Raw genomic sequence first — 46,764 nt, 5'->3', positions numbered from 1 at the left:
ACACTTTGCAAGGGTTCTACTTTTTTGAAGACCAGTTCACGGATGAAGCTCTGGAACAACACTTTGATTTCTACGAGCCGTTTACAGTACACGAATCTTCTTTGTCTCCTTGTGTGCACGCCATTCAAGCTGCCAAGCTTGGACGTATGGAACAAGCCTACACTTTTTATTTGAGAACCTCCAGACTTGATTTGGACGATTATAACAAAGAAGTAGAAGAAGGCTGTCACATTACTTCCATGGCAGGAACCTGGATGAGTATCGTAGAAGGCTTTGCCGGCTTTAGAATCAAAAATGACAAACCGAGTTTGAATCCAAGGATTCCGGAGCAATGGGGAGCCTATAGATTCAAAGTGAATTTTAGAGGACAGATACTTACCGTGGCTATTGATGCCAAGACCTGTAGCTTGTCTGTAGCGGGTGATTCCGCAATGGACGTTACTGTAAACGGTACAGATTATTCGCTCTCTGCCGGGGAGACCACAACCATAAATTTATAATCAGATGCGCGAGATTAATCTACTGGCTTTATTACTGCTGGTTTGCTTTGCAGCCTGTAAAGAAGAAAAGCAAGAGACTCCGCAAGAGTTAGAACAAGAAGTTGCAGCCGCCAAACCTTTTGATTGGAAAGCTGCTAATTTATATTTTCTGTTAACGGATCGCTTTAATAATGGTGACCCCTCAAATGACTTGAACTTTGATAGAACCCAAGAGACTGCTGTTTTACGCGGTTTTGAAGGAGGAGACCTCAAAGGGATCACCCAAAAGATTGAAGAAGGGTATTTCTCAGACTTGGGGATCAATGCCATTTGGATGACTCCAATCGTTGAGCAGGTGCACGATGGAACCGATGAAGGTACAGGCTATACCTATGCCTACCACGGATATTGGACCAAAGACTGGACGCAATTGGATCCGAATTTCGGGAACTTTGATGATCTAGCCGCTTTAGTTGAAGCAGCGCACAGTAAAGGCATTCGCGTGCTTTTAGATGCTGTGATCAATCACACGGGGCCAGTAACACCAATGGATGCTGTTTGGCCAGAAGAGTGGGTGCGTACCCAACCAAAGTGTACTTATGAATCTTTTGAGACCACCGTGGAATGTACCTTGGTTGAAAACCTTCCAGACATTAAAACGGAGAGTAATGATGATGTAGCCTTGCCGCCAGCCTTGATAGAAAAGTGGAAGCAGGAAGGGCGTTACGATACAGAAATGGCGGAACTCGACGCCTTCTTTGAGCGCACGGGTTATCCGAGAGCGCCTCGCTTTTATATCATGAAGTGGTTGACGGATTATATTACTGACTTTGGAATTGACGGTTACCGAGTAGATACCGTTAGACACACCGAAGCCTTTGTATGGCAGGAATTCAAAAAGCAATGTGACTACGCCTTTACGGCTTGGAAGCAGGCCAATCCAGAACTGGTTTTAGATGACACCCCTTTTTATACTGTTGGAGAGGTTTATGGTTACAAAATCAACGATGGGCTAATGACCAATTTTGGCGATGTAAAAAAGGACTATTACAAAGATGCCTTTACGGCTATGATCAATTTTGATCTGCGTTCACAAGAGGCAGATGTAGACTATGAAGCCGTATTCTCTCGCTACGATTCTATTTTAAATACGACGCTAGCCGATTACGGGACCTTGAGCTATTTGACTTCTCATGATGACGGTTACCCTTATGACAAGGAACGTCAAAACACCTATACTGCTGCCAACCTATTGCTGTTGACTCCTGGTGGATCGCAAATGTACTACGGAGATGAGGTTGGGCGTTCTTTGCTGATTGATGGAACCAATGGAGATGCTACGCTGCGTTCTTCTATGGATTGGGAGGCTTATGCCAACGATCCAGAAGCGCAGCAACTGTTAGCGCACTATCAAAAGTTAGGACAGTTTAAAAACAACCACTTGGCCGTTGGAATTGGAAGACACCAACAACTGGCATCAGCGCCTTATACCTTCCAACGTGAATATGCGGCAGGCAACGATACCGTTGTTGTGGCACTCAATGCTCCTCAAGGAGAGAAGATCATTGAGATCGGGATGGCCTTTGCAGAAGGAAGCTCTGTACGCGATGCCTATTCTGGCCAGACTGCTCTGGTAAAGGATGGAAAGGTAAGCTTGAATTCTGATGACAGCGTAGTTTTATTAGAATCGATAGATGAATAAGACCCTTAGATATCGCGTATTTTTTTGTTTGCTGATCCCGGCATTGTGGATCAGTTGTGATGACAAACCCTCAAATGAAGAACCTATGAACGAGACTGTGACGACTTTACCTCCTTTGACGGATGAATTTTTAGAAACGGCGATTCTCTATGAAGCAAATATTCGTCAATATTCACCAGAGGGTAGTTTTGACGCTTTTACTGCCGATATTCCAAAGCTTAAGGATCTCGGGGTGGATGTAATTTGGCTGATGCCAGTATATCCAATATCCTCAACCAAGCGTAAAGCTTATGGCAATGTGATGGCTGACGACATTGAGGATCCGGAAGAGCGTAAAAAATACCTGGGCAGCTATTATGCGGTATCGGACTATACTGGGATCAATCCTGAATTTGGAACTCTGGAAGACTTTAGGCGATTAGTGCAGACTGCGCACGACAACGGTATTTATGTGATCTTGGACTGGGTGGCGAATCACACGGGTTGGGATCATCACTGGATTGCAGAACATCCGGAGTATTACACCAAGAATGAAGCGGGAGAAGTTTCTGAACCTCTTAAAGACGATGGCAGAACTCCTGAAGGCTGGACCGATGTCGCCGATCTTAACTTTGACAATCCAGACCTAACGCCAGCCATGATCGCAGAGATGCGCTACTGGATTGTAGAAGAGAACATCGACGGTTTTAGATGCGACGTGGCAGGCTTTGTGCCTACAGATTTCTGGCGCAAGGCAATTCCTGAATTGCGAAAAGAAAAGTCCATTTTTATGCTAGCTGAAGCGGACAATCCTGAATTATTGGATGATGGTTTGTTTGACATGGCTTACGGATGGGCTAATCATCACTTAATGAACGATATTGCCAAAGGAGAACAACCTGCGGCGCAGTGGTGGGCGCACTACAACGGTCAAATGGAAAAGTGGGCTGACGATGATTATCTCATGAACTTTGTGGAGAATCACGATGAGAACTCCTGGAATGGAACCTTCTTAGGGCGCACTGGGGCTCATTGGGAGTCTTGTTTGGTCTTGAGTTATGCCCTTCCAGGCATGCCACTGATCTACAGCGGTCTAGAATACGATCTCAATCACAGTTTGAAGTTCTTTGAAAAAGACAGTATTCCAAAAGCCAAAGGTAAAATTTGGCCTGTTTTGGAGCAATTGGCAAAGGTTAGAAAGGAAGTACCTGCCTTAAATGGTGGAGTAGCTGCAGGGGCATATGAATGGGTAGACACCTTTCACGATCCTGACCTTTTAGCTTTTAGACGCTTCAAAGACAATTCGGAGGTTTTATACTTAGCCAACTTCGGTTCTGAAACTAAAAACATACCCGTAAAAGCCCTGGGTAGTTTCCGCGATTTTAAATCTGGAGAAATAATCGAAATCCAAGGCGAAAAAAGCTTCAAAATTCCACCTGCTTCCTATCTGTTTTTGATTAAAAACTAGAGGAATATCAGGCAATTACGAGTTTTTTAGAAAAATTTATCAAACGAAAACGTTTTAGTTTAATCGGGCAGTTGTGGAGTTGCTACAAATGCCCTAGTTTAGCAATAAATGAGTACAAAAATCACTAAAGTTGGAGTGCTTACTTCTGGGGGAGATGCCCCTGGAATGAACGCTGCTATTCGTGCAGTTGTTAGAGCCTGTGCCTATAATGAACTTTCCTGTGTTGGAATCTTTAGAGGATATCAAGGATTGATTGAAGGCGATTTTGAAGACCTCGATGCACGTTCGGTAAAGAACATCATCAATCGAGGCGGTACTTTCCTTAAGTCTGCGAGATCTAAAGATTTTAGAACCGTAGAAGGACGCCAAAAGGCTTATGAAAATCTTAAAAAGGCAGAAATCGATGCCTTAGTGGTAATTGGTGGAGATGGAACTTTTACCGGTGCCTCTGTCTTTAAAGGAGAACACGACTTTCCCATAGTAGGTTTACCTGGAACCATTGATAACGATATCAATGGAACTGACTATACCATTGGTTACGATACTGCACTTAATACCGTAGTAGAAGCCATTGATAAGATCCGTGATACGGCAAACTCACACAACCGCTTATTCTTGGTTGAAGTAATGGGTCGCAATGCTGGAGATATCGCTTTGAACGCAGGAATTGGAGCAGGAGCTGAGGAAATCTTGATTCCTGAGGAAGATATGGGGCGTACCCGTTTGTTGGAATCGCTTCGTCGCAGTAAGAAATCCGGAAAGACCTCAAGCATTATTGTAGTTGCAGAGGGCGATCAAATTGGTAAGAACATCTTTGACCTCGCTAAATACATTGAAGATAATATGAGTGCTTATGAAGTGCGTGTGACCGTTCTTGGACACATTCAGCGTGGAGGAGCACCGAGTTGTTATGATCGTGTTCTAGCCAGTAGGTTAGGGGTTGGTGCCATTGATGCCTTGATGAGCGGCCAACAAGATGTAATGGTTGGAATCGCTAATAGAAAAATTGTATACGTCCCCTTCGCCAGAGCGATCAGTGGACAAAATGAAATAGATGTTGAACTAATTCGAGTAGCAGACATCACGTCTGTCTAAATCATAATACTATGACTAAAATTGGAATTAACGGCTTTGGCCGCATTGGAAGATTGGCTTTTAGAATCGCTGCACAAAACCCTCAAGTAGAGGTAGTAGCGGTAAACGACCTTTTGGACGTTGATCACTTGGCCTATTTATTAAAATATGCCTCTGTACACGGAAAGTACGCCGGAAGCGTAGAAGTTGCAGATGGACACCTTAAAGTAGATGGTAACACCGTAAGAGTTACCGCAGAGCGCGACCCAAGTCAATTGAAGTGGGATGAGGCTGGAGTAGATATTGTGATTGATTGTACTGGTATCTTTACAACCATGGATACTGCTAAGTCGCATCTAGAAGCTGGAGCGAAAAAAGTAGTGATCTCTGCACCGTCTAAAGACGCACCGATGTTTGTAATGGGTGTGAACCACCATCAGGTTAAGCCAGAAGATAAGATTGTATCTAACGCTTCTTGTACCACCAACTGTTTGGCACCAATGGCCAAAGTTATCCACGATAACTTAGGAATTGTGGAAGGACTTATGACTACAGTACACGCAGCAACTGCTACGCAATTGACGGTAGATGGACCTTCTCGTAAGAATTACCGTTTAGGACGTTCTGCATTGAACAACATCATTCCTACTTCTACAGGGGCTGCAGTGGCAGTGACCAAAGTAATCCCAGAATTGCAAGGGAAACTAACAGGGATGGCTTTCCGCGTTCCTACTGCAGACGTTTCTGTAGTTGATCTTACCGTACGTACGGAAAAATCTGCAACTTATGATGAGGTTAAGGCCTTGTTTAAAGAAGCAGCAGGCGGAGCTTACGCTGGTGTGATTGATTTTGTAGACGAGCCTGTAGTTTCTCAGGACTTTGTATCAGATGCCAACACTTGTAATTTCGATGCCAATGCCGGAATTGCATTGAACGACAATTTCTTCAAATTGGTTGCTTGGTACGATAACGAATATGGTTATTCGTCAAAATTGATCGATCTTGCTGCGCATATTGCCAGCCTATAAGACTAAACTATGATATTAATTGCTGATGGAGGATCCACCAAATGTGACTGGGTCCTCCTTGACGATTCTTGTGAGAAAGTATTAAAAACCCGCACCAAAGGGTTAAATCCTGCTGTGGTAGAACCTGATGAACTCGAAAGTCGCATTCGTGAGAATACCGAGTTAGCAGGACTGTTTGCTACCGTGACAAAAGTGGATTTTTACGGTGCAGGTTGTGGTACACCTTCTCCAAGAGCTTCTCTCTATGCTGTGCTTCAAAACCTCTTTATGGGGGCTAAGATCAGCGTACAAGAAGATGTTGCCGCGGCCGTTTATGCAGCTACTGATAAACCTGGGATAGTTTGTATTCTTGGAACGGGATCAAACAGTTGCTACTACGATGGAAAGAATATCCATATGGAAGTAGATTCCTTAGGGTACGCCTTAATGGATGAGGCCAGTGGGAATTACTTCGGAAAGCGTCTAATCCGCGATTATTTCTACAAAAAAATGCCAGAAAAACTGGCCAAAGAGTTTGAGAAGCGCTTTGATCTCAATACCGATGTGATCAAGCTCAATGTTTACAAACGTCCGAATCCAAATACCTATTTGGCTTCTTTTGCTGAATTTATCTTTACCAGTGAAGAAGTTAACGGTTATTTCTACAAGCTAATCAGTGAAGGAATCTTCAAATTCATTGAGAATAAGATCCTTTGTTATAAAGAGGCTCAGCATGTACCCATACATTTTATTGGTTCCATTGCGCACTTTTCAGAAGATATCATTCGAGATTGTATGAAGCCTTATCATTTGGAGTTAGGAAATATCATCCGCAGACCAATCGATGGTTTGATTGATTATTACAAGCGTAACGAGGGCTGTAAGTAAACTACGGCTTTACGTTAAACTAATTACGGCTTAACCGTAGTTGTTGAAATAGGCGATGCTTTTTAAGTATCTTCCACTTGTGATTTATTAACCAAACAACAATTCCTAATTATGAGTACTCCCAACGATACTATTACGCTAAGTGATGCCATTAATTGGACTACCAACTGGCGCAATCAAAATCCTAATTCTGTAAAAGCCTTTTTGATCCCAAAAGACGATTTAACAGGTGTTTTAGCTGAAAATCCTGATGCCGTACGAGCGTACTTGGCCATTGACGATAACGGAACCGAAAAACTCGTTATTGTAGGTTGCACCCATCAAATCGATGGAACTTACAAGGATAAACTACCAGATCCGAGTGGTCGTGATAATGGTAACTACATTTTTGACTTTACCATGCCTTGTCCTCCGGTATGTGATCCAACAAGTCAACTGAACAGCTAGATATACATGACTCGGTTTTTTAAGAATCTATCGTACTTCGCTACGATTATTCTTATTATCAACGCTTTATTATTTCTTAAAAGCTTTGCTAAAGAGAGCAAAGCTTTTAAGTTTTTCACCCTATACCTAATTGCTATGTCTTTAACGCAGTTAGGTATGATCCTTTTTGTGATCTTGGGGGAGCCCAATATCTTCATTTCAAGTATTTATACGGTTGTACAGTTGATATTGCTCAGCTTATTTTATGGCGAGTTGATAAAAAACCGTTTAATCTACGTTTTTGCGGGAGGTCTTTTGTGCTTCATGCTTGTTCAGTACGCTATGGATCCGAGTTTGTTCTTTAGATACAATTCTATTGGTATTTCTTTGAGTCAAGCCTTATTAATAGGCTATTCATTGATCTATTTTTACCGATCCATCAGTGCTAAAACACCATTCATTATTGTGAATGTAGGTGTCTTTATATACTTGATTTGCAGCACGCTGATATTTGCAAGTGGTAACCTTCAGTACGAATTGTCCCAACAAGGCTACTTACTTTTATTGAATTTGAACATCGTGTTCTATTTGCTCTTCCAGTGCTTAGTCACTTTTGAATGGTATACCAATTACCGAACACGAAAAGCCACCAAAAAACTTGTTTGAGAACACGGATATTATCTCTCTGATTCTAATAGCCCTTAGCTTTTTATTGTTGATGGCTAGCGCCTTGGTGATCTTCTTTTTTCTATCGCGGAAGAAAGTCATCAATGCAGAACTTGAAAAGGCCAATATGGAGATATCGTTTCAAAAAGAGATGCTACAAGCCACCATTCTTACTCAAGAAAAGGAGCGTAAACGCATAGCCCAAGATCTGCACGATGCGATTTCTTCCAAGCTCAATATCGTATCACTGAATACAAACGTGCTTTTAGAAGGCGGAGTAGAAGAAGAGCAATCCAATGAAATGCTTGCCACGATACTTCAGATTTCAAATACCACTTTGGAGAGTTCGCGCAGAATAGCCCATGATCTGCTGCCTCCGGTATTGCAGAAATTTGGTTTGAAAGCTGCTGTAGAAGAATTGACTAATGATTACAACAGGGCTCACGAAGGTTTGATCCAGCTCAGCTGTGATTATGAGCCAGAATCGCTTGATTCGAAAGAAGAGCTCCATGTTTTTAGGATTGTACAAGAACTGGTCAACAATTCGTTGAAACACGGCGCGGCAACTGGTATAAGCATTTCGCTTACCAGTAATCCACCCAGTTTGTCGTATTCAGACAATGGGGTAGGCTTTGAAAATACAGCTAGCGCGGGGAAACCTGGGCTGGGCATGAAAAATATAGAAAGTCGGGTGGCCCTTTTAGGCGGACAGTCGAACTTTGAAAGTGAAGCCGGAAACGGCATCAGATTTACCCTAAATAACCTCAGAAATGGCAACTGACAAAATACGAATCGGACTCGCGGATGATGAAGAATTATTCAGAAAAGGGATTGCTTTCATCCTAGAAAGAGAAGCTGACTTTGAAGTAGTCTTTGAAGCAGAGAACGGTCAAAAACTTCTGGATACCTTGGCCACTATGGACGATCTGCCTGATGTGGTCCTAACCGATCTTAAAATGCCTATGGTCAATGGTATAGAAGCCACAAAGGCCGTACTCAAGAAATACCCAGCAATAAAAGTCATTGCCCTGACAAGCTACAATACGCGAGGTTTTATAGCCAATATGGTAGACATCGGGGCAGCGGCTTTCCTGGTTAAAAATTCAACTCCCAAGACCGTTAAACACACCGTACGCGAAGTGGTCAAACGCGGCTTTTATTACAATTATCAAGTGATGCAAATTATTCAAGATGAATTACAAGGGGCTCCATCACGAAGTCTCAATGTTGCGGAGGAACTCACCGCTAGGGAGAAAGAAGTTTTACAGCTGATCTGTGATCAGTTTACCACACATGAAATCGCGGATAAACTCTTTATCAGTCCGAGAACTGTAGAAGGACACAGAAACAACTTATTGCAAAAAACAGAATCTAAGAATGTGGCCGGGCTCGTTTTGTTTGCAATTCGTCATAATTTGGTGATTCTGGATAAGGGTCTCTACTAATTTGTCATTAAATTTGTCAGTGAAACCCAAACTGACAAATAATGAGTTTTCCATCTGTTAATCCAACAGGCACAAACGCCTGGAAGCGTCTAAGCGAATTAAAAGCTAGCGAGCAACAACGATTGCAAGAACTGTTTAAAACGGACCCAGAGCGAGCTGAGCGATACAGTTTTCAATGGCAAGATTTTTATGTGGACTGTTCTAAGACGCATCTTACTGAAACGGTGCATAAAGCTTTGCTGGATTTAGCGGAAGAGGTTGATCTCAAAGGGGCTATTGCCGCACAATTCTCTGGAGAACATATCAACCAGACAGAAGATCGTGCAGTGATGCATACCGCACTGCGTAATTTCTCCGATATGAAGCCAGAAGTCGCAGAAGTCCTTGCGCAGATGAAAAGCTTTAGTAATGCGGTGATCTCAGGGGACTGGAAAGGCCATACAGGCAAATCCATAACAGATGTTGTCAATATTGGGATCGGTGGTAGTGATCTAGGACCGGACATGGTGGTTGAGGCTTTGCGCAATCAACGCAATCATCTGAATGTTCATTTTGTGTCAAATGTAGAAGGAGACCATGTAGTAGAATCCTTGAAAGGGCTAGATCCTGAAACTACACTCTTCATCATTGTATCCAAGAGCTTCACCACTCAGGAAACTTTAATGAACGCTCAGACCATTCGTAAGTGGTTTTTACAGCACGCACCAGAAGATCAAATTGCCAAGCACTTTGTTGCCGTAAGTACCAATATCCCTGCGGTAAAGGACTTTGGAATTGACCCGAACAATATTTTTACCATGTGGGATTGGGTAGGAGGCCGTTTCTCTTTGTGGAGCGCTGTAGGACTCTCCATTGCTTGTGCCATTGGATATGAACAGTACGAGGAGCTTTTAAGAGGTGCTCATGCCATGGACCAACACTTTACACAAACGCCATTTGAGCAGAATTTGCCGGTAACCCTTGCACTAATCTCTATTTGGTACAACAATTTCTTAGGAGCTGAAAGCGAGGCTGTAATTCCTTATACGCAGTATTTGACCAAGTTGGTTCCATATTTACAACAAGCCATTATGGAAAGTAATGGAAAGGGTGTGGATAGAAACGGAGACGTGATCGATTATCAAACAGGAACCATTGTTTGGGGATCTACAGGAACCAACGCTCAGCACGCTTTTTTCCAATTGATCCACCAAGGGACTAAAGTAATTCCTGCGGATTTCATCGGCTTTAAAAAAGATCAGCACAATCAGAAATCACATCAAGATGCGCTTATGGCCAATTTCATTGCCCAGACTCAGGCCTTGATGACTGGAACCGATGGTCAAACCTTGGATTCTCCATTTAAAGTATTTACGGGTGACCGTCCAACTAATACGATTCTAATTGATCAATTAAGCCCTAATTCCCTAGGAAAGCTCATTGCACTTTACGAACACAAACTCTTTACTCAAGGAGTGATCTGGAATATTTTCAGTTATGATCAATGGGGTGTGCAACTCGGTAAAGTATTGGCTAAAAATACATTGAGCGATATTGAGTCTGGCAGTGTTTCCGCAGGTCATGATTCTTCTACAGCGGCTTTGTTGAACAAGTTGGCGGAGTAATTTACCAGCGGGTTAATTAACTGACAATCATAATTTTAAAATGTTTTTAAAGAAATAATGGAATTTTTTTAAAATTCCACGCAACCTTTTAATGATTTGTGGACTATTTAATAACTCCACAGGTGCAGGCGCAAGCACCAAGAGTTAAGTTAGTCTGTTAAGATAAGAGCGACTGCCGCCCGGTAGTCGCTTTTACATTTCTTTATAGTACCTTCAGGGCGACTAACTAATTTCTATTCGCGGTGCGTAGACTTTTACTTCTTTTTATTCTGTTTGGTTTGGCAGCTTCAGCTCAAGAGACTTCACAGCAACAAACTTCTGTTTTTGGTGATTATTATCCCATCAGTATAAAACCAACGGTTCGTTATTTGTCCAGTATGGTTGACCAAGAAGAGATCCTTTTTGATGCCAATCCGGTGGTTTATTACAGCTTTTACAACAATATGGTCAAGAACCTACAGGATGAATCTGACAAGCGTTTTAGCAGTACGTTCTACGCCAGTTTCCAACCACATATCCGGATGTATAATGAAAACTCTAGGCCGGTAAAAACGCCGTCCTACAGAGTTTTTCTTGGATTTCAATTGCTGCGCAAAACAGATGGTAACCATTTTGTGGCGGCTGCTTTAGAATCTGGACATTATTCCAACGGACAATCAGGCTGTGCTTTTGACACTAATTTAGATGACGAGACCTCACCCTGTGATGCCGTCTATGCCATGATTACGGACCAAACCAATTTGTCAGATATTCTCAATCGCGTGAATGGAAACTTCTCGACGAATTTTACTCGAGTAAGCGGGAACTTTAGATTCAACAATCTAAAAAAAGACACGCCTTATCAAGTGCATTCTTTCACCGGTTGGTATGAGCTCTGGCATAACAATATGTTTTTCATAGCCGATATCGGGGGATACAATCCACTAGATATTGATATATACGGACGCCACAGACTCGGCTTTGAATACGAATACTTGCATACCTATAAGGAAACACTGAAATACTCTGTTGGACTGCGTTTAGAAGGAATTTCAGGAGCTCACCCCAGTGTAGAACCTCTACGTGCAGAGGTATTCGGTACTTGGTATCCTTTTAAGAGCGACTTTGGTTTCTTTGTGAGTTATATCTACGGCCACGACAATTATAATTATCGCTTTGTAGATTCCGGGAACCAGATCAGTGCGGGGGTGAGTTGGGATTGGTTTACGCCCTTTCAGATCAAACGTGCTGAAAACCTACGCGCTAAGCAATAGTTAGGCTGCATTAAATTCATAAATCTATACAGCACTTCTCTTTGGCATTAAAGTTTTGAGGTAAAGCATTTATTACCTTGCCAGCGGTTATTCCTCCCAAACAAAAAACTATGCTTACTAAAGTATACGGGAGTGCCGTTTTCGGGATTGATGCTACAACAATAACCATAGAAGTTCATGTGGATAATGGTATTGGCTACCATTTGGTGGGGCTCCCAGATAATGCAATCAAAGAAAGCAACTACCGAATAGCTGCGGCCTTGTTAACCAACGGCTATAAAATACCGGGTAAAAAGCTCACCTTAAACATGGCACCCGCTGATCTCAGAAAGGAAGGCGCGGCTTATGATCTACCTTTGGCTATGGGCATTCTCTTTGCTACAGAGCAGATCAATGCAACCAGAGATCCTGAGCAGTTCATCATGATGGGAGAATTGTCACTCGATGGTGAATTGCAGCCTATTCGCGGGGCTTTGCCCATAGCGCTTCAAGCAAAGGAGGAAGGATTTACCCATTTAATTCTACCCACTCAAAATGCTGAGGAAGCTGCGATCGTTTCGGGAATTACAGTTTATGGTGTACAATCATTGGCAGAGGTAATCAACTATTTTCATCAAGGGGATTCTCTAGAGGAAATCGTGGTTGACACCCAAGCACTTTTTGCACAACAAGCTGCAGACTCCGTGTTAGACTTCTCTGATATAAAGGGGCAAGAAAGTATAAAACGGTGTATGGAGATTGCAGCCGCTGGTGGACATAATATCCTACTCATTGGCCCTCCAGGTTCAGGAAAGACCATGATTGCCAAGCGTTTGCCGTCTATTTTGCCACCCATGACCTTGGATGAAGCTCTAGAAACCACTAAGATTCATTCTGTGGCAGGTCGAACTAAAGAAACAAAAGGAATTTTAAGCAGCAGGCCCTTTCGGAGTCCACACCACACCATTAGTGATGTTGCCTTGGTAGGAGGAGGGACGTATCCGCAACCGGGAGAGATCTCCTTGGCTCATAATGGGGTATTGTTTTTAGATGAACTTCCTGAATTCAAGCGTACAGTTCTGGAAGTATTGCGTCAGCCCTTAGAGGATCGGGAAGTGTCGATTTCCAGAGCGCGATTCAATGTGACCTATCCCGCGAGTTTTATGATGGTAGCTAGTATGAATCCGAGTCCAGGTGGCTATTTTAATGAACCCGATGCTCCTGTAGTTAATTCACCGGCTGAGATTCAAAGGTATTTGGGACGTATATCAGGACCATTGCTGGATCGGATGGACATGCACGTTGAAGTCAATCCAGTGGGTTTTGATAAGCTGAGCGAAACGCCGCCCGGTACTTCAAGCGATAAGATCAGAGATCGGGTCGTTAAAGCTAGAAAACTGCAACAACAACGTTTTATCGAGCATTCCAAAATACATTATAATGCCCAAATGCAATCCAAAGAGATCCGCGAGTTCTGCAGCTTGGATGATACTTGTAAAACGCTGCTAAAAGAGGCGATGGACCGCTTAGGACTCTCGGCTAGGGCCTATGATCGGATACTGAAGGTATCCAGGACTATGGCAGATCTCGAGCAAGCTGCCAATATTCAGGAATCCCATCTATTGGAAGCCATCCAGTATCGCAATTTGGATAGACCCGGATGGATGGGAGGGGGTTAAAAATAGGAAGCCGCTAATTTTAACATCTCTAACGCAATTGCTATTTTTGTGGCATCTTTAAAATCCATCGGAAACCCATGAAAATATTAAAGACTCCACCTCAGGGAATGCGCGAATTCACTGCGGATCAAAAGGCCATTCGGAATTATATTCAAAACGTAATTCTGGAGCATTACCAAGTCTTTGGATTCAATCAAATTGAAACACCTTGTGTGGAGAACATCGCTTTGCTTTCCAGCGGTCAAGGAGGGGAGAATGAAAAACTGATTTTCAAGATCTTAAAACGTGGGGAAAAACTAGCCAAGAGTACCATGGATGATTTGGCTGATCTTGGCCTGCGCTTTGACTTGACGGTTCCTCTAGCACGATTTTATGCCAACAATATGGGCCAATTGCCTAAAGTGAATAAGTTTATTCAAATTGGAAATGTTTGGCGCGCAGAACGTCCGCAGAAAGGAAGGTACAGACAATTTACCCAATGCGATATTGACGTTATAGGAGATCCGACCTATCTGGCAGAATTGGAGTTGATCTCTGCAACTACCTCTACATTAAAGCAGTTTGGTTTAGAATCCTTTGAGGTGAAGATCAACGATCGTCGTTTACTAATGGCTATTGCCAATTACTGCGGTTTTGATGAAGATGAAGCGGGGGAAGTGTTTATTATTTTGGACAAGCTCGATAAGATCGGTCTAAAAGGAATCACCCAAGAATTTGCCGCTAGTGATCTCGATCAGGTTAAACTGGATAAGTTTTTACGGGTGGTCACTTCATTTCTAGAGCATTCTTTTGAAGAATTTATTGAGGCTAATGCACAGCAAAACATAGTGCCAGAAGAGATCATGAACGATTTAAAATTCGTGATAGACACCGTGAAAGCGGATTCTGGAGCTGACCTCGATGTCGGTTTTGATCTTTCTTTGGTTAGGGGAATGGGCTATTATACCGGGATGATCTTTGAAGTCAAAGTAAAGGGCTACAGCTGGTCCATCGCCGGTGGGGGACGCTACGACAAAATGATCGGTCGTTTCTTAGGTGGTAAACAACAAGTGCCGGCCTGCGGATTCTCCATTGGCTTTGAACGTTTGGCTTTGATCTTGGATGAGCAAGGATTTGAGATTCCTGATACCCGAAAGCGCATTGCACTCTTAGGAGCAAAAGATCCTGAGTCAATTAAAATGATGCGCGCGCATGCTTCTAAACTAAGAGAAGAGGGCAATGCTGTGGTTTTAGACTACAAAGCCAAGAATATGGGCAAGCAGTTGGATGATTTCAAAGCTGCCGGATACAGTGCTTTTGCTTTTGTTAATCCTGGAGAAGAATTGGAATTACGCGATTTGAGTTAAACTTTTCTGACTCAGGAACGCTTACTAGACGCGCCTAATTTATCGTATTGCCTACAATCATTTCTAAGTTTTCAATTGTTCTTTTGAGCTGAGCATCATATACTTTTACTTCTTTAGATTCGTTTAATCTGACATAAAGGGCTTTAGACCCCTTTGTTTATGGGCTTTTTAACAGATATTTTAGAATTCTGAAAGTGCTCTGGCGGAGTGAATTACCTATCTTTAACCCACTTTAAAAAAAAATCAATCATGCGAAAATCATTCACACGCAGTTTGTGGTTAATCCCAGCGGCTCTGTTCTTTATTGCAACCTCTTGCAAAGAAGGCGGAAGTACCGGAGACTCTGCGAACAGCGACCTAACTCTTGAATTTGAAAAGTACGAACTAGAAAACGGTCTCGATGTAATCTTACACCAAGACAAAAGTGACCCAATTGTTTCTATGGCCATTCAATATGCCGTAGGATCTAACCGTGAAAAGACTGGACGCACAGGATTTGCTCACTTATTTGAGCATATGTTGTTCCAAGAGTCTGAAAACGTTGGGCAGGATCAATTCTTTAAGAAAATTCAAGATGTGGGAGGAACGCTCAATGGTGGTACTTGGAAAGACGGTACCATTTATTACGAAGTTGTTCCAAAGAACGCATTGGAAAAGATCATGTGGTTAGAAAGTGACCGTATGGGGTTCTTCATCAATACGGTAACAGAATCTGCTTTTTACAATCAACAAGAAGTAGTACAAAACGAGAAACGCCAACGTGTTGACAATAACCCTTACGGACATACCGGTTGGGTTATTGACAAAAACATCTATCCAGAAGGACATCCGTATAACTGGCAGGTGATCGGAGAGTTGGTAGACCTTCAGAACGCCACTGTAGATGACGTGCGTGAATTCTACGACAGATTCTACGGCCCTAACAATGCTACCTTGGTAATTGCTGGAGACTTTGAAATGGAGACCATCAAGCCTATGATCGAGAAGTATTTTGGAGAGATCAAGAAGCGTCAGGAAGTAGCTCCACTAGAGCCAATGCCTGTGACTTTGGCTGAGACTAAGCGTTTAATGCACGAAGACAACTTCGCTACAGCGCCTCAGTTAAACATGGTTTATCCAACACTTCAACAATATACTGATGATGCTTATGCACTAGACTTCCTTGGGCAATTACTTTCTCAAGGAAAGAAAGCGCCTCTATATAAAGTATTGGTAGAAGATAAGGAATTGACTTCTAGAACTACCGCTTTCAACAACTCTCAGGAGATTGCGGGAGCATTTAGAATTATCATTACTGCTAATGAAGGAAAGACTCTTCAGGAAGTGGAAGATGCAATCTTTGAGGCTTATGCCATGTTTGAAGAGCAAGGAGTTACAGATCGTGACATTGAGCGAATCAAGGCGAGCTTAGAAACAGACTTCTACAACCAGATCAGCAGTGTTCTTGGGAAGTCATTCAACCTAGCACAATACAACGTATTTGCAGGAGATCCTGGATTCTACAAGAAAGATTTGGAAAACATTCAGAGCGTTACCAAAGAAGACGTGATGCGTGTTTACAACAAATACATTAAAGACAAGCCTTACGTGATTACAAGCTTTGTCCCTAAAGGAAAGCCTGAGCTAGCTGCCACTAATTCAATGGTTGCTCCAGTAGTGGAGGAAGAGATCACAGAAAATGTTACTCAAGAGATCGTAGATACTGAGGAGGAGATCGCTAAGACACCTTCTGCTTTTGACCGTTCTGTTGAGCCTGCAGCTGGAGATGCTCCTGCATTGAACATTCCAACAAGCTGGAAGACCGATCTAAGCAACGGTATGATGGTTTACGGTATTTCTCAAGATGAGATCCCAACTGTAAACTTCAGCTTGATCATTGAAGGTGGACACCTGCTAGATGATTTGAGCAAGAATGGTGTAGCCAACTTGATGAGTGACATAATGATGGAAGGTACGGCTAATAAGACACCACAAGAGCTAGAAGAAGAAATCGAACTTCTTGGAGCGAGCTTAAACATGTACACAACTCGTGAAAGCATTGTAGTACAAGGAAATACCTTGGTGAGAAACTTTGAGAAGTTGATGGCTTTGGTAGAAGAGATCCTGCTGGAGCCTCGTTGGGATGCGAACGAATTCGATCGTATCAAAACGGCTACTATCAACAGTATCAAGCGTTCTGACGCCAACCCGAATGCTGTAGCAGGACGTGTTTGGAACAAAATGCTTTACGGTGAAGGACACCCATTTGCTTACCCAACTAGCGGAACTGTAGAGTCAGTAGAGGCTATCACTATGGAAGACCTCAAGGCCTTTTATGAGAAGAACTTCTCACCTTCGATCAGTCGTTTCTTGATCGTTGGTAAGATCGATCAAGCTCAGACCGTAGCTGCCTTGAACAGTTTAGAATCTAACTGGGCTGCAAAGGATGTAACCATTCCGGAATTCCCAGTAGATACATCACGTGATCAGTCTACTTTAGCTTTTGTTGATATCCCGAACGCTAAGCAGTCGGTGATCAATATTGGTTATCTATCTATGGCTCGTGACAATCCAGATTTCTATCCTGCAGAGGTGATGAACTACAAATTAGGTGGATCTTTCTCAGGAAACGTAAACTTGATTTTGCGTGAAGAAAAAGGATATACTTACGGAGCGCGTTCTGGATTTAGCGGAACTAAGATTCCTGGAACCTTCAACGCAAGTTCTAGTGTAAGAACAAACACTACCGGAGAGTCAGTTCAAATCTTTAGAGATCAGATCAAGGATTACAAAAACGGTATTGCCGCTGAAGATCTAGAGTTCACTAAGAACGCTATGGTTAAGTCTAACGCACGTCGCTTTGAAACGCAATTCTCTTTATTGGGAATGTTATCTGAGATGAGTGCTTATGGCCTTGCTCCGGATTACATCATGCAAGAAGAGGAGATCGTTAAGAACATGACCCTAGAAGAGCACAAAGCGCTTGCCAACAAGTTGTTGGATGAGAACCGCATGCTTTATTTGGTTGTGGGTGATGCAGCAACCCAATTCGCTCAGTTCAAAGACATGGGCTTTGATGAAGTGAAGTTGGTAGACAAAAATGCAGAAGAAGTAGAATTGGAAGACGTGAAGATGTAATTCCAATCCGCATAAATAAAAAGAAGGGGTCCTCTATAGGGCTCCTTTTTTATTTTTTACCTTTAGTGCGATGCGCACACCATGGTATAAAAAAATTGGCCCTGCTACACTTATTGCAGCTGCTTTTATTGGTCCTGGAACCGTAACGGTTTGCACCCTTGCCGGGGTGAATTTTGGTATGAATCTGCTGTGGGCCCTGCTACTGTCCATGATCGCCACGATCATCCTACAAGAAATGGCTGCTCGTTTGGGTTTGATAACCGGTAAGGGACTGGCGTCGGCATTACGTGCTCAGATAGATAATAAGACCTTACGCAATCTCGCTTTGTTTTTGGTTTTCTCCGCAATTATTATTGGTAACAGTGCCTATGAGGCTGGCAATATAAGCGGAGGCGTTCTGGGATTGCGAGAATTAATTCCCAACACCCAATTCACCCTGTTTGGTCAACAAATGGAAAGTCTTGTACTGCTCATTGGGTTGATCGCTTTTTTGATGCTTTATATGGGTCGCTATAAAATCTTAGAACGCGTCCTAATGGCCTTAGTATTGGTGATGAGTCTTTGCTTTTTGATCACAGCCCTACTTACGGGACCCGATTTACTATTACTCATTAAAGGACTGCTCATTCCCACAACGCCGGGTGAAAGCTTGCTCACGGTCATTGCCTTGATTGGAACCACCGTGGTACCCTATAATTTATTTCTACACGCTGCTTTGGTCAGTGAAAAATGGTCTAATACCAATGATCTTAATTGGGTTAGACGAGACACGGTGATCGCTGTGGGTATTGGGGGCTTGGTCTCCATGGCTATTTTAGTCTGCGGAGCTGCGCTGCAAGGCATGGCAGTGGATTCTGCTGCAGATCTAGGAAAAGGTTTGGAACCGTTATTGGGTGGTTTTGCCAAATACTTTATTGCTACCGCACTGTTTGCGGCTGGGATAACTTCGGCTATCACAGCACCATTGGCTGCGGCCTATGTGGCCCGTGGTTGTTTTGGTTGGAACGCTTCTTTGACCGATAAGCGATTTCGTGCCGTATGGATTGCTGTACTGTGCATTGGTGTTTTCTTTGCCTTGAGTGGCAGCAGCCCAATTGCCATCATTCAATTTGCTCAAATAGCCAACGGTATTGTATTACCACTAATCGCGATCTTTTTGCTTTGGGCCGTGAATCGCAGTGGCTTACTGGGAAAGTTTGTCAACTCAACATTTCAAAACATTTTAGGTATTGCGATCATTGGGATCTGCCTTTTATTAAGTGGGCGTACTCTTTATAAACTAGTTCTCTCATGGATGGGGTAAAACGATCTATTGACCTCAATGCGGATGTAGGTGAGGGGATTGCTACTGAAGCGCAACTCATGCCTATGATCAGCAGTTGTAATGTTGCTTGTGGAGGGCATTATGGAGATCGAGACACTATTCTAACTACCTTAGAGCGGGCTTTGAATCACGGGGTAAAAATAGGAGCGCATCCGGCTTATCCGGATAAAGCCAATTTTGGAAGAGTAGTCCTTGATCTAAGTACAGAAGAGCTCACGGATGCAATCACCCAGCAACTCAGCCTTTTCATGGACTGTTGTAAAGAATTGGACGTCCCAATTCATCATATCAAACCTCATGGGGCGCTCTACAATCAAGCGGCACGTGACCGCACGGTAACTCAAGCCATTTTTAATTCCATGAACAACTTAGCGCTGAAGCTGCCTGTGTATACACTCCCTGGTGGCTTGCTGCAGCAGATGGCGGGAGAGCAGATAGCAACAATCTCTGAAGCTTTTGTTGATAGACGCTACCACAATGACGGCTCTTTGGTGTCGAGAAAGCTCGATGGGGCTGTAATTGAAGACCCTGAGCAGGCTTGGGATCAACTTAGCGCTTTGATCTTTAAAGAATCTGTGAATACCTGGGAAAACGAAGCTTTGACACTAAAAGCAGCGACCTACTGCGTTCATGGTGATACTCCTGGAGCCCTGGAATTGTTGAAATATATTCACATGCAATTTGAGGAGAATAACTTAATTCTTGGGCGATGAGTGCTATTAGAATTCGACCTTTTGGTAAACACACTTTGCTCATTGAATGGCCAGCTGTAATCAGTCCAGAGATCCATGCTGAACTTTTGGCGTATCGCAAGTTGGTCAAACTCTTTTCTGACCAGATTGCAGAAACTGTTATAAGCTACAATGCAATCGCCTTGCATTTAAAGCCCACTCAATCTCCATCAGAATTAAAAAAAGAACTCGAAGAGACCCTCAGTCTAAATGAAGTTGTTGCTGCAAAACCTAGCGTTCGCTGGGAGTTACCGGTCTGTTATGAGCCGCAATTGGCCTTGGACCTAGAAACTTTTTTACGCGATAAGCAGCTCAGCTTGGAACAGTTGATCCAAGAACATACCGGAGTTGATTATCATATATATTTCTGCGGATTTTTACCGGGCTTTATTTATTTGGGAGGCCTTAATGAAGAGTTACACCATCCTAGACTATCCAACCCTAGAACCAGAGTTCCAGCTGGATCTGTAGGTATAGCAGGCTCACAAACAGGAATCTATCCGCAAGACAGTCCAGGGGGTTGGAACCTGATCGGACGCTGTCCCGTTCCCATATTTGATCCGTCTAATTCAAAACACCCCAGTCCTTTTAATGCGGGGAATTTGTTGCGATTTGTCCCTGTATCTTATAAAGAGTTCAAAGAAATAGAAAAGCAAGTGGCCCTTGGAGTTTATGTGCTGACCAAAAAAGAGATCCAATGATAGAAGTACTCCAAGCAGGATTTCAGTCAAGTCTGCAGGACGCAGGGCGCTTTGGCTATAGAAGCTACGGAGTTCCGTGGAGCGGGCCTATGGACAATTATAATGCTGGGTTTGCAAGAGAACTTGTCAGAAATGATCCTAACGCCACGCTTATTGAGTTTTACCAAAGAGGTCCAGAATTACTCTTTGCCAAAGAAGCGATAGTTGCTGTAACCGGTCTGTATTTTGGCTTAAAGATCAATGGAGAATCTAAAGAGTTATACAAGGCTTACAGAGTTAAGTCTGGGGAGCGCTTAGAAATTATTACCAAAGCAGCGAGCAATTTTGGATATATAGCTATTGCTGGAGGTTTTAAAACCGAATTGGTCTTAGGCAGTGCGTCCTATTACCCGGGCATAACAGAAAGATCGCGTTTAGAAAAAGGACAGCAACTGCAATTTCACGAACAAGATTTACCTCAAATTCCCGCTCTATCACGCCTAAGGAGCTTAGAAACAGTATTTGACACCTCAGAGATCCCAGTACTTTTAGGTCCCGAATATGATCGACTAAGCGAAGATCAACAGAAGCTCTTGTGGAGTACTTCTCATAAATTGGGAAGGAACATCAGCAGGATGGGGTATCGCTTTAAACCAGTTCCGAATTTAAATCTTTCTGGAATATTGACAGGTCCTGTACAAGCAGGAACGGTGCAGCTCACACCGGGTGGAGAGTTGATCGTTTTAATGCGAGATGCACAAACTACGGGCGGATATGCAAGAATTCTTCAACTTTTACCTGAAGCAATAAGCATCTTGTCACAGCAACTGCCGGGAACGCGTATGAAATTTGTGAAATCAGAGCCTTAGAGGGTTTTATATTTCTGGTAAGCCGCTTGTAATTTAGTGTCATATTTGTTCTCCGCAAAACCAGGACCATTATAGGCTCTTGCAAAAGCTGCCCAATCGCGACTTTTGAGATGGCGAATCAAATTGTTCTTTTCGCAGAAAATGCCAAAGGCTTCTAAATGCGCTTTTTCATGGGTGTACATATGGGCTACATAAGCATCAACACTAGGGTATCCTAAGAATTCATAATGAAATCCCATGATTTGAAACGCTCCATAAGATGCTGAACAGTAGGCAGCGTCATGGACGGCATCTACATCACTCATGCCAGCGGCCTTTTCCAATCGATCATACTCTTGTTCGCCCCCTTCATAGAAGCTTTTTGTCCAAGATTTATACAATATGTTCTTGGTAAAATCGGTCACAAAATCTTCAGGATTTAAGTCTCTTTTGGCCAATTGTTTCCAAAAGATATGTCCTTCAAAAAGTATCCGTGGTCGGCCATCGATCAAAAACCCTTTCCCACTGCTTTCTATTTCATTGACTGCCTTGACCACAGCGAGTTCTAAGTTATACTTGGTTGCAAAATCAATGAGGTCTTGCTCTGATAAGAATTTATCATTGAAACGCGTAAGGTGCTGTTGGGCTGCAATTAAGACAGACCAGGTTTTTGGGCCAACAATACCATCAACGACTAAGTTGTTGGCTCTCTGAAAGTCCATAACTGCCTTTTGGGTGTCTAGGCCAAAGAATTCGGAGATTTTTACACGATATCCCAGTGCGATCAAGATCTCTTCTAAAAAGTGTACATCTTCTCCTTGTGAGCGGTGTCTAAGGGTTCTCATGGTAGATTTTTCTTTAAAAATAGGGGCAAAATCTTGAAGTCACAAGGGGATAAACCCTGTACTTTATGAGTTGAGCTCAAGGAATATGCGGGATTGAAAGAGGGGATTTTTCCTTTTTTTAGCCGGATTCTTTGATTTACAAGTCGGATTTTATAACCTTTATTGTGTTATAACAATTAAAAAAGTGAACTATGGCCAAACCTGCCAAATGTATTTCAGTACAACAAGCGAAACAACTTCAAAATAACTGGGTTACCACTCGTGAGCCTGCTATCACTCAGTCTCGAGGAGGGCAGCAAGACACCCGAGAAGTTGTGTTTAATATTGCGGAACTTGAAGAATTTCTTGACTATGTAAAAGATGAATCTGCCAAAAAGGGGATAACCGACCCTGGTGTACGCCTTTATTTTGCAGCATACAACAATATGAGTTCTGATTATGCAACTGTTTTTCTAAGTGCTACAATGTCTGACGATAAGCACTCGGATAACAATTATGACATTGAGCCATATAACACTATATCAGCTGGGTTCCCTCCAAAGAACTATTAATGAAATATATTGTAGTCTTAGTAATTTGTTTAGAGCTCATAGCAGCTTTTGTGGGCTTGTTTCATATTAAAAGACACCAAGTTGGAACGTACACCAAATACGTGGTGTACGTTCTATTTTTTGTTGCTTTCACAGAGATCATTGCTTATACCTTGCCAATTTTGGTGGATAGGGAGGTTGGATTTTTTGGATCGCTGAAAGACACTCCCTTTGCCAATAATCTTTGGATCCACAATCCTCAACTGATCGTGACCTTTGGATTTTTTGCGGCCTTTTTTAGGTCTCGATTAAAGCGAGGCTTAATTGCAACGCTGATTAAATGGGGCATTATAGCCTATGTGATTTCTGCGGTTGCTAATTTGATCTTTACGGATATCATGTTCGTAGGAATCTCCAATTACACCTACATTGTCGGGTCGATCTTTTTATTGATCTGTATTTTGATCTATTATTTTGAATTGCTGAAGAGTGACAATATTCTGAGATTCAGCACCTCCCTTACTTTTTACATCTCCGTAGGACTATTGATCTATTATTTGTGTATTACGCCTTTGTTTATCTACGGGCGTTATTATTATCAGATTGAAAGCGGAGAGGCTTTTAAACAGTTTTACCTCTATACCTTGGCCGTTGCAAATGTGATCATGTACGGCACTTTCACCTTAGGATTTATTTTATGCAAACCCCAGAGCATCAAGACCACATATTAGTCATTGTTTATTTTGCCGCGGTACTGCTTATAATAGTGGTGGTGGCAATCCGATTTTTCTCAGTGTTCATTCATCGGAAAAATAAATTGGTATTGGAAAATCTTGAAGCGGAACAAAAATTTGAACAAGAATTGGCGAATTCGCGTTTGGAGATTCAAGAACAGACCTTTAAAAATATTGCCTGGGAACTTCACGACAATGTTGGACAGTTGCTTTCTGTGGCCAATATCCAACTCAACATGATAGAGTCCAAGCTGGATGAAGAAGCGCGACCGCAGCTTGAAGAAACCAAAGGAATCGTAGGCGAAAGCCTGCGCGAGATCCGAAATTTATCGCGCTCTTTGAACAAGGACGTGATCCTAAACGACGGTTTGGTAAACTCCATCAAACGAGAGATGGAGCGCTTCAATCGAATGAATTTTATAAATGCCACCCTTGAGATAAAAGGAGAGGAGTGCTGCATTAATGCGAAAGATGAGATCATTATCTACCGCATTCTTCAAGAGTTCTTTAGCAATGTGATCAAACATGCTAAAGCAGATAATTTATCAGTAAATTTAGACTTTGACTCAGCCCGTTTGTTGATCAAAGCCAATGATGACGGAATCGGATTTGACGCCTCCGATGTACGTATGAGCAACGGTCTTTTAAATATGAAAAGCCGTGCCGCGTTGATAAACGCCGAATTTTCCCTGGACTCACAACAGGGTAAAGGTGTTGATTTAACCCTCGAATATCCCTATAAAGATTATGACCGCCAAGACTAAACACAATATCGTAATTGTAGATGACCACCTCTTGTTTGCTGGTTCTCTAGAGAAACTCCTAGAATCCTTTGGAGAGTTTAATGTCCTGTTCCACGCAAAGAATGGGTCGGACTTTCAACAAAAATTAAAACTGGCAAAAATGCAGCCGGATGTAGTTTTACTCGACATCAATATGCCTGTAATGGACGGTTTTGAAACGGCCAATTGGCTCAGTTCCTATCGAAAGGACATCAAGGTGCTTGCTTTGTCTATGGATGATGATGAAGAGACCATTTTACGCATGTTGCGCTGTGGTGCCAACGGTTATCTGCTAAAGGATATCCATCCAGATAAGCTCAGAGAAGCGCTTTTAGAAGTGATTCACAAAGGATATTATCATTCGGAGAAAGTTGCGGCTGCTTTATTACAATCGCTCAATCCGGCCAAGGAAAAACCTGAGCATCGATTAAAAGAGAACGAACGGATATTTATCAGTTTAGCCTGTACGGAAATGACTTATAAAGAGATTGCAGAAAAGATGAATCTCAGTCCCAAGACCATTGACGGTTACCGCCACGAACTATTTTCACGTTTGCAGATCAAAAACCGCGTAGGCTTGGTAATCTATGCCCTTAAGCACGATCTGTACCGGATCCAATAAGTGCTGCCCAGATCGGATCTTGGGTATTAGGTATGGCCACAAAACTCATGGGTTCCTTCTTTACGGGATGCAATAATTCCAGTCGGTGTGCATGGAGATGAATACTTCCGTCGGCATTGGAACGCTTTGCTCCGTATTTGAGATCTCCCTTGATCACGCTACCAATAGCCGCAAGTTGCGACCTTATTTGATGGTGTCTCCCGGTGTGTAATTCTACTTCTAAAGCGGTATATCGCTCCAATCGCGCAATAACTTTATAGGACAAAACAGCCTTTTTGCTCTGAGGGACTTCTTTAATGTGAGCGTATGATTTGTTTTGCTTCGGATTGCGAACCATAAAATGTGTTAGGGTTGCTTTTTCATGTTCTGGCTCACGGTCAACAACGGCCCAATAGGTCTTTTGTGTTTCCCGATTTTGGAACATTGCGTTGAGTCGACTGAGCGCCTTTGAGGTTCTAGCAAAAACTACAACGCCACTGGTCGGGCGGTCTAAACGGTGAACAACCCCCAAGAACACCTTTCCCGGTTTGTTGTATTTATGTGCGATATATTGCTTGGCAATTTCAACCAAAGGAAGGTCACCAGTTTGATCACCTTGAACCAAGTCGCCTGCACGTTTATTGACCACCAATAAGTGGTTGTCCTCATAGATAATGTCAATGTTCTCCGCTGTGGATCGCATTTGCAGCCTTAGTATTGCTCGTCCTCGTTCGGGAAATCACCAGACTTTACATCCGATATATACTTCTCGAATGCATGGGTCATCTCTGAATAAAGGTCTAAATAGCGACGTAAAAAACGCGGATTGAATTCATAGGTCATTCCCAACATATCATGGGTAACCAAAACTTGACCGTCACAGCCAGGACCCGCTCCAATGCCAATAATTGGAATTTGAACACTTTTAGCCACTTCTGCTGCAAGGGAAGCAGGAACCTTTTCAAGAACAATGGCAAAACAACCAATCTTTTCCAACATCAAGGCGTCTTCCTTAAGTTTCTCAGCTTCATCCTTATCCTTAGCACGTACCGTATAGGTTCCAAACTTATATATGGATTGTGGGGTGAGTCCTAAATGTCCCATTACCGGAATACCCGCATTGAGGATGCGTTTGATGGAATCTTTGATCTCACGACCGCCTTCTAGCTTTACAGCATGTCCGCCACTTTCTTTCATGATTCGGATTGCAGAGCGCAAGGCCTCCTTAGGATCACTTTGATACGTACCAAATGGGAGATCCACAACAACCAAACTTCTGTTGATACCACGAATCACTGAAGATGCGTGATAGATCATCTGGTCAAGGGTAATGGGTAAGGTGGTCTCATGTCCGGCCATTACGTTAGATGCAGAGTCACCTACTAAAATAACATCAATTCCTGCGCCATCAACAATGCGCGCCATGGTATAATCATAGGCTGTAAGCATGGAGATTTTCTCCCCGTTATGCTTCATATCCACCAAGGTTTTGGTGGTAATTCTTTTGTATTCTTTCTTGGCCGTTGACATTTAATAAGGTTTTAGGGGATAAAAGTACTAATTTTAACAGGAAACAGGACCAGTAGAATTTCTGGCCGACTAACTAAATAGACGATGAATAAGAAATTAATTTTTATACTGGCTTGTTGCTTCTCTCTAACTGCAACTGCTCAAGAGTTTACCCAGGCCGATGCCCAAGGTATTATTGAAACCTTCTTTGAGGGATTTCACAAGGGAGATACTACTTTGATGAAGTCTGTTATGCTTAAAGATGTAGATCTAAACACAGCATATACAACACCCAATGGTGAGAAACGTCTGGCCCGAGGTAGCGTAGATCGTTTGCTGGAAGGCATTGCCAATAGACCGCCAGAGCAAGTTTGGAAAGAAGAGATACTTTCTTATGAGGTGCAAATTGATGGCGACCTTGCCCATGTTTGGACGCCTTACCGTTTTTATGTCAATGGACAATTTTTACACTGCGGAGCCAATTCATTCACTTTGGTTCAAACACAAAACGGCTGGAAGATCCATCACTTGATCGATTCACGTAGAAAAGGGGACTGCGATACAGAAGACTAGCAGTCGGAGAGCGCCACATTAATGGCCAAACCACCTTCACTGGTCTCTTTGTATTTATTATTCATATCGTTGGCCGTTTGCCACATGGTGTTGATACATTTATCCAATGGAACTTTGGCATTTTTAGGATCACTATCAAGAGCCAACTCCGAAGCATTAATGGCTTTAATGGCTCCCATGGCATTGCGCTCAATACAAGGAATCTGGACCAAACCAGCAATCGGATCGCAGGTTAATCCTAAATGGTGCTCCATAGCGATTTCACTGGCCATCAAGACTTGTTCTGGGGTTCCGCCCATAAGTTCGGTCAAAGCTCCAGCGGCCATGGCAGAAGAGACTCCAATTTCAGCTTGACATCCGCCCATAGCCGCAGAGATAGTGGCTCCTTTTTTGAAGAGGCTGCCAATTTCTCCTGCAACCAATAAGAATTGCTTTACATCGTCAAAATTGGCGTCGTGATTCTCAATGACCATATAATACATCAATACAGCAGGGATCACACCAGCGCTTCCATTGGTTGGAGCAGTAACTACGCGCCCAAGCGAGGCATTGACTTCATTGACCGATAAGGCAAAACAACTTACCCATTTTAAGATCTCTCTAAACTTAACTTCTCCATTGCGAATACAAGAGATCCACTCTTGTGGATTGGTATATTGGGTATTTCTGATGAGTTTTTTGTGGGTGTCATAAGCGCGGCGGCGCACATTGAGTCCGCCAGGCAATATACCTTCCGTATGACAGCCGGTGTACATACTTTCCAGCATCACCTGCCATACAGCCTCAAAGTCCTTATTTATGTGCGTTTCTGTGCGCAACGAAAGTTCGTTTTGGTAGACCACTTCAGAAACCTTCATGTTCAGATCGTTGCAGTACTTTAAAAGTTCGTCGGCCCTTTGAATGGGGTAAGGGAAATGACTAAAGGCTTCTTTCTTTGCTGCGGCACGTTTTCTGGATTCCTCTACCACAAATCCACCACCTATGCTATAAAAGGTCTTCTTAAAGAACTTTCCATTTTTTAGTAAACCGATAAACTCAATGCCGTTGGGGTGGAAGGGTAAAAACTCGCGATTGAAGACGATCTGTTTCTCCAGATCAAAATCAATAGGCCGCTCTCCATTGAGCGCTAGGGTTTTGTTCTCACGGATCAATGCAATCTCAGAATCAATCTGATCCGTTGGGAAACTCACCGGATCAAATCCACAGAGCCCTAAAAGTACCGCAATGTCTGTGGCATGACCTCGTCCTGTCAAGGACAAAGAGCCATAAAGATTAACCGTAACCTGATCGATCTGTTTAAAATGACCGCGCTTTTTGGCAATCTTGATCCAACGGTTTGCAGCCCGCCAAGGGCCTAAAGTATGGGAGCTCGATGGGCCAACGCCTATCTTGAGCATATCGAAAACGGAGATGCTTTCCACGGTGGTATTTTAGGGGCTAAATTTAGTGTTTTTGTCCAGAAGCCATTACTTTTAATGAATGGAAAGTTCAGGAATACTGGCAAATATCAACCGATACGTAAAACTCGATGATGCTCAGCAGACAGCTCTCAAAGCAATCCTCACGACCAAGTCCTTGAGCAAAAGGGAGTTTCTGCTTGAACCGGGGATGATTTGCAGGCATCAAAGCTATGTGGTCTCTGGCTGCTTGCGCTCCTTTTTTATTGCTGCAGACTGTAGTGAGCAAACAATTCAATTTGCCATAGAAGATTGGTTTATCTCTGATTTTAACAGTTATCTCAATCAGGGACCAGGCTCATTATATGTCGAAGCCATTACGCCAACCACCGTTTTACAATTGGAATATGAGGCCACTGAAGCCCTGTGTTTAGAGCACCCCATCTTTGAGGTATTTTAAAATGACAGCGCAAAAAGCCTTTGCCTTTGCTCAAAACAGAATGCTTTCGAACCTTCGCGACAGTGCCACTGAGCGTTACTTGGTCTTTAAAGAGCGTTATCCAGAGATTGTGGAGCGAGTACCGCAATATGCCTTGGCTTCCTATTTGGGCATGAGTGCTGAGTTCCTCAGTAAGATTCGCAAATCTGTTTAATTCTTGTTTTCTTGAACTGGTTCATTTTTTCTGCGGAGACCATCCTAGAAATTTGCCCTAATTAAATCCTTTGAACATGAAAATTACATTTATAGGCCTGGGAATTATGGGCCAGGCTATGGCTTCCAACTTGTTGAAAAACGGAACCGCTTTGACGGTTTACAATCGTTCTTTAGAAAAAGCGGAGCCTTTAAGAGCACTAGGTGCAACAGTGGCTCAAAATGCTGAAGAAGCAGTAGCAGATGCAGATCTCGTGATCAGTATGCTTGCAGATCCCTCTGCGGTTGATCAAACCTTTCTGAGCGAGTCTGGAATTTTAAAACACATGAAACCCAATTCCACGTGGATAGACTGCTCTACAGTAGATCCGGAATTCAGCAGAATATCTGCGGCGGCAGCGCAAAAAAGTGAAGTTGCCTTTATTGATGCTCCTGTGGCAGGTTCCAAGCCGCAAGCAGAAGCCGCTGTATTGAGTTTCTTTGTGGGAACCACAGCCGAAGGAATTGCGCCTTTTGAAGCCTTGCTTTTACAGATGGGGCAAAAAGTGATTCCTTTTGGTACTGCAGGGCAGGGGTCTTCCTTTAAAATGGTCGTCAATATGCTTTTAGGCCAATCCATGGTTGTTTTTAGTGAGGCGATTCAGTTAGGAACTGCATTGAACATCGATCCGGAATTCTTATTAAAAACGCTTCCTAAACTACCAGTAACGACTCCATTTACAGCCTTAAAGACGGATAATATCAGCAGTAACACCTATCCAACACATTTTCCTTTAGAACATATGTTGAAGGATCTGCGCTTGGCTACTCAAGCCTATAGCTCCGCGGGTAAAAGATTGGCTGTGGCAGAAACGGTCAAGGCCCAATTTGAAGGAGCTGCAGAAGCGGGTAAAAGCCGTCAGGACTTTAGCGCCATACATGCCTATTTAACATCATAAACGGAATGACAATGACAGGCTGCACAGTCAGACTGACAGCCTGTCATAATTATAGAGCTGGCATAATGATTGACTATAGGGGAGTGAGTTTAAATTTGAATCATTACACCTATAGCATATAATTATGAGTAAAATTATTGGAATCGACTTAGGAACCACCAACTCGTGTGTCGCCGTTATGGAAGGAAGCGAGCCTACGGTGATTCCGAATGCCGAAGGAAAAAGAACAACACCATCCGTTATTGCTTTCGTAGAAGGCGGTGAGATCAAGGTGGGTGACCCTGCAAAACGTCAGGCAGTTACCAACCCAACTAAGACCGTTGCTTCTATAAAGCGTTTTATGGGGAACAAATACAGTGAGTCTCAGCAAGAAGCTGATCGCGCTGCATATACCGTGGTAAAAGGAGACAATGACACACCCCGTGTGGATATTGACGGTCGCCTTTACACGCCACAAGAGCTTTCTGCCATGGTACTTCAGAAAATGAAGAAAACTGCAGAAGATTACTTAGGTACTTCTGTTTCTGAAGCGGTTATTACCGTTCCTGCTTACTTCAACGACTCCCAACGTCAAGCTACAAAAGAAGCTGGTGAGATCGCAGGATTGACCGTTCGTAGAATTATCAACGAACCAACCGCAGCTGCTTTGGCTTACGGTTTGGATAAAAAGACCTCAGACCAAAAGATCGTAGTCTTTGACTTTGGAGGGGGAACGCATGACGTTTCTATTCTAGAGCTCGGAGATGGCGTATTTGAAGTATTGGCGACTGACGGTGATACACACCTTGGTGGTGACGATGTAGATACCAAAATCATCAACTGGTTGGCCGATGAGTTCAAAGCCGATGAGAACATGGATCTTAGACAAGACCCAATGGCTTTGCAACGTTTAAAAGAAGCTGCTGAGAAGGCAAAGATCGAATTGTCTTCTTCTTCTCAGACAGAGATCAACTTGCCGTACATCACTGCAACGGCTAGCGGGCCTAAGCACTTGGTACGTACCTTGAGCCGTGCGAAGTTTGAGCAATTGATCGACGACCTAGTAAAAAGAACTATTGAGCCGTGTCAGACTGCGCTTAAGAACGCAGGACTTTCAACTTCTGATATCGACGAGGTAATCCTCGTTGGAGGTTCTACACGTATTCCTGCTGTTCAGGAAGCTGTGAAGAATTTCTTTGGGAAAGACCCAAGTAAAGGAGTTAACCCAGACGAAGTAGTAGCTGTAGGAGCTGCTATTCAAGGAGGGGTATTGACTGGTGACGTTAAAGACGTTTTGCTTTTGGATGTGACACCACTTTCTCTTGGAATTGAGACCATGGGTGGAGTAATGACCAAACTGATCGAGGCCAACACCACGATCCCTACCAAGAAGTCACAGGTATTCTCTACGGCTGCAGACAACCAGCCAAGTGTGGAGATCCACGTACTTCAAGGAGAGCGTCCAATGGCTACAGACAACAAGACCATCGGAAGATTTCACTTAGACGGAATTCCACCAGCGCCACGCGGAATGCCTCAAATTGAGGTGACCTTTGATATTGATGCCAACGGTATTATCAAAGTAACTGCTGCGGACAAGGCCACTGGAAAATCTCAGGACATCCGTATTGAAGCTTCTTCTGGACTTACAGAAGAAGAGATCGAAAAGATGAAAGCAGAAGCAGAAGCCAATGCAGAAGCCGATAAAGCTGCTAAGGAAAAAGCAGACAAGATCAACGAAGCAGATGCGATGATCTTCCAGACTGAAAAGCAATTGGAAGAATTCGGAGATAAGATCAGCGATGACAAGAAAGCGCCGATCCAAGCTGCTCTTGAAGATCTAAAGAAAGCTTTTGAAACCAAGGAGCTTGAGACTATTCAGCCTGCGCTTGATACCCTTAACGAAGCTTGGAAAGTGGCTAGCGAGGAAATGTATAAAGCCCAAGCTGAAGCTCAGCAGCAAGGTGCGCCGACTGGTGATGCCTCAGCCGCTGGAGACGACCAAGGATCTGACGTTGAAGACGTAGATTTTGAAGAAGTGAAGTAATTCACAGTATATATAACTTAAAAACCCAGCCATTTGGCTGGGTTTTTTTAATGGAGACAGTTGGCCATTCTGTGTTAAAATCTGGGCTTAAAAGTCAATAATTTAGTAACTTAGAAGAACAAATCCGATTCAAATATATTGCCCAATGCGAGCCCAACCACAAACTCCAAAGCGCAATTTCCGCGGACTGATGCTGCTGTTGCTAGCGACTTTTTTATTCTCAGCAACAACACTAAATGCTCAGGACGCTGCGGCGGAGTATACCGAATTTCGCGGAAAGATCTTAGACAAAGAAGGTAAAGACCCAGTGGTCTTTGCAACTTTATTGGTTACAGGTACCAACATCAGCACCGTAAGTAATACAGAAGGTGATTACTTGCTTAAAGTTCCAAATGAATATCTCAATGCCTCTTTGGAGGTATCTCTATTAGGGTTTGAGACTTATACAGTCCCCTTGAGTGAGGTTCCTAAAAGTAAACACAAGATCTATTTGACCGTTGAAATTTCGCAGCTGAGTGAGATCAGTGTAACACGTTTTGCTGATGCCAATGCCTTGGTTCGTGCTGTTTTTAGAAAAAGAGGGGACAACACCCTTCCTCAACCCGCTCGAATGACGGCCTTTTACAGAGAGACCATAAAAAGACGCAACAGAAATGTATCCCTCACCGAGGCTGTTGTGGACTTGTACAAACAGCCCAGTACCAACAACATTAAAGATGTGGTAGCTCTAGATAAGGCCCGTAAAAGCACGGACTACCGCCGTTTGGATACCGTAGCGCTTAAATTACAAGGAGGGCCGTTCTCAACCTTGTATTTGGACATAATGAAGTATCCGGAATACATTTTTACAGAAGACACCTATGACCTTTACGACTTCTCTTTGGAAAGTTCTACGGCGGTGAATGATCGGCCGGTTTATGTGGTGAGTTTTAAGCAGAAGGATTTTGTTTTAGATCCCTTGTATTATGGACAGCTCTATATTGACACGGAAACCCTAGCTTTGACTAGCGCAGAATACCAATTATTACTCACAGACAAAAAAGCAGCCAGCGCATTATTTGTAAAAAGAAAACCAGGAGACATTGTGGTCACTCCAACTAGAGCAGCTTATAGAGTAGATTACCGCGAGAAAGACGGACGTTGGTTTTACGGTTACGGCAGCGTGGATCTCACCTTTAAGATCAATAAAAAACGCAAACTCTTCAATTCTGTATATAGTTTGAATAGCGAAATGGCGGTGACCAATTGGGAATTGATCACGAATGATCAAATCGTGCGTCCAAAGGATCGATTGCGACCATCAGTGGTGATCACTGATGAGATCTCTGGTTTTTCAGATCCTGATTTTTGGGGAGCGAGGAATGTGATCGAACCCGAAAAGTCTATAGAATCTGCGATCAATAAGATCCAAAGGCAAATGCGACGCAGCAATAAGTAATAATAAAAAACCCGATCGGACTCGATCGGGTTTTTTTGAACATGTAGCAGAACTTTTCTTTCTCACTTCAACTGTTTAAGTCGATTGCAGTTTAGTGTAAAGACTGTAAATTTAATTCATAACTCCTTGAAGGTCAACAGGGTTTTTCCTTAAAAAGCAGTTGAATATTCGTTAAAATCTTGTTGGTATATCTTATCTAAGGGAATACCGCTTGCGAGTTACGTATTCCCATCCAAGTCGGGTTTAAAAACGCGCATGAGTTTTGCCGTTTCTGCCGATTGGGTGCCGCGATCGTCTTCCAGTTGATCAATGATATTTTCATAATCTTTTTCAGAACGATTCTGAGACATTTTGTATTTGGCTTGAATGTCTGTGATCTCGATTTCAAATCCTACAATTCCATAGACCTGGTTCAAGGTCTTTTTGGAGAGTTTGGACATATCGATGGGCTCATCAACATCGGCTTCATATTTAGCCATAAGGCCTTCCAACATAGGCATGAGCTCTTCTTGGTCCATAGTGCGTAGCTTGCCATAAATATGTACAGCCACATAGTTCCACGTAGAGACCTCTTCAATGCTGTACCAACTTGCAGAAACATAGGAATGCGGTCCATTAAAAACCGCCAAAACCTCACCTTGCTGATCAAAGGACTCCCATTGTACATTTCTTTTAGCCAAATGCCCATGCAGATAGGCTTTACCATCTTTTTCTAAGTATTCTAATGGCAGGTGAGTGGCTAGTGGTTTTCCGTCATGCTGGGTGATCAACAGTCCAAAGGCATTGCTTTTTAAAAACTCGGTGATCTTAGCGTGATCGGTCTCTTTGAAAAGGGCTGGAATATACATAAGGCCAAAGATATCAAATATCCTTGGCCTTTTTTAGTTCAATTTTAGGGTGATTATTCCCCGATCAAGTGAAGCTCAGTAAAGTCTTTGGTGATCTCTAAAGTAGCTTCACCGTTGAATTTAATGCTGGTATCCAGCTGATTGTCCAATTCAATAGCGGTTACCTTGAAAGGCAATCCGTGGAACTTCAAAGTAATGGTGTCGTACTCGGTGACAAACTTACCCTCTTTGTGTTGTTGGATGATTAGTTCATTGGACTTTCCAGTCAACTTGAACGAACGCATACTAAAGCGCCCTTTTTTGTAGTCGTAACCGTCCTGAGCATCTTCATAGACCTTGGCCTTTCCCTTTCCTTCTTTGTAGTAGACATCCAAGGTTAAGGTTTCGATCTTCTTCTCCCCGACATATTGCTGTACAGGGTATTTAGGGATCATGGCTCCGCTTCTTACAAAAAGTGGGATCTTATTGATATCTGCATCGACCCAAAGTTCTTTTCCGCCTTCAACCACTTCATCACTCCAGTAGTTGTACCAATGGCCACGAGGGATGTACATACGACGGCCTTGCGCATTCGGCTCCAAAATCGGACACACTAAAATATCGTTTCCAAAAATGAATTCATCCGTGCGGTAAAAGGTCTGGTGGTCTTCTTGATCAAAATAAACCAAAGGTTTAATCATCGGAATACCGTCTTGAGCGTATTCCCAGAACATAGTGTACAGGTAGGGAAGTAGCTCGTAGCGCATTTCCACATAATCACGTACGATGTTGGTCACTTCTTCATCAAAAGACCAAGGCTCTTGATCTCCGTGATCTCCAGAGGAGTGTACGCGACAGAACGGGTGGAAAACACCCAACTGTACCCATCGGCTAAAGAGTTCACCTGTAGGTTGCTCGGCAAATCCACCAATGTCAGTTCCAATAAAGGACATTCCAGACAAACACATGCGTTGGATCTGTTGGTTGGCAACCCAAAGGTGTTCCCAGGTAGCTACATTGTCTCCCGTCCAAGAAGAACAGTATCGTTGCGCTCCAGAATAAGCAGAACGCGTAATGATAAACGGTCGCTTTGGATAGGTATACTTTTTAACGCCGTGATAGGTCGCGCGCGCCATTTGCATCCCGTAAATATTATGCGCTTTGCGGTGACTACACGGATGCCCGTCATAATCGTGGCGTACATCTAGTGGGAAGGTTTTGGTTGGAACCTCCATAACGGCCGGTTCGTTCATATCGTTCCAAACGCCGTGTACTCCGGTTTCTCCAATGAGTTCGTGGTACAAGTCAGCCCACCATTCGCGTACTTTTGGATTGGTGAAGTCTGGGAAATTACACTCTCCAGGCCATACCTTTCCCTTCATCAAAGGGCCGTCTGCACGTTTGCAGAAATAATCCTTTTCTAGGGCTTCTTTATAGATATCATAGTCTTTGTCGATCTTGATCCCTGGATCAATGATAGCGACTGTCTTAAAGCCGTCTTCTTCCAGTTCGTCGATCATTTTCTTCGGATCTGGGAAGTAGTTGTTATTCCAAGTAAAACAGCGAAATCCGTCCATATAATCAATGTCCAAATAAATGGCGTCACAAGGAATTCTAAGTTCTCTAAACTTGCTGGCCACCTCGCGGACATTGTTTTCTGGATAATAACTCCACTTACTTTGGTGGAATCCAAGCGCCCAAAGTGGCGGCATCTCTGGCTTTCCAGTAAGATCGGTATAGCTGCTTACCACACGATCAATTCCAGGTCCGTAAATGAAATAATAGTTCATTTCCCCGCCTTGTGCCCAAAAACTCGTGGTGTCACGACGCTCCTGACAGAAGTCAAAGAAGGTTCTAAAGGTATTGTCAAAGAAGATGCCATAAGCCTTGTCAGAGTGCAATCCGACGTAAAAAGGAATGGCCTTGTACAAAGGATCTTGATCTTTTCCAAAAGCATATTGATCGGTCACCCAATTCTCTACGCGCTTGCCTTTGAGGTTGAAGTGCATCGGCTTATCACCCAAACCGTAATAACTCTCCATTTTTTGAGCGTGTTTGCTCATTTTGACAATATCAGAGCCGTGCTCGTAGCTAAACTCCCAGTGGAAGCCGGCTTCATCTTCATTGATCAAGGTTCCGTCGATATCGTAAATGCGCTTTTTAAGCGATATACGATCGATGTGTAGAACCAACTTAGCAGTTTTGATGATATAAGTGTCTGGAGTTTCTTGGTACTCCAGATGATTGTATCCGTGTGTAGCATTCTTGTCTAGGGCGTAGCTAAAATCAGGAGGGAAATTACCCTCTGTAGCATAACGGAATCTAAACATACTGTCGCGAATGACTGTGATTTGCAGCAGTACACCGTTGTTAGAAGCTATATTGAATGTATCTGCCTTTTGGCTAAAGGTGGTTATCGGTCCTGGAAATTGATTCCCTTTCCGTTCGAGTTCTGTATTTGTAATCATTTATTAATGAGTTCTTTGGTGGGGTTAAGATTTGCTTTGAACACGTTTGAGCACTTTGATACCGAGTGGAGGCAAAGTAAAGGTCATGGAATAATCTCGGTTATGCCATGGAATTTCTTCAGCCTTTGGACGTTGACTACTGATCACGCCACTACCTCCAAACTTAGGATCATCAGAGTTGAATATTTCTCTGTAGGCCCCTTCTTGAGGTAGACCGATGCGATAATCTTCACGAACCACAGGAGTCATATTGCAAATAATAATCAAATCATCCTTAGGGTCATTTCCTTTACGGATGTAGGCTATCACTGAGTTTTCACTATCGGTATAGTCAATCCACTCGTAGCCGTCGGCACTAAATTGCTTTTCGTGTAAAGCTTTTTCTTTTCTGTAGAGTCCGTTTAGGGCTGCTACGTAATTCTGCATGTTTTTATGCTCGGCATGCTCAGTAAGATGCCAGTCCAAGCTGCTGCTAAAGTCCCATTCTGCCCATTGGCCAAATTCACCACCCATAAAGAGTAATTTGGAGCCCGGGTGGGTAAACATGCAACCGTAAAGCAAACGCAGGTTTGCAAAGCGCTGCCACGTATCTCCGGGCATACGATCCAAGATGGACTTCTTGCCGTAAACCACTTCATCATGGCTCAGCGGTAACATAAAGTTCTCCGTAAAGGCGTAAGTAAGACTAAAAGTGATGTCGTTTTGGTGGTGTTTGCGATAAATCGGTTCTTTTTTGAAGTATTCCAAGGTATCGTGCATCCAACCCATCATCCACTTCATTCCAAAACCAAGTCCGCCTAAAAAAGTCGGCTTAGAGACCATCGGGAAGCTTGTAGATTCTTCCGCTATGGTTTGTACTCCTGGAAATTCACCGTAAACGGCTTCATTGAGTTCTTTAAAGAAGGAAATCGCGTCTAAATTCTCACGCCCACCAAATTGGTTGGGTTCCCATTCACCATCTTCACGGGAATAATCTAAATAAAGCATAGAAGCTACTGCGTCTACGCGCAAGCCGTCTGCATGGTACTGATCCAGCCAAAACAAGGCGTTACTGATCAAAAAGGCGCGAACCTCATTACGTCCGTAGTTAAAGATCAAACTCTTCCAATCCGGGTGGTATCCCTTTTTACGGTCCGGATGCTCATAAACGTGCGTTCCGTCAAAGAGTCCTAAACCGTGCGCATCTTCTGGAAAGTGAGAAGGCACCCAGTCCAAGATCACACCAATGCCTGCTGCGTGTAGGGCATCGATCAAATATTTTAAGTCTTCCGGTTTTCCAAAACGCGAAGTAGGTGAGAAGTAGCCGGTTAATTGATACCCCCAAGAAGGGTCATAAGGATATTCCATGATCGGCATAAACTCCACATGGGTAAACTGCATTTTCTTCACATAGGCAACCAGTTCTGTAGCCAGTTCAATATAGGTTAGCGGTCGGTCTTCAGCAGTATTGCGCATCCAAGAACCCAAATGCACTTCATAAACAGAAAAAGGTTTATCCAAGGCATTGTGCTTAGGTCTTTCTTTGAGCCAAGAGCTGTCCTTCCATTTGTAGGGAGCGTCCCAAACAATAGAAGCTGTTTTGGGTGGATGTTCTGTTCTAAAGGCAAATGGATCTGCCTTTTCGGTCTTAATGTCGTTGTGATTGCTGTGGATCTTATACTTGTATTTGGCTCCTTTTTGAACTCCAGGAATAAAACCTTCCCAGATTCCAGAGGAATCCCAACGGATATTCAGCGGATGCTCGCCTTCCAACCAATAGTTAAAATCTCCAATCACAGAGACCGCCTTAGCGGCAGGCGCCCAAACGGCAAAATACACGCCTTGAACACCATCGACCTCAGTGATATGGGCACCAAACTTTTCATATAGCTTGAAGTGCTTTCCACCTTTGAAGAGGTCAATATCAAAATCACTAAAAAAACTGTGAGCAATTACCTTATTAGACATGGTCTTGATTTAGTTTTCATTCATAATTGATGCGATTCCTTCTAGCGGGATCACAGCCCAACGCGGACGCGCGTTCATTTCATAGCCGAGCTCATAAACGGCCTTTTCTAACATGGCGTACTTGAGCATAAATACGCGTTCTTGGTTGTAACCGATGTTGATATTCGCATTGCGGATCACATCCGTATAAGTATTTAAAAATACCCCGATCATATAGCGATACAGCAATTCCCCAGCAGCGAAAAGCTCTTTTTGTTCATAAGGGAAGTGTTCCCCTTCATTGAAGATGGTCGCGTAGATCGCGTAGTGAAAAGATCGGAACAAACCTGCAACATCCTTAAGAGGTGGTTGCTTGACCTTTCTATCTCGAATAGTGCTTTCTGGTTCTCCTTCAAAATCTAGAATGAAGAAGTCTCCGTTTTGCACCAATACCTGACCCAAGTGATAATCGCCGTGCACACGCAGGCGTTCTCCTTTAAGTTTAGTCCAGTTGAAGGTTAAAAAGCGCTTTCTGATCTCATTTTTATTATCCAGGAATCCTTGAGCCAACTCTAGGGCCAAGCCATCCAACTTATGCAAATTGTTCTCTAAGGTGTTCAATCGATTTTGAAACTGATAGAGCAAGCGGTTTTTAAGCCAAACCTCATAATCGCCATTAAAGCGTTCTGGAGCAAAGGCAGTTTCCTCAAATTCAGAGCCCAAGGCAATATGCATTTCTGCAGTTCTTCTGGCCAATTGTTGCAATTCCAAGAAAATGCTCAAACCTGCCCAGTCAATGATCTGCGGAGGCACATCAGCAATGGTGAGGCGCTCAAACATCTCGGTATGCGGAAGCGCATTGATCTTTATGCTTTTGTGTGCCAAGTTTTCAAAGACGCCTTTGAGTTTGCCCAGCATATATTCCCAAGCATCTCCTTGATTGGGCACCAATCCTTGCATTAAGGCAATGGTGATGATCAAATTATCGGAATCAATGATATTGATACTTCCTTGATAACTCGGCGTATTTTTAAATCCTTTTTTGTCTGATAGGAATCGGGACATTTCATAATCCGGATTCTTGTTAGCATAGATGCGTCTGAAGAACTTGATCACCAAACGCTCGTTGATGATAATGGAGGTGTTGGATTGCTCCATCCCCATAAATCGAGATGATTCATAGGCCGTTTCTACAAAGGATTCACCACGGTGATATTTGACGCGCTCTTCCTCGCCAGCTTTTGCATGCAGGATGCGTTCAAAGACCAACTTTCTAAAGGCCTCCAAATTAACAGCATCAATGAGGAATCCTTCATTCCCTTGAATGCTTAGGTTCATGATCCGATCCTCCTTAGCAAAGTTCTCGTCGGTCACAAAGGCAATCGGCAAAAAGTAGTGCTGATAGAAGGCTTCTTCAAAATTGATCTCCAGGATTAACCCATAATAGACCTCTCCGTGTTGTTCAATCCTGAAATACTCTTGCAGGTCTATATATTTCAATCGGCTGGATTTACCGCCGTACCAACGCTGCTGAACAATATAACGTTCCAATACTTCTGAAAGGAACATTTTCACAAAACCTGGGTCGTCCATGAGGGCTTCCCAAGCAACATTGAAGTTGGTTGTACTCTTCACTGTTGATTTGCCCTTAGCCATTACTTTTTGATTTTAAATAAGTGAAAGGGTAGTGCCGGGTGCAGCTCGACAAAATTCCAGCGTTTGTCCCAGATATAGCTGCTCTCCGTAATAAGATCGTGTACTGTAACGGCCTGTCCTTCTTGGATGCCCATAGCCTCTAAAGGCAATTCCACCCAACCGCTTTGGGGATAGTAAGGATCTAGATTAACCACCATTAAAGTTTGATTGTCTCCGTCCACATCACTTTTGAAATACGCCAAAAGCTGCTCGTTCTCTACACCCAAGAACTGAATGTTGTTGGTTTGTTGTAAAGATGCGTTTTGATGTCTGATGTGATTGATCTTGCTGATCAGCGTAGTGAGTTTGTTTTCAGCATCCCAGTTCCAGTGACGCAATTGGTATTTTTCTGAATCCCAATATTCTTCTTTTCCAGGAACTGCATCGCTCACCATATACTCATAAACAGGGCCGTAAAGTCCAGTATTGGAGCTCAAGGTAGCTGCTAAGAAATAGCGGCTCAAATGAATGGCCTCGTTTCCTCCTTGTAGTGCCCAAGGATTAATGTCTGGCGTATTGGGCCAGAAGTTGGGTCTAAAGAAGTATTTCTGATCGGTCTTAGTGAGTTCCTCTACGTATTCGATCAATTCTTGTTTACTATTTCTCCAAGTAAAATAAGTATACGATTGACTAAACCCTTGTTTGGCCAATTGATGCATGACCGCTGGACGCGTAAAGGCCTCAGAGAGGAACAATACGTCTGGATGTTTCTTTTTAACCTCTGCCATCAGCCAGCCCCAGAAATAAAAAGGTTTGGTATGTGGGTTATCTACTCTAAAGATGCGAATGCCGAATTCCTCCACCCAATACAAGGCGCAGTTCAACATTTCTTGCCAAAGGTTCTTCCAATCCGTGCTCTCAAAATAGATCGGGAGGATGTCTTGATATTTTTTAGGCGGATTCTCCGCGTACTGCACCGTTCCGTCAGGACGCCATTTAAACCATTCTGGGTTAGACTTTACCCAAGGATGATCTGGGGCTGCTTGAAGCGCAAAGTCCATCGCTACTTCAATACCCAATTCTTTTGCTTTGTCTACCAATGACTTAAAGTCTGCCTCATTACCCAGATCAGGATGCAGGCTTTTGTGTCCGCCTTCTTCAGCTCCGATACCCCAAGGAGAACCTACATCGCCGTCTAAGGCTTCTGTACTGTTGTTCTTCCCCTTGCGGTTTACGCGCCCAATAGGATGAACAGGAGGGAAGTATAAAACATCAAAGCCCATTTTTGCCACTCTTGGCAATAGGGCTTCACAATCTTTAAAGGTTCCGTGTTGGCCTTCCTCACGAGCCGCAGAACGCGGGAAGAACTCATACCACGTACTAAAGCGTGCTTTCTCACGATCTGCATAAGCTTCCGATGCCGCAGATTCATTGACTACACTTTTGATTGGGTATTTGATGAAGATCTGATGCAATTCTTCAGATCGAGATGCTGCTTCTGCTTTTTCGTACTGATTGGGATCTTTAAAGGCTTCAATAAGCTCTTCCAAATACTTTTTCTCAGTTGCATTCGCAGCTTTGTGTATTTCTTCTAAATACTCAGCACCTTCTAACAATTCTGAATTGACGTGCTGATTGTCATCAATTTTACGTTCAATCCCGTGCTGCCAATTCAAGGCGTGATCTACCCAAGCTTGGATTTTATATTGATAGCCTCCCTGCTTTGCGGTATGGAAGCCAGCTGCCCAGCCGTCATTTCCTGTGGGTTGCATGCGGACTTCGCTCCACTTGCGTTCCGATTGGTGCTTGTATAAAAGGGAACAGGCAATGACATCATGTCCATCGCCAACTACCGTTGCTGTAACGGGGAGGTATTCACCCACTATGCTTTTGATGGCGTAAGTTCCGCCTTCTAATTGTGGGTATATGTTTTCAATAATTACACGACTTTGGTTCATCAGAAGTGATTTACTGGTTTGGTTGGCTGTAAAGATAAACATAAGACACCTGAAATGGTATCCCTAAAGGCCTAATTACCAGTAAAAATTACCGAAAACGTTTGCGCGAATTTGCGCAAATTTGAGACTATTCTTTGATGCGCTCAAAGACTTCTGTGCGACCAAAAAGAGAGATGCCAATATAACCGCGAGCTTTGAGGTCACCGTCTGGTTCTAACCACATTTTACAGGAGTAGATGTTTCCGTTTTGTGGGTCGTATATTTTCCCGTCGACATATTTTCCATCGTCGTATGAGAAATCAGTCAAGAAAACCAAGCCTAAAAGCGATTGATTGCGTTTTTTTGGATCGGGATTTAAAGTATCTCGACCGGCTCTTTCTGTCCAAACTGTCTTGCCGTAGTATTGACTCCCTTCTCTGTAGATCTCTATTTTTGCGTTCTTAGTTGGAGTCCAATAGCGACCTAAAACGGCGTCAGGACCTTTACCGCTATTCTGCGCCAGAGCAAACATGGGTAAAAACAAAAAGAAGGAAATACTTAACAGATATTTTTTCATAGCGTTTGGAATCTCTGTGTATTGGGTCGTGAACTCCGTATGAACATTACTGCTGAGGGTCCAGCTTTTCAAAGGTTCGCGTCTCTATGGCCTTGACCACACCTTCTGAGATCACTGCTCTGGAGGTCCATCGGCCTTGATCATCTCGTGTACGAACCTCATAACTACTTGGAAAGCGATTTCCGTTGGGATCGATAAAAACATAAGCCGTTTCTTCCCCGCGCTCATCAAACTGATACTCATAGTTCCATTGTACAACGGCATTAGGCCCTGGAGCGGTACCGTCAATACGTGTTTTCCCATCATTCTCATATTTGGAAAACCCGCGATACATCTCAACACCGGTTGTGGCATCATGCGCTCTAAAGCCTACACGCCGGCCTTGATCGTCCAGATCGTATTTGTAGGTGATCTTGAGTTCACCTTTCTCAAAATAACGAGAGCCTGATTTTTGTCCTTCGCCATTGTAAGTGAATTGATCTTCCCAAGCAATGCTACCATCTCTGTTGTAGAAGAGATTGGCCAACTCATTGCCCTGATCTCCATAGATCATGGTTTGCAAGGCTTGTAAAGCGCCTTTAACCTTAACTCCAGACGAATCCTTAACACTAAAGCCTCTAATAATGGCGCGTTCTGCAGGCACCTCTTCAATTTTAGCAGTAGCAGCAGGCGTTTCAGTTTGCTCTTTACAGCTCGCTAAAACAATTAATAAAACTGATATTAAGGTCCAATAGCTCTTGTTCATAGTGCCAAATTTAAGGCTTCATATTGAAATGGTTCTGTAATTTCTGGAACATTTCCAGGATAGCTTTTTCCGCGGAGTTTTGCCACAGGATGTGCATTTAGTTCACCTTCTTCCCATGGTCTTATCAATCCATCTAAGGCTTCTTTTTGCTCTGGATTTCGGGGGTCTGCGTGCAACCAAAGCTCGGCCTGCTGTTCATTGAGCAGTACCGGCATCCGCGCTTCTTTGGCTTTGGGGTTGTTGTGGATCTTGGTCATCATCTCGTTGGCCTTAGTGGTTACCAAACTAAAACTGGTCCAAACCTCTCCGCTTTGACGGTCCGTCCATTCGCTCCAAAGACCGGCCATACATATGGGAGATTGGTCTTGGTTGTAGATAAAGAAGGGAAAGGCCTCACCATCTTGGTGGTGATGTTCAAAGAACCCATCCACATAAACCAAACAGCGTTTACTTTTAAAAGCATCCCTAAACGAAGGTTTTTCCGCTATAGTCTCGCCACGCGCATTGATGGTGGAGTTCCAAAGTTTGTTCTTTAGCACGCTATCCTTGACCCAATGTGGGATCAAACCCCAATGCGCAATAATTGGTTTAAAAGGGTCCTGAGCCGTATAGATGAGTAATTTAGGATGTGCAAAACCGCTTTTATGATGTGCCGGTAAGTCTGTATAAGGCGCCAACTTTTGCTCAATTTCCAAGATCGCAGCCACGTCATTGTTTCGTTTGGCGCGTTTTAGTTGAGATTCAAGACTGGCTTTAATATCGTAACACATCAGAGGGTGAAATCTTTTGCTCTTAAGGCTTGTGCAGCCCGTTGATTGAGTTGAAAGTCTAGCGAATTTACAAAAGATTCTATTTTGTGATTTGCAAAATAGCTGCGGATGCTATCATTGTATGCCACTAAGACTTTGTAATGATCCAATAGCTCGGTTTTGGTGGGCTCATAACCCATTTCATTACACCATTGCAGGTAATCATCAGAATCATCCACAACTTCCAAATGATCCAAACAACAGGCTATATGCAGTAGGGGATTACCTATTTGAAGATCCCCGTATTCATCATCCAAATACAGGCTAATGCTTTTATCTGCCATAGTAAAGGACACGGCGATGTGGTCTGGTATGAATGCGTCGGCTTCTAAGAGTAAACGCACTTGAATACGGTGCTTTGCAACAAAAGACTTGAGTGCAAAAAGTTCGGGATAGTTGGGATACTCAGCTGGCGACACGCTAACTAAACTTTATGAAATCAACCTCAATACGATAGATTCCAGCGCGTTTTTCATCAGAAATAAGTCCCAGACGGATGATTTTTTCTAGCACAGGTGAGCTTATTGCATTTCCAGTGGCTTTACCCACGCGGTACTCCATAAAATCATTTAGATCCAAAGTGATGGTTTTCCATTTTCCATCGGTCTCTGGTAGGGAAGTTTTGTAATTGGGACGATACCACAATCGGCTGTTATTTAGCGTTAGGGCAAAGTCCATTCCCGTAGAGCGGTATTTTATGATCACCGTGCTAAAACCAGAGAGGTCCATGGCTTCAAAAGGACCTCTTGCTGAGGCGAATCCTCCATTGTTCTCCAAAGACACCTGTCCTTCAAATACAAAACTAGTTGGCGTGTAGTTTAATCTTCCGCTGGACATACCACCCATGACCCCATCGTTGAGAGCAAACCATTCTTGGTTGTTGCCCTGGGTTCCAAAGTCGATCAATAAGGGTTGAGTTGCCCACATAATGAAAACGCCTAACAGAAGTACGATCTTCATGGCTATTTTTACTCAAATTTACGGCTTTATTTGCCAAATTCCGAGTGGGTGAAAAAGAAATAACCTTTATCTAACTAAGGAGAAATATCCTCTAAAAAACTGATTGTCAAAAGTTTCAGCACGATACCAATAACCCGATGATGGCAAAGGGTTGCCGCGGTAAATTCCGTCCCAGCCGCGGCCGTTAGGGTTGATGCGGGCCAAGAGCTTGCCGTAGCGATCGTAAATGTAAATATCTCTTAATGGCAATGGATCAACTCGCGGAGCAATATAATTCCACAGATCATTCACTCCGTCTCCATTTGGGGAGAAATAGGGTGGAAATCCAGTAGGAGGGAACAACAATCTAAAAGGGCGCTCTACAATACCACAGCCGTTTTTATCACGAATGTACAAAGTGTAATTGCCCTCTGTAAGCCCATTGAATTCTGGGGAATCCTGATAGGGCCCATCAATGTCCAAGGCAAACTCGTATTCACCGATACCAGACACTACGGTCTCCACATTGAAGAAATCCCCAAACTGACGGATAAAGAACTCATCGATCTGTGCTTCTTGAGAAGCCACTACAGTAAATTCAGAAGAACTCGCACATTCCAAAAGGGAGCCTTGGCCGCCATCTGTAGTCACATAAGCCTCATAGATATAATTACCCGTTTCTTCAAGTTCCAGAGTTTCTGTTTCTGAGATCAGTAGTAGATCTCCGGATTCGGTGACGCGATACCAGCGGTATCCATCTGCAGGATCCGTAGCAGCAACTACTCGAGGGATATCACCCAGACAGATTCCAATACTGTCTGGAAAGCTAATCTCCGGATTTAACACAACGAGCTCTCCGGTTTCCTCATCAAAGAAAGGTCCACAACCCAAAATGGTTGAAAACGACTCTTGCACGCAGTCTATTGCTTGGCCTGCGTCATTAAACGGAACAATACGGACGAAGTAGGTGTTATTAGGTTCAAAATTGAACACAAAAGTAGAGGTAGTGGTAAAGATGGCTCCATCCACCACATCATTCTCAAAGGGGGATCTGCCTATGTAGAGCAAATAGCCTGTTGCTCCAGGCACAGGTTCCCATTCCAATAGGGGTGAGAGCGCTACATTGAATTGTCCGTCAACGGGATTGATCAGCATGGTACATCCGGGAGGTTCACCTAAAG

The 46,764-nt window shown here is 43.3% G+C and carries 44 protein-coding genes; 29 read left to right on the top strand and 15 right to left on the bottom strand.

Annotated features, from left to right (window positions below; genetic code table 11):
- The 19 genes from HRT75_RS05510 to HRT75_RS05420 all read left to right on the top strand — a co-directional run.
- A partial coding sequence (locus HRT75_RS05510; protein ID WP_291183577.1) for a glycosyl hydrolase family 65 protein occupies positions 1-500 on the top strand: 500 nt, incomplete at its 5' end.
- 4 nt (positions 501-504) lie between these two features.
- Positions 505-2,181: an alpha-amylase family glycosyl hydrolase gene (locus tag HRT75_RS05505; RefSeq protein ID WP_291183574.1), complete on the top strand. Its 1,677-nt coding sequence runs from the start codon at positions 505-507 to the stop codon at positions 2,179-2,181.
- Positions 2,174-3,628 (top strand): alpha-amylase family glycosyl hydrolase, encoded by a 1,455-nt coding sequence (locus HRT75_RS05500; protein WP_291183571.1) that lies wholly within the window; start codon positions 2,174-2,176, stop codon positions 3,626-3,628. The genes HRT75_RS05505 and HRT75_RS05500 overlap by 8 nt, the downstream gene beginning before the upstream one ends.
- 108 nt (positions 3,629-3,736) lie before the next feature.
- Entirely contained in the window at positions 3,737-4,723 is a 987-nt protein-coding gene (gene pfkA / locus HRT75_RS05495) for a 6-phosphofructokinase (RefSeq protein WP_291183568.1), read from the top strand.
- An 11-nt stretch (positions 4,724-4,734) separates the two neighbouring features.
- Positions 4,735-5,730 carry a type I glyceraldehyde-3-phosphate dehydrogenase gene (gene gap / locus HRT75_RS05490; RefSeq protein ID WP_291183565.1) on the top strand — a complete coding sequence of 332 codons (996 nt, stop codon included), beginning with the start codon at positions 4,735-4,737 and terminating at the stop codon, positions 5,728-5,730.
- Positions 5,731-5,739: 9 nt separating this feature from the next.
- Complete coding sequence (locus tag HRT75_RS05485; protein ID WP_291183563.1) at positions 5,740-6,597, top strand: BadF/BadG/BcrA/BcrD ATPase family protein; 858 nt, start codon at positions 5,740-5,742, stop codon at positions 6,595-6,597.
- 111 nt (positions 6,598-6,708) lie between these two features.
- Complete coding sequence (locus HRT75_RS05480; protein WP_291183560.1) at positions 6,709-7,044, top strand: hypothetical protein; 336 nt, start codon at positions 6,709-6,711, stop codon at positions 7,042-7,044.
- A 135-nt stretch (positions 7,045-7,179) separates the two neighbouring features.
- Entirely contained in the window at positions 7,180-7,689 is a 510-nt protein-coding gene (locus HRT75_RS05475; RefSeq protein WP_291183557.1) for a hypothetical protein, read from the top strand.
- Positions 7,682-8,470 (top strand): histidine kinase, encoded by a 789-nt coding sequence (locus HRT75_RS05470; RefSeq protein WP_291183554.1) that lies wholly within the window; start codon positions 7,682-7,684, stop codon positions 8,468-8,470. The genes HRT75_RS05475 and HRT75_RS05470 overlap by 8 nt, the downstream gene beginning before the upstream one ends.
- Entirely contained in the window at positions 8,460-9,134 is a 675-nt protein-coding gene (locus HRT75_RS05465) for a response regulator transcription factor (protein WP_291183551.1), read from the top strand. The genes HRT75_RS05470 and HRT75_RS05465 overlap by 11 nt, the downstream gene beginning before the upstream one ends.
- Positions 9,135-9,175: 41 nt before the next feature.
- Positions 9,176-10,738 (top strand): glucose-6-phosphate isomerase, encoded by a 1,563-nt coding sequence (gene pgi / locus HRT75_RS05460; protein ID WP_291183548.1) that lies wholly within the window; start codon positions 9,176-9,178, stop codon positions 10,736-10,738.
- A gap of 242 nt (positions 10,739-10,980) precedes the next feature.
- Complete coding sequence (locus tag HRT75_RS05455; RefSeq protein ID WP_291183545.1) at positions 10,981-11,991, top strand: hypothetical protein; 1,011 nt, start codon at positions 10,981-10,983, stop codon at positions 11,989-11,991.
- Between the two features lie 110 nt (positions 11,992-12,101).
- Positions 12,102-13,649 (top strand): YifB family Mg chelatase-like AAA ATPase, encoded by a 1,548-nt coding sequence (locus tag HRT75_RS05450; protein WP_291183542.1) that lies wholly within the window; start codon positions 12,102-12,104, stop codon positions 13,647-13,649.
- A 77-nt stretch (positions 13,650-13,726) separates the two neighbouring features.
- On the top strand, positions 13,727-14,995 hold the full coding sequence (gene hisS / locus HRT75_RS05445) for a histidine--tRNA ligase (protein ID WP_291183539.1): 1,269 nt from the start codon (positions 13,727-13,729) through the stop codon (positions 14,993-14,995).
- Positions 14,996-15,244: 249 nt separating this feature from the next.
- Entirely contained in the window at positions 15,245-18,112 is a 2,868-nt protein-coding gene (locus tag HRT75_RS05440; protein ID WP_291183536.1) for a pitrilysin family protein, read from the top strand.
- Positions 18,113-18,182: 70 nt separating this feature from the next.
- On the top strand, positions 18,183-19,415 hold the full coding sequence (locus tag HRT75_RS05435; protein ID WP_291183533.1) for an Nramp family divalent metal transporter: 1,233 nt from the start codon (positions 18,183-18,185) through the stop codon (positions 19,413-19,415).
- Positions 19,403-20,149, top strand: a complete 747-nt coding sequence (pxpA, locus tag HRT75_RS05430) for a 5-oxoprolinase subunit PxpA (RefSeq protein ID WP_291183530.1) — start codon at positions 19,403-19,405, stop codon at positions 20,147-20,149. Before HRT75_RS05435 ends, pxpA begins: the two co-directional genes overlap by 13 nt.
- Positions 20,146-20,868 (top strand): 5-oxoprolinase subunit PxpB, encoded by a 723-nt coding sequence (gene pxpB, locus HRT75_RS05425; protein WP_291183527.1) that lies wholly within the window; start codon positions 20,146-20,148, stop codon positions 20,866-20,868. The genes pxpA and pxpB overlap by 4 nt, the downstream gene beginning before the upstream one ends.
- The gene (locus HRT75_RS05420) at positions 20,865-21,716 is read left to right on the top strand and encodes a biotin-dependent carboxyltransferase family protein (RefSeq protein ID WP_291183525.1); all 852 of its coding nucleotides are present in this window, start codon (positions 20,865-20,867) and stop codon (positions 21,714-21,716) included. Before pxpB ends, HRT75_RS05420 begins: the two co-directional genes overlap by 4 nt.
- On the opposite strand, the gene HRT75_RS05415 is transcribed toward HRT75_RS05420, so the two are convergent.
- Positions 21,713-22,540, bottom strand: coding sequence for an N-acetylmuramidase family protein (locus tag HRT75_RS05415; protein WP_291183522.1), 828 nt, complete (start codon positions 22,538-22,540; stop codon positions 21,713-21,715). The genes HRT75_RS05420 and HRT75_RS05415 overlap by 4 nt on opposite strands.
- A gap of 191 nt (positions 22,541-22,731) precedes the next feature.
- On the opposite strand from HRT75_RS05415, the gene HRT75_RS05410 reads away from it, so the two are divergent.
- The 4 genes from HRT75_RS05410 (at position 22,732) to HRT75_RS05395 (ending at position 25,208) form a co-directional block, all read left to right on the top strand.
- Positions 22,732-23,091, top strand: coding sequence for a hypothetical protein (locus HRT75_RS05410; protein ID WP_291183518.1), 360 nt, complete (start codon positions 22,732-22,734; stop codon positions 23,089-23,091).
- Positions 23,091-23,801, top strand: a complete 711-nt coding sequence (locus HRT75_RS05405; RefSeq protein WP_291183515.1) for a hypothetical protein — start codon at positions 23,091-23,093, stop codon at positions 23,799-23,801. Before HRT75_RS05410 ends, HRT75_RS05405 begins: the two co-directional genes overlap by 1 nt.
- Positions 23,802-23,893: 92 nt before the next feature.
- Complete coding sequence (locus HRT75_RS05400; protein WP_291183511.1) at positions 23,894-24,568, top strand: histidine kinase; 675 nt, start codon at positions 23,894-23,896, stop codon at positions 24,566-24,568.
- Complete coding sequence (locus tag HRT75_RS05395; protein ID WP_291183508.1) at positions 24,552-25,208, top strand: response regulator transcription factor; 657 nt, start codon at positions 24,552-24,554, stop codon at positions 25,206-25,208. Before HRT75_RS05400 ends, HRT75_RS05395 begins: the two co-directional genes overlap by 17 nt.
- Here HRT75_RS05395 and HRT75_RS05390 read toward each other — a convergent pair.
- Positions 25,180-25,890: an RluA family pseudouridine synthase gene (locus HRT75_RS05390; RefSeq protein ID WP_291183503.1), complete on the bottom strand. Its 711-nt coding sequence runs from the start codon at positions 25,888-25,890 to the stop codon at positions 25,180-25,182. The two genes, HRT75_RS05395 and HRT75_RS05390, sit on opposite strands and share 29 nt — an antisense overlap.
- 8 nt (positions 25,891-25,898) lie before the next feature.
- Positions 25,899-26,717 carry a 3-methyl-2-oxobutanoate hydroxymethyltransferase gene (gene panB / locus HRT75_RS05385; RefSeq protein ID WP_291183500.1) on the bottom strand — a complete coding sequence of 273 codons (819 nt, stop codon included), beginning with the start codon at positions 26,715-26,717 and terminating at the stop codon, positions 25,899-25,901.
- A gap of 84 nt (positions 26,718-26,801) precedes the next feature.
- Between panB and HRT75_RS05380 the strand changes: the two genes are divergently transcribed.
- Positions 26,802-27,269, top strand: a complete 468-nt coding sequence (locus tag HRT75_RS05380; RefSeq protein ID WP_291183497.1) for a nuclear transport factor 2 family protein — start codon at positions 26,802-26,804, stop codon at positions 27,267-27,269.
- On the opposite strand, the gene HRT75_RS05375 is transcribed toward HRT75_RS05380, so the two are convergent.
- Entirely contained in the window at positions 27,266-28,690 is a 1,425-nt protein-coding gene (locus HRT75_RS05375; protein ID WP_291183494.1) for an L-serine ammonia-lyase, read from the bottom strand. The genes HRT75_RS05380 and HRT75_RS05375 overlap by 4 nt on opposite strands.
- Before the next feature lie 58 nt (positions 28,691-28,748).
- On the opposite strand from HRT75_RS05375, the gene HRT75_RS05370 reads away from it, so the two are divergent.
- The 5 genes from HRT75_RS05370 to HRT75_RS05350 all read left to right on the top strand — a co-directional run bounded on the left by HRT75_RS05370 (position 28,749) and on the right by HRT75_RS05350 (position 33,720).
- A complete protein-coding gene (locus HRT75_RS05370) occupies positions 28,749-29,126 on the top strand; it encodes a cyclic nucleotide-binding domain-containing protein (protein WP_291183491.1) in 378 nt (125 codons plus the stop codon).
- Between the two features lies 1 nt (position 29,127).
- The gene (locus tag HRT75_RS05365; protein WP_291183488.1) at positions 29,128-29,319 is read left to right on the top strand and encodes a hypothetical protein; all 192 of its coding nucleotides are present in this window, start codon (positions 29,128-29,130) and stop codon (positions 29,317-29,319) included.
- Between the two features lie 76 nt (positions 29,320-29,395).
- A complete protein-coding gene (locus HRT75_RS05360; protein WP_291183485.1) occupies positions 29,396-30,256 on the top strand; it encodes an NAD(P)-dependent oxidoreductase in 861 nt (286 codons plus the stop codon).
- A 124-nt stretch (positions 30,257-30,380) separates the two neighbouring features.
- Positions 30,381-32,282, top strand: a complete 1,902-nt coding sequence (gene dnaK, locus HRT75_RS05355; protein ID WP_291183482.1) for a molecular chaperone DnaK — start codon at positions 30,381-30,383, stop codon at positions 32,280-32,282.
- Positions 32,283-32,427: 145 nt separating this feature from the next.
- The gene (locus HRT75_RS05350) at positions 32,428-33,720 is read left to right on the top strand and encodes a carboxypeptidase-like regulatory domain-containing protein (protein WP_291183479.1); all 1,293 of its coding nucleotides are present in this window, start codon (positions 32,428-32,430) and stop codon (positions 33,718-33,720) included.
- A 218-nt stretch (positions 33,721-33,938) separates the two neighbouring features.
- Here the strand turns inward: HRT75_RS05350 and HRT75_RS05345 are convergent, their stop codons facing one another.
- The 11 genes from HRT75_RS05345 to HRT75_RS05295 all read right to left on the bottom strand — a co-directional run.
- Positions 33,939-34,568 (bottom strand): FMN-binding negative transcriptional regulator, encoded by a 630-nt coding sequence (locus HRT75_RS05345; RefSeq protein ID WP_291183476.1) that lies wholly within the window; start codon positions 34,566-34,568, stop codon positions 33,939-33,941.
- A gap of 53 nt (positions 34,569-34,621) precedes the next feature.
- Positions 34,622-37,015, bottom strand: a complete 2,394-nt coding sequence (locus HRT75_RS05340; RefSeq protein WP_291183473.1) for a glycoside hydrolase family 31 protein — start codon at positions 37,013-37,015, stop codon at positions 34,622-34,624.
- A 24-nt stretch (positions 37,016-37,039) separates the two neighbouring features.
- A complete protein-coding gene (gene glgB, locus HRT75_RS05335) occupies positions 37,040-38,962 on the bottom strand; it encodes a 1,4-alpha-glucan branching protein GlgB (protein WP_291183470.1) in 1,923 nt (640 codons plus the stop codon).
- Positions 38,963-38,971: 9 nt separating this feature from the next.
- Positions 38,972-40,597 (bottom strand): trehalose synthase, encoded by a 1,626-nt coding sequence (locus tag HRT75_RS05330; RefSeq protein ID WP_291183468.1) that lies wholly within the window; start codon positions 40,595-40,597, stop codon positions 38,972-38,974.
- The gene (locus tag HRT75_RS05325; protein WP_291183465.1) at positions 40,597-42,534 is read right to left on the bottom strand and encodes an alpha-1,4-glucan--maltose-1-phosphate maltosyltransferase; all 1,938 of its coding nucleotides are present in this window, start codon (positions 42,532-42,534) and stop codon (positions 40,597-40,599) included. Before HRT75_RS05325 ends, HRT75_RS05330 begins: the two co-directional genes overlap by 1 nt.
- A 127-nt stretch (positions 42,535-42,661) precedes the next feature.
- Positions 42,662-43,162 (bottom strand): DUF2147 domain-containing protein, encoded by a 501-nt coding sequence (locus HRT75_RS05320; RefSeq protein WP_291183462.1) that lies wholly within the window; start codon positions 43,160-43,162, stop codon positions 42,662-42,664.
- Positions 43,137-43,835, bottom strand: coding sequence for a hypothetical protein (locus HRT75_RS05315; protein ID WP_291183459.1), 699 nt, complete (start codon positions 43,833-43,835; stop codon positions 43,137-43,139). The genes HRT75_RS05320 and HRT75_RS05315 overlap by 26 nt, the downstream gene beginning before the upstream one ends.
- Positions 43,832-44,605: an SOS response-associated peptidase gene (locus HRT75_RS05310; RefSeq protein ID WP_291183456.1), complete on the bottom strand. Its 774-nt coding sequence runs from the start codon at positions 44,603-44,605 to the stop codon at positions 43,832-43,834. Before HRT75_RS05310 ends, HRT75_RS05315 begins: the two co-directional genes overlap by 4 nt.
- Positions 44,605-45,063 carry a hypothetical protein gene (locus HRT75_RS05305; protein ID WP_291183453.1) on the bottom strand — a complete coding sequence of 153 codons (459 nt, stop codon included), beginning with the start codon at positions 45,061-45,063 and terminating at the stop codon, positions 44,605-44,607. Before HRT75_RS05305 ends, HRT75_RS05310 begins: the two co-directional genes overlap by 1 nt.
- A gap of 1 nt (position 45,064) precedes the next feature.
- Positions 45,065-45,604, bottom strand: coding sequence for a CIA30 family protein (locus HRT75_RS05300; RefSeq protein ID WP_291183450.1), 540 nt, complete (start codon positions 45,602-45,604; stop codon positions 45,065-45,067).
- Between the two features lie 66 nt (positions 45,605-45,670).
- Positions 45,671-46,764: T9SS type B sorting domain-containing protein (locus tag HRT75_RS05295; protein WP_291183447.1), on the bottom strand; the 1,094-nt coding region annotated here is incomplete at its 5' end.

The organism is Gilvibacter sp. (assembly GCF_013214815.1).
GTDB lineage: Bacteria > Bacteroidota > Bacteroidia > Flavobacteriales > Flavobacteriaceae > Gilvibacter.
The sequence above is the reverse complement of the archived record's forward strand: the minus strand, read 5'-3'. Positions and strand labels throughout refer to the sequence as shown.

Coding starts and splice junctions, on each gene's coding strand:
- panB (WP_291183500.1), bottom strand. CDS start 26,717: ATGTCAACGGCCAAGAAAGAATACAAAAGAATTACCACCAAAACCTTG.
- HRT75_RS05450 (WP_291183542.1), top strand. CDS start 12,102: ATGCTTACTAAAGTATACGGGAGTGCCGTTTTCGGGATTGATGCTACA.
- HRT75_RS05310 (WP_291183456.1), bottom strand. CDS start 44,605: ATGTGTTACGATATTAAAGCCAGTCTTGAATCTCAACTAAAACGCGCC.
- HRT75_RS05350 (WP_291183479.1), top strand. CDS start 32,428: ATGCGAGCCCAACCACAAACTCCAAAGCGCAATTTCCGCGGACTGATG.
- HRT75_RS05485 (WP_291183563.1), top strand. CDS start 5,740: ATGATATTAATTGCTGATGGAGGATCCACCAAATGTGACTGGGTCCTC.
- HRT75_RS05370 (WP_291183491.1), top strand. CDS start 28,749: ATGGAAAGTTCAGGAATACTGGCAAATATCAACCGATACGTAAAACTC.
- hisS (WP_291183539.1), top strand. CDS start 13,727: ATGAAAATATTAAAGACTCCACCTCAGGGAATGCGCGAATTCACTGCG.
- HRT75_RS05300 (WP_291183450.1), bottom strand. CDS start 45,604: ATGAAGATCGTACTTCTGTTAGGCGTTTTCATTATGTGGGCAACTCAA.
- HRT75_RS05395 (WP_291183508.1), top strand. CDS start 24,552: ATGACCGCCAAGACTAAACACAATATCGTAATTGTAGATGACCACCTC.
- HRT75_RS05325 (WP_291183465.1), bottom strand. CDS start 42,534: ATGAACCAAAGTCGTGTAATTATTGAAAACATATACCCACAATTAGAA.
- HRT75_RS05360 (WP_291183485.1), top strand. CDS start 29,396: ATGAAAATTACATTTATAGGCCTGGGAATTATGGGCCAGGCTATGGCT.
- HRT75_RS05390 (WP_291183503.1), bottom strand. CDS start 25,890: ATGCGATCCACAGCGGAGAACATTGACATTATCTATGAGGACAACCAC.
- HRT75_RS05500 (WP_291183571.1), top strand. CDS start 2,174: ATGAATAAGACCCTTAGATATCGCGTATTTTTTTGTTTGCTGATCCCG.
- gap (WP_291183565.1), top strand. CDS start 4,735: ATGACTAAAATTGGAATTAACGGCTTTGGCCGCATTGGAAGATTGGCT.
- HRT75_RS05435 (WP_291183533.1), top strand. CDS start 18,183: ATGCGCACACCATGGTATAAAAAAATTGGCCCTGCTACACTTATTGCA.
- HRT75_RS05415 (WP_291183522.1), bottom strand. CDS start 22,540: ATGAGAACCCTTAGACACCGCTCACAAGGAGAAGATGTACACTTTTTA.
- HRT75_RS05340 (WP_291183473.1), bottom strand. CDS start 37,015: ATGATTACAAATACAGAACTCGAACGGAAAGGGAATCAATTTCCAGGA.
- HRT75_RS05465 (WP_291183551.1), top strand. CDS start 8,460: ATGGCAACTGACAAAATACGAATCGGACTCGCGGATGATGAAGAATTA.
- HRT75_RS05440 (WP_291183536.1), top strand. CDS start 15,245: ATGCGAAAATCATTCACACGCAGTTTGTGGTTAATCCCAGCGGCTCTG.
- HRT75_RS05480 (WP_291183560.1), top strand. CDS start 6,709: ATGAGTACTCCCAACGATACTATTACGCTAAGTGATGCCATTAATTGG.
- HRT75_RS05405 (WP_291183515.1), top strand. CDS start 23,091: ATGAAATATATTGTAGTCTTAGTAATTTGTTTAGAGCTCATAGCAGCT.
- HRT75_RS05380 (WP_291183497.1), top strand. CDS start 26,802: ATGAATAAGAAATTAATTTTTATACTGGCTTGTTGCTTCTCTCTAACT.
- HRT75_RS05365 (WP_291183488.1), top strand. CDS start 29,128: ATGACAGCGCAAAAAGCCTTTGCCTTTGCTCAAAACAGAATGCTTTCG.
- dnaK (WP_291183482.1), top strand. CDS start 30,381: ATGAGTAAAATTATTGGAATCGACTTAGGAACCACCAACTCGTGTGTC.
- HRT75_RS05475 (WP_291183557.1), top strand. CDS start 7,180: ATGTCTTTAACGCAGTTAGGTATGATCCTTTTTGTGATCTTGGGGGAG.
- HRT75_RS05420 (WP_291183525.1), top strand. CDS start 20,865: ATGATAGAAGTACTCCAAGCAGGATTTCAGTCAAGTCTGCAGGACGCA.
- HRT75_RS05505 (WP_291183574.1), top strand. CDS start 505: ATGCGCGAGATTAATCTACTGGCTTTATTACTGCTGGTTTGCTTTGCA.
- HRT75_RS05345 (WP_291183476.1), bottom strand. CDS start 34,568: ATGTATATTCCAGCCCTTTTCAAAGAGACCGATCACGCTAAGATCACC.
- pfkA (WP_291183568.1), top strand. CDS start 3,737: ATGAGTACAAAAATCACTAAAGTTGGAGTGCTTACTTCTGGGGGAGAT.
- pxpB (WP_291183527.1), top strand. CDS start 20,146: ATGAGTGCTATTAGAATTCGACCTTTTGGTAAACACACTTTGCTCATT.
- HRT75_RS05330 (WP_291183468.1), bottom strand. CDS start 40,597: ATGGCTAAGGGCAAATCAACAGTGAAGAGTACAACCAACTTCAATGTT.
- glgB (WP_291183470.1), bottom strand. CDS start 38,962: ATGTCTAATAAGGTAATTGCTCACAGTTTTTTTAGTGATTTTGATATT.
- HRT75_RS05410 (WP_291183518.1), top strand. CDS start 22,732: ATGGCCAAACCTGCCAAATGTATTTCAGTACAACAAGCGAAACAACTT.
- pgi (WP_291183548.1), top strand. CDS start 9,176: ATGAGTTTTCCATCTGTTAATCCAACAGGCACAAACGCCTGGAAGCGT.
- pxpA (WP_291183530.1), top strand. CDS start 19,403: ATGGATGGGGTAAAACGATCTATTGACCTCAATGCGGATGTAGGTGAG.
- HRT75_RS05315 (WP_291183459.1), bottom strand. CDS start 43,835: ATGAACAAGAGCTATTGGACCTTAATATCAGTTTTATTAATTGTTTTA.